Raw genomic sequence first — 54,688 nt, forward strand, 5'->3', positions numbered from 1 at the left:
CCAAGCTCGCCTTCGACGAACAGCAGACCCTCGCCGACACCGCCGCCGGGCTCGACACCGTCCAGCTCGGCGCCGCCGTCGCCGCCCTCGCGACCGCCCGCCGCACGGAGATCTACGGCGTGGCCGCCTCCGGCCTGGTCGCCCAGGACCTGGCGCAGAAGCTCCTGCGCATCGGCCACATCGCGCACGCGCACTCCGACCCGCACCTGGCCGTCACCAACGCGGTGACGCTGCGCGCGAAGGACGTGGCCATCGCGATCACCCACTCCGGTTCGACGGGTGACGTGATCGAGCCGCTGCGGGTGGCCTTCGAGCACGGGGCCACCACGATCGCGATCACCGGCCGTCCCGACGGGGCCGTCTCGCAGTACGCCGATCACGTACTGACCACCTCCACGGCCCGCGAGAGCGAGCTGAGGCCGGCCGCGATGTCGTCCCGTACGAGTCAACTGCTCGTCGTCGACTGCCTGTTCGTGGGCGTGGCCCAGCGGACGTACGAGACGGCCGCCCCGGCGCTCGCCGCCTCCTACGAAGCGCTCGCCCACCGCCACAGCCCGCGCGGCGCCCCCAGCGCCCGCTGACCCGGCCAACCCCCCACCCCCGCATCCGAAAGAGCCGCACCCACCATGACCTCCCCCGAAGCCGGATCCGGAGCCGAAGCCGAATCCGAGGACTACGGAGAGCTGCGCGCCCAGCTCGCCACCCTCACCACCGAGGCGTTCCGCCCCGAGCTGTCCGAGATCGACCGGCTGGACACCCTGGAGATCGCCCGGATCATGAACGGCGAGGACGCGTCCGTCCCCGCCGCCGTGGCCGCGCAGCTGCCCGCGATCGCCGCCGCGATCGACGGCACCGCCGAGCGGATGGCCAGGGGCGGCCGCCTCGTCTACGCGGGCGCGGGCACGGCGGGCCGCCTCGGCGTGCTGGACGCCTCCGAGTGCCCGCCCACCTTCAACACCGACCCGGCCGACGTCGTCGGCCTCATCGCGGGCGGCCCGAGCGCGCTGGTCAAGTCGGTCGAGGGCGCGGAGGACAGCAAGGAGCTCGCGGCGGAGGACCTGGACGGGCTGAAGCTGACGGCGGACGACGTCGTGGTGGGCATCTCCGCGTCGGGCCGCACGCCGTACGCGATCGGCGCGGTGGAGCACGCGAAGGAACGGTACGGCGCGCTCACCATCGGCCTCTCCTGCAACGCGCACAGCGCGCTGGCGGCCGCCGCCGAGCACGGCATCGAGGTCGTCGTGGGCCCCGAACTGCTCACCGGCTCCACCCGCCTCAAGGCGGGCACGGCCCAGAAGCTCGTACTCAACATGCTCTCGACGATCACGATGATCCGCCTCGGCAAGACGTACGGGAACCTCATGGTGGACGTGCGCGCGTCGAACGAGAAGCTGCGGGCCCGCTCCCGCCGCATCGTCGCGCTGGCGACCGGCGCGTCCGACGAGGAGATCGAGGCCGCGCTCGCGGCGACGGACGGCGAGGTGAAGAACGCGATCCTCACCCTCCTCGGCGGCGTCGACGCCCCCACGGCGGCGGACCTCCTCACCACCTCGGACGGCCACCTGCGCGCGGCGCTGGACAGATGCGGCCCCGGACAGCTCTAGTCCGGCGCGCTGAGCGCCCGGAGCAGCAGATAGGCCTGTTGGATGAATGTGCCGCGCAAGGTGGGGCTCGTGTTCGCCAGGGCGACTACGGCCGTCTCCGGTCGGGGGCTGAATCCGGCGAAGGCGGTGAAGCCTCTCGTGCCGCCGGTGTGGAAGTAGAGGTCGCGGTCCGGCAGGGCGCGCATGGTCCAGGCGAGGGGGAGCCGGGGCCCGTCGGGGGACGGCGCGCGTAGTCGCAGTACCTCTGTCATCGCGCTCTGCAGCGGACCCTCGGGCAGGCGGGCGGGCTTGGCCAGGTACCGGAGGCAGGTGAGCAGGTCACGGGCGCTGGAGCGCAGGGCGCCCGCGCCCGGCAGGGCGGGGATCGACCAGGGTGGGCGGGGCCGCCCGCGCAGGTGGCCGGTGGCTTGCGCGAGGCCGTCGCAGCCCGTGTCGGTCAGGTGCAGGGGGCGCAGTACGTGCGTCTGGAGCGCGCTCGCGTAGTCGGCGGCCGCCCGTTCGGCGAGGAGGTGGCCGAGGAGGCCCATGCCGAAGTTGGAGTACGCGACACGGGTGCCCGGCCGGTGGCGGACGCGGCTGCGGGCCAGGGAGTCGAGCAGCCGGTCGGGGGTGTAGTGCGCGTAGGGGTTGCTGAACCAGGACCGTGCCCCGTTGCGGAGCAGGCCCGGTGGCAGCCTGGGCAGTCCGGCGGTGTGGGTGGCCAGGTGCTCCAGCGTGATGCCCGCGCCGTACGGGCCGCGCGGGAGGGCCCACGCGGGCACGCAGCGGCTGAGCGGCTCGCCGAGGTGGACGACACCACGGACTGCCATGTCGGCGAGCAGCAGCGCGGTGAACGTCTTGGTCACCGAGCCGGTTTCGAAGCGTGTCGTCTCACCGATCGGCTGGGTCCTCGTCCTGTCGGTGAAGCCCCGGCACACCGTGAGGGAGCCTCCGCCGGTGTGCACGGCGATGGCGACGCCCGCGTCACGGCCGGCCGCACGGGCGACCAGGCGAAGGCGTTCGGTCAGCGACGCGGGCTCGGACGCGGACTCGGACGCGGACTCAGCGGGGGGACGCATCGCCGCTGCGGGACTGCGCGAGGGTGCCGGCCACGACGGTCACGACCGCGGTGTGCTGCTGGTCCCGGAACGCCTGTTCCGGTTCGTCGCCGACCGGCTTTCCGTCCCGGGGCACGAGCCCGTCGGCGTGCTGGACGGCCGCCAGCCGCTCCCACACGTCGCGGTGGTGGCCGGGGCGGGGCAGGCAGGCGTCGACGATGAGGAGTTCCGCGACGAGGTCCCACTCCTCGATCTCGGTCCAGATGTCGATCCACACCGGCAGCCAGCACTCCAGGTAGGCGACGACGTCCCCGGGAAGGGCGTGGGGCAGTCCGCCCCAGTCGGTGACGTGGAAGACGGTGTGGGTCATGCAGTAGGCGGTCATCCAGTCGATGGCCCACGGCTCGGGGAGCCTGCCCAGCCATGTCGCCGCCAGCAGACCCGCCCAATCAGCGCCGCCTCCCGAGCCTTCGGAGCTTCCGGAGCCCGCGAAGCCCGCGACGCGGGCGGCGTTGGCGACCGCGAGGCGCCGGTTCGGCATCAGCTCGGCACCCTGATGGGCCCTGAGGCCCGCCAGATGTCCGAGCAGCGTGTCGAGCCGTTCGTGCCGGTGGCCGCCCCGGCCGAAGTGCGTGTACACCTCCAGCGGGTCGGTCATCAGCGGATGCCGCAGTTGCCGCTCGTAGAGCAGATCGCCCTGCCGCAGCTGCCCCCAGGCGAAGTCCAGCAGCTCGTGCGCCGCTTGCTCGTGACCGGCCGGGAGAACACTGCGTTCACGCAGTACGAGGCTGGCGGCCAGGGCGGTCTCGCCGAGGGACTTGTAGTAGCCGTTCGGGTCGGCCAGGTCGGCCGATTCCGGGGACGGGAAGGCTCCGTACAGGCGATTGCGGTGCAGCCAGTCCAGGGCCCGTCCGGTGACCCGGCCGACCGTGTCGGTACCCACCGGGAGTTCGTCCGTCATCCTGCCCCCTCCCGCCGCGTCCGCGTCCTCAGCAGACGCGCGATCCTGACGTCGAGCGACAGGCGGGCGTTCACGGAGCCGCACAGTTCCAGGTGCCGCAGCACCGCCTCGATGTTCAACTGGTCCACCGCAGCGCGGTTGTTGTCGGCGAGTGCCGTCCAGCGGACCAGGCGGGCAGCCGTGCGGTAGTCGCGCCGGAGCATCGCGCGGGCGACACCCCGGCCCAGATCCGCGGCGCGTGTCCGGGCCTGCTCGACGAGGGACCCGCACACGCCGGGCAGCGCGCAGGAGGCCACTCCTGCCATCTGCTGGGCCCAGGGGCGCCAGCGCTCCTCGGGCCGGAGGAAGGTGTCGACGTCCACAGCGTCATCGACAGCCACGCCGTCACCGCTGACGGCGCCCTCCGCGCGGTGCAGGAGGCCGGTCGTCACGCGGTCGAGACACATGGTCTCGGCCGTGCCACCGGCATCGAGCGGGTAGTGGGCGAGCGCCGTGGCGAGCACCTCACGATCGGCCGGGTCGATGCGCCTCGTACCGAACAGCGCGGGCGCCAGGACATCCGGGCCCAGTACCCGTACGGCGGCCAGAGCCGTCCGTCTGTCGGTCGCCCCTTCCACGTAGTCGGCGAGCGCCGCACCGCTGCCCGGGGTCTCCAGGCAGCGGTGCAGGCGCCCGGCCAGGTCATCGGCCGCGCGGGCGTAGTCCTCCATGAGCGCGGTGTCCTGGTGTGGCACGATCACCCTCCCCTGTGGCGCGGCCGAACGACTCTGAGCATCGAAGGGCTGTCTACTTCTCGCGCGGTTCCTTCGGCTCTCCCGGACTCAGGAGGGCGAGCAGGATCAGCACCGCGCCCGCCTCCGGTGCGGGGACCGGTGCGCCGCTGAGGGGAGCCTCGGTCTGCGCCATCAGCGCCGTGATGGTGGTGGTCTCGGCCGCTGTCGCCGCCGGAAGGGTCTCGGGAACGAGGAGCTGAGTGGGCATGTGTGTCGCCTCCTGGTGTGGGGGGCCGCTGCCACATCCGCCGACAGGTCTGACACCTCACCTTGCCGACGGCGTGGGACGGCGTTGAGGACCGGCGCCGAATGATGGCCGGTCTCACCAGGGTTTGCCCGCCGCCCCGTGCCTCACCTGTCGGCGAGCGCTTCTTCGCCCGAAAAGGTGACATGTGCCCGGCAAACATGCCAGGCGAGTGCGCCGGTTCACGGCAGGCGCGCTTCTCGCCGGTTCACGGCAGCCCTTCCCCGCCGGTCACGGCAGGCGCCCCTCCCAGTTGACCTGCCGCACCTTCGCCCGCAGCACCTCCCCCGACGGCGCCTCGCCCACCGACCCCGGCGGGCAGTCCCACTCGCGGCCGCCGCCGATCGGCCTGAGCTGTACGAGGCCTCCCTCGCAGCCCATGACCTCCCCCACGCTGCCGTCCCGGTGGTCGACGGCGTACGTACCCGTCTCCGGCACGCTCGGGTCGTCGTTCATCGCGCCCCCTCCAGGACCGCCACGAGCCGCAGCGCGGTGTCGAGGTTGCAGCGCCCCAGCTCCACCAGTGGCAGCGCGCCCTCGTCGGCGGCGCTCAGGGGGTCCATCCGCAGCGACGGCAGCGTGACGCCGACCTCTGCGAGGACCGCCCTCAACTGTCGTACGGCCTCCTCGGCCGCCCGCATCCGTTCCTCCGCCGTAAGTGCCATGTGCTTTGCCTTTCCCACCGAGTGTTGCCGTTACCTCACACAGAGTGGCCGGACGTGCGTAGCCTGGAAAGCATTGGCGTCCCAACAACCCCCCGTGTCCAGTGGAGGAGTTGCCCCATGACCCGACCCAAAGACCTCGACCCCTCCTCGAACCCCCGAGCGCTCCTCGGCTGCGAACTGCGCCATGCGCGCGAGCGGGTGGGCCTCAGCCAGGAGGCGTTGGGGGCGCCGATCTTCGTCAGCGGTTCGTTCATCGGCCAGTTAGAGGCGGGGACGAGGCGGATGCACCTGGAGTACGCGCGGCACTTCGACGAAGTCCTGGGCATGGGGGGCTTCTTCGCTCGCAACTGTAAGGCTGTGGCCAAGTCCAAGTACCCCGATCACTTCGCCGAGGCGGCGGAGGCGGAGGCGGAAGCGACGGCCATCCGCGAGTACGCGACCCAACTGATCCCGGGCCTGTTGCAGACTCCGGAGTACGCACACGCGGTGTTCTGCGATGGCCGACCCACCGCAACGGACAGTGAGATCGAGGAGCTGGTGGCGGCTCGGCTCGAACGAGCCAGCCTGCTCGACGAGCCAACAACCCCGGTGTTGTGGACGATCCTTGACGAGGCGCTGCTACGCCGGAAGGTGGGTGGGCCTGCTGTGATGGCGGAGGCCCTGCGGCATATCGCCACCCTGGGGCGCAAGCGCCGAGTCATCGTGCAGGTGCTCCCGTTCTCGGCAGGGGGGCACATGGCCATGGGCGGCTCGCTCAAGCTCATGTTCTTCGCCGACGCCGCACCCCTCGCCTACCTGGAAGGCTTCAGGACAGGGCGGCTTGAGGACGATCCTGTAAGCGTCGCCGACTACGAACTCGCTTACGATTTGCTCGGGGCCAGCGCACTTTCACCCCGAGAATCCCTGGCCCTGATCGAATCAGTGGCAGAGGATTACGCACATGAAGAGCACCAGCCCTGAATACGACCTGAGCACAGCCACTTGGCACAAGTCCAGTTACAGCGACGCAAGTGGCGGCAACTGCCTGGAGGTCGCTACCTGGCGCAAGTCCACGCACAGCGGAGGCGACGGCGGCAACTGCCTGGAGGTCGCCGACACTTGGCGCAAGTCCACCCACAGTGGCGGGGAAGGCGGCAACTGCCTGGAAGTTTCTGATGGGCACCCCGAGATCGTGCCGGTCCGCGACTCCAAGAACCCCCAAGGCCCCCACCTCATCTTCCAGGCGGCAGCCTGGTCCGCCTTCCTCGATGAGGTGAAGGCCCCCTAACGCGCCCCCGCGAGCTAACGCGCTCCCGCGCCCAAAAGCCGGCCCACCGCCACCGCCGCCCCATCGGCGCGAACCGTCCCGGAGGCGGTGGCCGCCCGCGCCCGGGTCCCGGCCGACAGGGCCACCCCGAGCGCGGCGGACAGGGAGTCGAACGTCGGCGCCGCCCCCTCGTGCGCCGCGCCGATGCCGAGGTCGGCGACGCGGCCGGCCCAGTACGGCTGGTCCGCGCCCTGGGCCAGCACCACCTGCGGCGCGCCCGCCAGCGCCGCCGTCGTCGTCGTGCCCGCGCTGCCGTGGTGCACGACGGCGGCGACGCGGCGGAACAGGGCCAGGTGGTCGACCTCGCCGACGAGGAAACAGTCGTCCTGGTCATCGATCAGGCCGAGCCCGGCCCAGCCCCGGAAGACGACGGCCCGCCGCCCCTGCGCGCGGACCGCCTCGATGGCGACGCGGGAGACTGCCGCCGGATCGCTGAGGGGCGTACTGCCGAAGCCCACGTAGACCGGCGGAGCGCCACTCTCCAGGAAACCCAACAAATCGTCGGGGAGCGGCCGTTCGCCGTCCCCGAGCCAGGCCCCGGTCTGCACGACGTCCAGCGCGGTCGGCCGCCAGGGGGAGAGCACCGGGTCCGTGGCGAGCCAGGGCTGGTCGCTGAAGGCGTAGTCGCGGACGTTGCGCACCGGAGGCAGCCCGGCCGTATCCCGCCGGGAGTTGAGCATCTCGCCGAACATCGTGTCGGCGATCTCGGCGTCCAGGTCCCACAGCGCCTGGTTGTCGGTGACGCCCGGCGGCAGCGGCTGGCCGCGCCGCCCGGGAGGCCGCCGGTGCGGGGTGGGCAGGATGACCGGCTGGTGGCTGGCGTGCACGTAACGGACGCCCAGCTTCTCGGCGACGGACCGCGCGGGGGCGGTGACCGGCAACGGGCCGGTGGCCACCAGCACGTCACACCCCTCGGCGACGGCGGCGACCGTCTCGAACTGGGCATCCATCAACTCGGCCACGCGCTGCGTGAGGCCCACGGCGGACCCGGGCGCGACGGAGCCCACCAACGGCGCCACGGGCCGCCCGACCGGCACGGCCCGGACCCCGGCCTCCGCCAGCCGCCCCACGAACTCCTCATCAGGCGGCGCGCACACCCGCACCTCGGCGCCCGCCTCCCGCAACCGAGCCGCCAGCACGGCTATCGGCTCAACAATTCCACGCGACCCATAAGCGGAAAACGCCACGCGCATTTGTGCCCCCTTCAATCAACAGTTCGATGTCCTGAATCGATCCCTCTCCGGAGATCATGCCAGATCAGTCGTATAGACCGATGAGCGGAGGGGTAGGCAGCCGCCCATGACCTTCAAGAACATCTTCGACAGCGGTGGAAGCGAAGCAAAGTCCGCCGAGGAATCCGCCCGAAAGGCCCGGGAGAACATTCCCGGCGCGTGGCCTGAAAGGGAAGGAGTCGACCCGGAGCTTTACGACGGAATTCCCGAGGTCCGGCGCGACCCGAAGATCGTACGCGAGACCTCGCCCGAAGCGCTCGACATCATGGGCAATTTCATCGCCCCGCTCTTCAAGAACACCCAGACGGCAGCCACCAAGCAGCAGGCGGCCAGCGAAAGTCCCGAGTCGACGACCACCATGGCGTCCTCGGCCAAGGACGAGGCATTCAAGAAGGTGAAGGTGGAGATCAAGGAGGAGGACCAGCCGAAGATCAGCGACGCGGACCGTCCGAAGATCAGCGACAAACAGCTGGAACAGTCGAGGAAAGACAACCGCACCTCGGCCAACGACATCCCGAGGGAAGGCTGAGGAGTATGGGCGGCCCCGCCAAGAACAACGTAAGCACCACCTACCTCGGCGAGCGTTCCATTCGCCACCCGCTGACCGGGCGGAATCTGAAGGAACTGGAGATCGCCGAGAAGGCCCCCGCCATCCTGGAGCGGGACAGGGCCAAGCTGAAGAGGAAGGCCGAGCGGAAGGCGCCGGACGGGACCGACCGGGAGATCTTCCCCACCGGGTTCTCCCTGAACAAGGGGCGGTTCGGCGATTTCCCCGCCACGGAGGCCACCGCACACCAGCGCGGCTGGCAGGCCTATATGACGGTGGGCGTGCCCCTCATCGACGAGCGGGGGGACATCACGCAGCCCCCTCCCGACGTGATCTCCAAGCAGACGTTCGTCAACCGGACCGACCCCGTCGAGACCAACTGGTCGCACACGGTCGAATTCTCGGTCTCGAACACGATCAGCTGGTCTCTTCAGGGACAGGTACAGCTCACCTTCGGGGCGAAGACCACTGCGTCTTTACAGCAGCAGCTCCAGAAGAGCATGGCTCTGAACCAATCCCAGAAGACCACCCTGAAGAACAGCAAGGACAATCAGGGCGTCGACAACGAATCCCAGTCCCAGTCGACGAGCACGACGACGGGCACGAGTACCGCCACCGGGACCGGCGAGCTGTCCGCACAATTGATGCTCGGGATCACCGCCTCCGTCAGTGGTTCGGTGACCACCGGGTTCAAGACCTCGTCCACACTGGGTGGCAAAATCAGCAGCCGGGTCGACGTCTTGGCCACGCAGCGGCGCCAGGTGCGGAGGTTCGACTACGAATTCCCCATCTCCTTCGGCGGCTGGGTCGCCCTCTACTACCCCGAGCCGGTGGAGGTGAAGGAGACCCGGCCGAAAGGCCCGCAGGCCGCCGAACCGAAATACTCCAAGGTGATCGCCTGGAAACTCGGTGAGACCGGCGGGTCGGATTCCTTCGACCTTACCGACGAAGGAAAGCCCTTCTCCCAGAAGGGGGAGGCCGAGGTCGTCTCCACGCTCGCCGGGGTGCACGAGATCTTCGAGCTGGAAAAGCTCGAATTCGACCTGGAGCGCCACCCTCTGCACAAGAAGGGCGAAGTGCGGGAGATCCCGAAGAAGGCTCCCGTCGAGCTGGCCACCGGCATGGGGACGGCCGACGGCCTCGCCCTGGACCTCCCGAACCAGAAGGCGTACGTCACCGAGCGGTACAACGGCGGCAAGCTGCACAAGGTGGATCTCGCGGGCGGCACACCGGAGTTGGTCGCGGGCGGCCTGGGCCAGGTCAACGACGTGGCACTGGACCTGCCGGGCAACAAGGCCTATGTCACCGACTACAGCGGCAAGCGCCTGATCACGGTGAACCTCGCCGACCCCTCCGCCCCGCCCGTCAAGGTCGCCGAGGGCATGTACGCGTACGGCGTCGCGCTCGACCTGCCGAACAACAAGGCCTACGTCACCGACGTCGAGAGCGGCAAGCTGATCGAGTACGGCCTGCACAGCCAGCCGGCGGAGCAGCAGCGCACCTGGGCCGTGCCCAGGGCCGCCGGAGTGGCGCTGCACGCGGGCAAGGCGTACGTCGGCCAGTACGAGCTGGGCGGGCTTTACGAGATCGACCTGGCGGCGAAGGCTGCCACCCCGCGCTCCGTGGCCTCCAGCCTCGGGAGCAGTGTCCGCGTGGCCCCGGACGGCACGGCCAACGCGTACGTCTCCAACCCGGGCGGTGACAAGCTGCGCGAGGTCGTCATCGCCGACGGCGAGGCCAAGGGCCGCCAGCGCGTGGCCGCCGAGGGCATCGGCTCGGTCTGCGGCATCGCCCTCGACCGGGACAACGCCCTGATCTACGCCACCACCCGGGAGGGCAAGCTCTGGCGCCTCCCCGACGTGCTGCCCGACGCCCCGGCGTAGGCCCCGAAGCGCGCATAGCGAGAACCGGGGGGGCTCCACGGAAGGGGAGGCGGGCCTCGCCCCGCCTCCCCTTCCGGCGCCTTCGCGACAGACTTGCCCCGCTTCGGCGCACCGACGACGCCATCCCCGTACGCCGAGTTGGCCGACGCGCCGTCGGACCCCGCCCCCTTGCCGGCCGCCCCCGGGCCGCCGCTCCCTGGCCAGGGCGCCGGGCTCCCTCGCGCCCCACCCGTAAAGGGCCGGGAACGGCCGAACCCGCCCTGTCCGAAAGGGTCCAGGCCGACTGTCGGCCGCCACCCGGCGTACCGAAGATGGCGACGCCGACCGACATCAGCGCCACCGGAGGGGACCCGCATGACCGAGCCCAACCAACCCGAACCGCTCACCGAGGCCGACGCCCGCCGCATCTCCGAGGCCTTCGGGACCGCCGCCCGCGTCACCCTCGCCCCGGGACCGAGGCAAGCCAGGGAGGCGCCCGCCGCCGCGCCCGCCCCGGACGACGAGTGGGCGCTGCCCGCAGGACGCGCCTGGGTCTACCTCGCCGACCGGACGCGCGGCCTGACCCGGCCCGTCATCCTCGGCGACGGCTTCAGCTCGGGCCCGAGCGACCTGAACTTCTCCTGGGAGATCCTGGAACGCGGCCCCTACCCGTTCCTCAGCGCCCTGCGGCAGCGCGGCTACGACGTCGTCCTGATCGGCTACGACGAGCGCAGCGCCTCCATCCTCGACAACTCCAAGGTCGCCCGCGCCGCCATCCGCGAGGCCATCGCGCGACGCGTCGGCGACCACCCGCTGACCGTCGGCGGCTTCAGCATGGGCGGCCTCGTCACCCGGTACGCGCTCGCCGAGATGGAGCACGACGGCGGCCCGGACAACGACCACCAGACCGCCCTGTACTTCTCCTACGACAGTCCGCACCGCGGCGCCTGGATCCCCCTCGCCCTCCAGTCGTTCGCGCACTACATCCGGCGGCTCAACGCGGCGTTCTCCGACCAGATGAACAGCCCCGCCGCCCGCCAGCTGCTGTGGCAGCACATCTCCGAGTGGGACGACAGCCCCGAGACCGACAAGGAGCGCGGCACGTTCCTCGCCGAGCTGGAACGGGTCGGCGGCTGGCCCCAGCGGCCCAAGAAGATCGGCGTGGCCAACGGCGTACGCATCGGGCAGAGCAACGGCGTGCGCCCCGGCGAGCAGGCCTTCCACGGCAAGGGCCTCGCCATCACCGGCACCCACCTGCACACCCAGTCCGCGGGCGAGGACCAACTCGTCGCCCAGCTCAGGGTCGTGACCTTGCGCAAGCCCCGCATCCACACCTCGGGAATCCCCGAGATGGACGGCGCCCCGGGCGGCACGCTGGAGGGCTTCGGCATCCTCGCCGACGAACTGAACAAGATCCCGGCGCTCATCGGGCTCGGCTCCGAGGCCGACCTCCGCGCCCACTGCTTCGTGCCGACGGTCAGCGCGATCGCCCTGCGCGACATCGACACCCAGGAGAAGCTGTACGACCCGATCAGCGCGTCCGAGGACGAACTCAGCGAACTGGACGAGTTCCGCTGCGCCTCGCGGAACGAGGGCCACACCCTGGTCACCGAGGAACTCTGCGCCTGGATCATGGACCGGCTTCCGTAACCGGGAAACGCCCGAGGGCGGCACCCCTGAGAAGGGGTGCCGCCCTCGGTACGTACGGGACGTCGATCAACCAGAGGTCGATCAGAAGTCCATGTCACCGCCCGGCATGCCGCCGCCGGCCGGGGCAGCGCCCGCCTTCTCCGGCTTGTCGGCGATGACGGCCTCGGTGGTGAGGAAGAGCGCGGCGATGGACGCGGCGTTCTGCAGAGCGGAGCGCGTGACCTTCGCCGGGTCGAGGATGCCCTCGGCGATCATGTCGACGTACTCACCCGTCGCGGCGTTCAGGCCGTGACCGATGGGCAGGTTGCGCACCTTCTCGACGATGACGCCACCCTCAAGGCCGGCGTTGACCGCGATCTGCTTCAGCGGGGCCTCCAGGGCCAGCTTCACAGCGGCGGCACCGGTGGCCTCGTCACCCTCGAGCTCAAGCTTCTCGAAGACCGCGGAGGCCTGGATGAGCGCCACGCCACCACCGGCGACGATGCCCTCCTCGACGGCCGCCTTCGCGTTGCGAACGGCGTCCTCGATGCGGTGCTTGCGCTCCTTCAGCTCGACCTCGGTCGCGGCACCGGCCTTGATGACCGCAACACCGCCGGCGAGCTTCGCCAGGCGCTCCTGCAGCTTCTCGCGGTCGTAGTCGCTGTCCGAGTTCTCGATCTCGGCGCGGATCTGGTTGACGCGGCCCTGGACCTGGTCGCTGTCACCGGCACCGTCGACGATCGTCGTCTCGTCCTTGGTGATGACGACCTTGCGGGCGCGGCCGAGCAGGTCGAGACCGGCGTTCTCCAGCTTGAGGCCGACCTCCTCGGAGATGACGGTGCCACCGGTGAGGATGGCGATGTCGCCGAGCATGGCCTTGCGGCGGTCACCGAAGCCCGGGGCCTTGACGGCGACGGACTTGAAGGTGCCACGGATCTTGTTGACGACGAGCGTGGAGAGCGCCTCGCCCTCGACGTCCTCCGCGATGATCAGCAGCGGCTTGCCCGACTGCATGACCTTCTCCAGCAGCGGAAGGAGGTCCTTCACGTTGGAGATCTTGGAGTTGACGATCAGGATGTACGGGTCGTCGAGCGACGCCTCCATACGCTCCATGTCGGTGGCGAAGTACGCCGAGATGTAGCCCTTGTCGAAGCGCATACCCTCGGTGAGCTCCAGCTCCAGACCGAAGGTCTGGGACTCCTCGACGGTGATGACGCCTTCCTTGCCGACCTTGTCCATCGCCTCGGCGATCAGCTCGCCGATCTGGGTGTCGGCGGCGGAGATGGAGGCCGTCGAAGCGATCTGCTCCTTGGTCTCGACATCCTTCGCCTGCTCGAGGAGGGCACCGGAGACGGCCTCGACGGCCTTCTCGATGCCGCGCTTGAGGGCCATCGGGTTGGCACCGGCGGCCACGTTGCGCAGGCCCTCGCGGACGAGCGCCTGGGCGAGAACGGTGGCGGTGGTCGTACCGTCACCGGCGACGTCGTCCGTCTTCTTGGCGACTTCCTTGACCAGCTCGGCGCCGATCTTCTCGTACGGGTCCTCGAGCTCGATCTCCTTGGCGATGGAGACACCATCGTTGGTGATCGTGGGGGCGCCCCACTTCTTCTCGAGGACGACGTTGCGACCCTTGGGGCCCAGGGTCACCTTGACGGCGTCGGCGAGCTGGTTCATGCCGCGCTCGAGGCCGCGCCGTGCCTCCTCGTCGAACGCGATGATCTTGGCCATGTGAAGTGGTCCTCCCGGACGGGGTGGAAAAGCAAGCAAACGGACCGTGCTGGTGCCCGCGACGGACGGTCTGCCTGCCGTGTGGTTCCTTGCCCCACCCGGCTACGGACCTCACCGACCCGATCCAAGTTCTGTCACTCTCACTCGTAGAGTGCTAACGCCAATGATTAGCACTCGACCCCCACGAGTGCAAGGTGCCCCCGTCAGATCCGCCCCGCGCGAGGGAGCCGGGAGGGAGCGCGGGCGCACACGAGGGGCCCGTACCCCCATGGGATACGAGCCCCTCGCGATGCTTGCTTCGGTGGTCGATCGCGCCGAGCTAGACGGCGAGCTTGACCATGTCCGCCTGCGGACCCTTCTGGCCCTGCGAGATCTCGAACTCGACTCGCTGACCTTCTTCAAGGGTGCGGTAGCCGTCCATCTGGATCGCGCTGTAGTGGACGAAAACATCCGCACCACCGTCGACCGCGATGAAGCCGTACCCCTTCTCCGCGTTGAACCACTTGACGGTGCCCTGAGCCATGCCTAACTCCCCTATTACTGGCCCTTGCACAGACCCGCACTTCGCGGACCCGGGTCAGACCTCACCCCCCACTGGTTGGGGGTGTGCGCCGGAACGCGTCGACCGCCGCTGAATGTATCTGCCCAACTGCCCTCTGCAACAGGTCAATCGGACGAGAATTATGGGCACGCGCGATCGGTAATATGCGGAGAATTCGCCGGAATCCAGGGCAAGTCGGGCCCGGCAAATGCCATATGGGGCCCAAAAGGGTGACTCGCTTTGGCTGCTTCTTGTCGACTCCGGGCCGACTTCGTATATGCACTCGGCACAAACGGTGAAGCGCGTTTCCCAACTGTACCGCGCTCAACCAAGTTGAATTGCCCCCTCCGTTTGCATCCCGGAGAGGGCAATTCGAGTTATGCAGGGAAGTTGCGGAATTGGATCAGCGGAGATCAGCCACCGGCGACGGCGGGAATGATCGATACACCGGCACCGTCCGGAGTGGCCGTCTCCAGGCCCTGCTCAAAACGGACGTCGTCGTCGTTCACGTACACGTTCACGAACCGTCGCAGCTTGCCCTGGTCGTCCAGGACGCGGGCGGCGATGCCGGTGTGGTTCTTCTCCAGATCGGCGATGACCTCACCAAGGGTGCTCCCCTCGGCGGCGACCTCGGCCTTGCCGCCGGTGTAGGTACGCAAAATGGTGGGAATCCGGACGTTGACACTCATGGGGTTCACCTCAGAAGTACGGGGATGGATGGCGCCCCGTCAGGGGCGCGGGGAACTGCGCGACCAGCCACGACGGTCCGCAGCGGGGAAGCAAAGCTCAGGCCCTACGGCGATTAACCCGCAAGCCCAGCGGAGCGGAACGCCTCAAGGCTCGGCTTGATCGTCGCGGTCGCCTGAGACGTCTCGGCAACCGCATCCAACGTCTTCAGGCCATCCCCCGTGTTCAACACGACCGTGGTGAGCGCCGGATCGATGAGCCCCGCCTCGACCAGCTTCTTGGTGACACCCACCGTCACCCCGCCGGCGGTCTCCGCGAAGATCCCCTCACTCCGAGCGAGCAGCTTGATCGCCTCGACGACCTGCTCGTCGTTCACGTCCTCCACGGCCCCACCGGTACGCCGGGCGATGTCGAGCACGTACGGCCCGTCCGCGGGGTTGCCGATGGCCAGCGACTTGGCGATGGTGTTCGGCTTCTGCGGGCGCACCACGTCGTGCCCGGCCTTGAACGCGGCCGACACCGGCGAGCACCCCTCGGCCTGAGCGCCGAAGATCTTGTAGGGCTTGTCGGCGACAAGACCGAGCGCGATCAGCTCCTTCAGCCCCTTGTCGATCTTCGTGAGCTGCGATCCGGAGGCGATCGGGATGACGAGCTGGTCCGGCAGCTCCCAGCCGAGCTGCTCGCAGATCTCGTACGCGAGGGTCTTGGAACCCTCGCCGTAGTACGGCCGGAGGTTGACGTTGACGAAGCCCCAGCCCTCGCCCAGCGGGTCGCCGATCAGCTCGGAGCAGAAGCGGTTCACGTCGTCGTAGTTGCCCTCGATGCCGACGAGTTCACCGCCGTAGACCGCGGCCATGACGACCTTGCCCTGCTCCAGGTCGTGCGGGATGAACACGCAGGAGCGGAACCCGGCGCGGGCCGCAGCGGCGCCGACGGCGCCCGCGAGGTTGCCGGTGGAGGAGCAGGAGAGGGTGGTGAAGCCAAAGGCCCGTGCCGCCTCCAGCGCCTGCGCGACGACGCGGTCCTTGAAGGAGTGCGTGGGGTTGCCGGAGTCGTCCTTGACGAACAACTTGCCTTGTTGGATCCCGAGTTCGCGCGCGAGGTTGTCGGCCTTGACGAGCTTGGTCCAGCCGGGGTTGAGGTTCGGCTTGTCGGCCACGTCGGCGGGGACGGGCAGCAGCGGGGCGTAGCGCCAGATGTTGGCGGGGCCGGCCTCGATCCGCTCGCGGAGGGCCTCCGGGTCGCCGAGGGGCAGGTCGTACGCGACTTCGAGGGGGCCGAAACACTCGGCGCAGGCGAAGATCGGGCCGAGGGGGAACTTGGTGCCGCATTCCCGGCAGGAGAGACCCGAGGCGGGACCGAGGTCAACGGTCGAGGCGGGGGTTTCGGTGGCGACAGTCTGCACAGCCATGGAGGCGAGGCCCTTTCTCCTCATCTTCCTCGCGACGCATCTCGCCGCGAGACGGAATTGGCACCTTCCCCACCGTGACCTCGCGGTCGGCGGGAGGGTTGCCGGGGCTTCAACGGGCCGTATCCCTCTGCCCCTCTGGATGAGCGGTATTCGATTGTGGGTTTCAGTTGTGGATCTCACGCGGCGGCGACCCCGACATGCGATGGTCACCGGCGTTGTTCAAGACTGTAACCGAAGCCCTGGACCCTTGAGATAGTCGTCCGAACCGCGAGATGGATCACAAACGGGAGGTCCCCGACCGTGCTGGAAGAGGTCGAGCACTGGCTGAGCAGGCGTTCCTGGTCGGCCGCCGACCGCCCGCTTGACCGGCTCGCCGCCGCCAAGCGGGCGTCCGGCGCGTCGGTGAGCGTCGTGCTGCCCGCGCTGGACGAGCAGGAGACGGTCGGCGCGATCGTCGCCGAGATACGCCGCGAGCTGGTCGAGAGGACCCCGCTCATCGACGAGCTAGTGGTGATCGACTCCGGTTCGTCGGACCGGACGGCCGAGGTGGCGCGGGAGGCGGGCGCCAAGGTCGTGCACCGGGACGAGATCCTGCCGCGGATCGCGCCGCTGCCCGGCAAGGGCGAGGTGCTGTGGCGCTCGCTCCTCGTGACGAGCGGCGACATCGTCGCGTTCGTCGACGCCGACCTGAAGGAGTTCTCGGCGGACTTCGTCTCGGGGATCGTGGGCCCGCTCCTGACCGACCCCGACGTGGCCTTCGTGAAGGCGATGTACGACCGGCCGCTCGGCGAGGCCTCCGGGCAGGGCGGCCGGGTCACCGAGCTGATGGCGCGGCCCCTTCTGAACATGCACTGGCCGCTGCTCGCCGGGTTCGTCCAGCCGCTCGGCGGGGAGTACGCGGCCCGCAGGTCCCTCCTGGAGCGGCTGCCGTTCCCCGTGGGCTACGGGGTGGAGCTGGGCCTGCTCGTCGACGCGCTGCACACGGTCGGCCTGGACGCGCTGGCCCAGGTGGACGTGGGCGTACGCAAGCACCGCCACCAGGACGGGCAGGCGCTCGGGCGGATGGCGGCGGCCATCTACCGGACGGCGCAGGTGCGGCTCGCGCGCGGACACCTCGTACGGCCGGAGCTGACGCAGTTCGAGCGGGGCGAGCGGGACGGGCAGGGGTTCGTGCCGCGGACGTACGCGGTGGACACCGAGGAGCGGCCGCCGATGGCGGGCATCGCGGAGTACGCGCACCGACGCGTGGCGTGACCGGCCCCGGTCGCACGTTTGCCCGGGCCCGGGACGGGCTACGTTTTGCCACATGGTCTCCGAGCCCCGAAACGCAGCAGCACAGGTACTCGTCGCGTCCAACCGCGGCCCCGTCTCGTACTCGGTGGGGGAGGACGGGGAGCTGACCGCCAAGCGCGGCGGCGGCGGTCTCGTCTCCGGGCTGAGCGCCATCGGCGACGAGGCGGACGCCCTGTGGGTGTGCGCGGCGCTCGGCGAGGGCGACCGGGAGGCGGTGCGGCGCGGGGTCGGCGAGCCGGGCGTGCGGATGCTGGACATCGACGCGGGTTCGCGCGAGGGCGTGCACGCGGCGGCGTACAACGGCGTGGCCAACTCGGTCCTGTGGTTCGTGCACCACATGCTCTACCAGACGCCCCTTGAACCGGCTTTCGGCCCGGAGTTCCGGGAGCAGTGGGAGGCGTACGAGACGTACAACCGCGCGTTCGCCGAGGCGCTGGCGGCGGAGGCGGCGCCGGGCGCCGCCGTCCTCGTGCAGGACTACCACCTGACGCTGGTGCCGGGCATGCTGCGCGAGCTGCGCGACGACGTGAGGATCGGCCACTTCTCGCACACCCCGTGGGCGCCTGCCGACTACTTCCGGATGCTGCCGGACGACGTGGCCGAGCAGGTGCTGCGGGGGATGCTCGGCGCCGACCGGCTCGGGTTCCTGACGGGGCGGTGGGCGGACGCGTTCACGGAGTGCTGTGTGCGGATGCTCGGCGGGACGTCCGGGACGCGCATCGGGGTGCACGGCCTCGGCGCCGACGCGGACTTCCTGCGGGAGCGTTCGCGGCGGGACGACGTCGAGGAGCGGATGGCGACGCTGCGGGAGCAGGTGGGCGAGGGCCGCAGGACGATCGTGCGGGTGGACAGGACGGAGCTGTCCAAGAACATCGTGCGGGGCATGCAGGCCTACCGCGAGCTGCTGCGGACCCGCCCCGAGTGGCGCGAGCGGGTCGTGCACGTCGCCTTCGCCTACCCCTCGCGGCAGGACCTCGCGGTGTACCGGGAGTACACCGCGGAGGTCTCGCGGGTCGCGGAGTCGATCAACGCGGAGTTCGGTACGGAGGGGTGGACCCCTGTGCTGCTGCACGTCGACGACGACTTCGCGCGCTCGCTGGCGGCGTACCGGCTGGCGGACGTGGCGCTGGTCAACCCGATCCGGGACGGCATGAACCTCGTCGCCAAGGAGGTGCCGGTCGTCTCCGACGAGGGGTGTGCGCTGGTGCTCTCGCGGGAGGCGGGGGCGTTCGAGGAGCTGGGCGAGGACGCGATTCCGGTCAACCCTTATGACGTGACGGCTACGGCGGAGGCGTTGCACGCGGGGCTTTCCATGCCGGTCGGGGAGCGGGCCGAGCGGACGAAGCGGCTTGCTGCGGCGGCAACGGCGTTGCCGCCGGCTCGGTGGTTCCTGGACCAGTTGCATGCGTTGACCGGGGCTCGTTCCTAGGCCGCCGCTTCGCGGCGGGTGCTCTCCCACCCACCCACCCGTTTGCCCCGTGCTGGTAGGGCACGGGTCCCGTTTGCCCCGTGCTGTCAGGCCAGGTGGCCCGCGAGGGTGTTGAGGAGAGCCACCACTCCCCCGGGGCCGTCCACCACCAGGTCGGCTCGGTCCGACAGTTCCGTGACCTCCGCGCTGCCGCTGCACACCAGGAGGCCCGCCATGCCGTCTCCGCGCAGTTTCTCCACGGCGGCGAAGGCGGGGATGTCGCCCAGGTCGTCGCCCGCGTAGAGCACGGACTCCGCGCCCACCTCGCGCAGGTAGCCGGCGAGGGCCACGCCCTTGTCGATGCCCGGGGGGCGCAGCTCAAGGACCATGCGGCCCGGCTCGACGATGAGGCCGTGCCGGTGCGCCAGCTCGGCGAGCGGTCCGCGCAGCGCGTCGAAGGCGGCCTGCGGGTCCCGGGCGCGGCGCGTGTGGACGGCGACCGCGCGGCCCTTCTCCTCTATCCAGGTGCCGCGCCAGGCGTCGATGGCGTCGAGGAAGCCAGGGAGTTCGGCGCGGACGGCCGCGACGCCGGGGTGCGGGTCGGCCGCCTGGACGGTGCCGGTGACCGCGTCCCAGCGCTCGGCGCCGTAATGCCCGAGGACCACCAGGTGTTCGAGCCCCGGCACACCCGCGAAGCCGCCGTAGCGGACGGCGACGCCCGCCGGGCGTCCCGTGACCACGGCGACGGACCGCAGGCGCGGGGCGAGCGCGGCGAGCGCGGGCACGGCGTCCGGGTGGGCGCGGGCCTGCTCGGGGTCGGGCACGATCGCGGCGAGCGTGCCGTCGAAGTCGAGGGCCACCACGGCCCGTTCGGGCCGCGCGAGAAACGCGGCGAGTCCATCGCGTCCGGCGGCGGTCACGGGCTCGGGCAGCCCGGAGGGCCCAGACTGGTCCGGCTGCACGTACGTAGGGTCACCCATACGCCCGACCTTAGGGCCTGTCCAGCGGATCAAGCCACGGGACGCGGGCCCTGGCACGCCGATCTGCCGCGTTGTCGTCAGTTGCCAACGCTCCGCGTTGCCGCCCTCCTCCGCCTTGCATCTCGACGCACCAGACCCCGCTCACCCACACCGAAAGGTGGCCGCCACCCGAGCGCGGCCTGATCCGCCGGACAGGCCCTAACCGCGTCAGCGCTCCTCGCGTCGTGACTCCCGCACCCGGCGGAGCCGATTGACCGTGATCGGGTCGTGGGCCAGGGCGCGGGGGTCGTCGAGGAGGGCGTTCAGGAGCTGGTAGTAGCGCACCGGCACCATGCCGAGCTCCTCGCGGACGGCCCGCTCCTTGGCGCCGGGGCCGGGCCAGTCCCGGCGCTCAAGGGCGAGGACGGCACGGTCCCGCGCGGAGAGCCCGTGATCGGGGCGTTCCTGGTCGGTCATGCGGTCAACGCTATTCCGCGTTCTCCGCGGTCGCCGCCTTGTTCTGGATCTGGCCGAGGATCGTGGAGGGGTCGGCGTCCTTGTCGACGGTCCTGCCGATGTTCCGCTTGATCGACGCCGAGACCTGCGCCCACGACGTCTTGCCCACCGGGTAGAGCTGCGAGGTCGGCAGCTCCTTGAGGAACTTGCCCAGCTCGGTGTGGCCGCGGTCCTTGGCCATCGCCTCGGACGCGGAGGTCGTCACGGGCAGGATGTCGTATTCGTTCGAGAACTCAAGCACGTTCTTCTTGCTGTAGACGTAGTCCAGGAACTTGCCGGCCTCCTTGCGGTGGCCGTTCTGCTTGAACGCCATCATCCAGTCGGCGACACCCATCGTGGCCTGCGCCTTGCCGTTGATGCCGGGCGCCGGCACCATGCCGAACTTCACGCCCTTCTTGGCGGCCATCTTCATCAGCGTCGGGTGGCCGTTGAGCATGCCGACCTCGCCGCGCGAGAACGCCGCGAACGCCTCGGCGCGGTTCATCTTGCCGGGCGCCTTCGGGCCGGTCAGACCCTTGCCGACCAGTTCGTCCCTGAGCCAGGCGAACGTCTTGGCGTTCTGCTTGGAGTCGATGTCGTACGAGCCGACGTTGTCGGTGTAACCGCCGCCGCCGCTGAGCATCCACATCAGCGTCTCGGCGGGCGCCTCCTCGGGACCGAGGGGCAGCGCGTACGGGATCTTCACGCCGCGCGCCTTGAGGGCCTTGGCGGCGGACTGCAGCTCGCCCCAGCTCCGCGGCGGGGTGAGGTTCGCGTCCTTGAAGAGCTTGGTGTTGTAGAAGAGCAGGCGCGTGGAGGAGGCGAACGGCATGCCGTACTGAATGCGGTTGACCTCGCCGGCCTGGGCGAGCGGGGCCATGAAGTCGGCCTGGGTGGCGATGGAGAGCAGCTCGTCGGCCTCGTAGAGCTTGTCCTGCGCGGCGTAGTCGGCGTACGCGCCGATCTGCGCCAGGTCAGGGGCCTCGTCCTTCTTGACCATCTCCTTGACCTCGCGGTCCACGTCGTTCCAGGAGTGGACGGTCACCTCGACGTTGATGTCGGGGTTCTCCTTCTCGAAGCCCTTGACGACCTCGGCCCAGTACTTCTTGGAGCTGTTCGCCGCGGAGTCGCCGTAGTCGGCGGCCACCAGCTTGATGGTGACGTCGCCGGAGTCGCCCGGACCGCCGCAGCCGGCGAGAACGCCCGCCATGCCCAGTGCGGCCACTGCCGCGGTCAGTCCTGTCGCGCGCCGCTGCACAGCTGCCCCACCCTCATTACTTCCGCTTGCTTGTGTCGATCCAATTGAACCGCGAGTTTCCCCCGACTTCGGACACAAGGTCTACACCACCCCCGTATCACTTGTGCAACGACGGTCCCGCCGATGACCATGGCGGGAGTCCCGCACCAGTCCCGTACTGACGAGGAGCCCCGGCGCATGTCGCGTACCGCAGCAGAAATAGCCACTCAGCCCGCCTGCTGGCGCCGTGCGGCACAGGCGGCCGCAGCGTTCGAGGGGCTGCCGGAGCCGGGCGAGCGGGTCGCCGTCACCGGCTGCGGGACGTCGTGGTTCATGGCCCTCGCGTACGCGGCTCTGCGCGAGGCCGCCGGGCAGGGCGAGACGGACGCGTTCGCGTCGTCGGAGTTCCCGGCCGGGCGGCGGTACGACCGGGTGGTGGCGATCACCCGCTCCGGCACCACGACGGAGGTCCTCGAACTGCTCGGCAGGCTGAAGGGCTCGGTCCCCACGCTCGCCCTGACCGCGGACCCGAAGACCCCCGTCATGGACGCGGCGGACACGATCGCGGTCCTGGACTGGGCGGACGAGGAGTCGGTGGTCCAGACCCGCTTCGCCACGACGGCGCTCGCCTTCCTGCGGGCCGGGCTCGGTGAGATCCCCGGGGTGAAGCCGGTGGCGGAGGCGGCGGTCGACGCGGAGCTGGCGGTGACGGAGCCGCTGCCGGAGGCGGTGGTCGGGGCGGAGCAGTGGACGTTCCTGGGGCGCGGCTGGACGTACGGGCTCGCGCTGGAGGCGGCGCTGAAGATGCGGGAGGCGGCGGGGGCGTGGACGGAGTCGTACCCGGCGATGGAGTACCGCCACGGGCCGATCTCCATCACCGGCCCCGGCCGGGTGACGTGGATGTTCGGCACGCTTCCGGAGGGCCTGGCGGGTGACGTGGCCCGGGTCGGCGGCGAACTCGTCGCGCACCAGTCCGCGGACCCCCTGGCGGACCTGATCCGCGCGCAGCGCCTCGCGGTGGCGCTGGCGGAGTCCCGGGGGTACGACCCGGACCGCCCGCGGAACCTCACGCGGAGCGTGATCCTCAGCTAGCGGGCGCCTGGTCAGGGGCCGGGGTCGGGCGGCTCACCTGGGGGTGATGGCGATGCCCTCCGGGTGGTTGCCGGTGCGCAGGGTCGCCCGCACCTTGGTGAGCCCCGGGTCGATCACCGAGACGGTGTCGGAGTCCTCGTTGGTGACCCAGACCCGGCTGCCGCCCGGGCTGACCGCCACGCCCTGCGGTGTCTTGCCCACGGGCACCTGGGAGAGGACGCCGCCGGTCGTGGTGTCGATGACGAGGAGCACGTCGGCCGCGGAGTCCGCCGCGTACAGCCGCCGCCCGTCGGGGCTGAGCCCCAGGCCGAGCGGTGCCTTGCCGACGGGCCAGGTGGCCGTCACCTTGCGGGTGGCGGTGTCGATGGCGGAGATGCTCCCGGAGCCGGTGTTGGCGACGTAGACCCTGTCCCCCTTCGTGGTGGCGACGACCCCGCTCGGGAAGTCGCCCACGGGGATCTGGGCCAGGGGCTCGTGACCCCTGGAGAGCACGGTGACGTTGTTGCTGCCGCTGTTGGTGACGTAGGCGGTCCCATCGGGCAGGGTGGCGACGCTGTGCGGGAGTTCCCCGACCGTGGGCGTCGCGACGACTCTGCGGCTGGCCGTGTCGATGACGGAGACGTTGGCGCTGCCCCAGTTCGCCGCGAACACCCAGCGGCCGTCGCGGCTCGGGAAGGCCGAGAAGGGGTACGAGCCGACCGGGACGGTCGCCACGGCCCTGCGGCTGCCCGTCTCGATGAAGGAGACCGAGTCGGAGAGGCCGTTCGCCACGTACACGTGGGAGCCGTCGGGGGCCGCGCCCACGCCGGTCGGCCCGCTGCCCACCGCCGGGGCGGCGACGGCTCTCTCCAGCCGGACGTCGAAGGCGGAGGCGCTGCCGGAACCGCTGTTGGCCACGTAGGCGACGATGCGCATCGGGAAGTCCCTGTCCCTGTCCCCGTCGGCCGGCGGGGCGGATGCCGCGGCGGAGGTGCAGGCCATGACGGCGAGCACGCACCCGAGCGTCAGACGGACACGGGAGCGGCGGCTGGCTGCGGAGAACCTGAGCATGGATCCACCTCTGCGGCTGTGGGGAGTCCGGGACGGAAGTGCATGGTCAAACGCCCGGCAGGCCCGTTCCACACGGGCGCGGGAGGGTTTCGTTCTTTCGCATGGCGGATCTGTGGCAAATCGTCCATTCCGCATACTTGCGGGTGTCATATGACAACAGCGTCCCTGCCGTCCCGGGCCTTCCGGTGCCCGACCCGCCTCTCAGGTGGACTAGACCTTTCGCAGGGTGACGGGCGAGACTGTCCCCGTGAGACACGTCATCGCCCTCGATGTGGGCGGCACCGGAATGAAGGCCGCCCTGGTAGGGGCGGACGGCACCCTGCTGCACGAGGCGCGCCGCCCGACCGGGCGCGACCGCGGCCCGGACGCCGTGGTGGAGTCCATCCTCGGCTTCGCCGAGGACCTCCGCGCCCACGGCACCGCCCACCTCGGCGAGCCCGCCGCCGCGGCGGGCGTGGCGGTGCCCGGCATCATCGACGCCGCCCGCGGCACCGCCGTCTACGCGGCGAACCTCGGCTGGAGCGACGTACCCCTCAGGGACCTCCTCAGCGCCCGCCTGGGAGGCGTCCCCGTGGCGCTCGGCCACGACGTCCGCACCGGCGGCCTCGCGGAGGGCCGCATAGGGGCGGGCAAGGGCGCGGACCGGTTCCTGTTCGTGCCCCTGGGCACCGGGATCGCGGGCGCCATCGGCATCGGGGGCGCCATCGAACCGGGCGCCCACGGCTCGGCAGGCGAGATCGGCCACATCGTCGTACGCCCCGGTGGCCCGCCCTGCGGCTGCGGCCAGCGCGGCTGCCTGGAGCGCCTGGCCTCCGCCTCCGCGGTGAGCAGGGCCTGGGCCGAGGCGAGCGGCGACCCGGAGGCGGACGCCGCGGACTGCGCCAAGGCCGTGGAGTCCGGCGACCCGAGGGCCCAGGAGGTCTGGCGGAACGCGATCGACGCCCTCGCCGACGGCCTGCTCACCGCCCTCACTCTGCTGGACCCGCACACGCTGATCATCGGTGGCGGTCTCGCCGAGGCGGGGGAAACGTTGTTCACGCCGCTGCGGGCCGCCGTCGCGGCGCGCGTCGTCCAGTTCCAGACGCTGCCCCGGATCGTGCCCGCGGCCCTCGGCGACACCGCCGGGTGCCTGGGCGCGGGCCTGCTCGCCTGGGACCTGCTCGACCGAGCAGCTCCCACCGACCCCACGGAGGTAACCACCTGATGGCCACTAGCAAGGTTCTCGCCGGTGCCCAGGTGGTACTGCCCACCGGAACCGTCCCCGACGGCCGCGTCATCGTCGACGGCACCCGCATCGCCGGCGTCGCGCCCGCCGGCGCGGAGACGGTCGACCTCACCGGCCACTGGCTGGTCCCCGGCTTCGTCGACCTCCACAACCACGGCGGCGGCGGCGCCTCCTTCACCTCCGGCACCGTGGAGGACGTACTCAAGGGCGTCCACACGCACCGCCTGCACGGCACGACCACCCTCGTCGCCTCCACCGTGACCGGCGAGATGGACTTCCTCGCCCAGCGCGCCGGGCTGCTGAGCGAGCTGGCCGAGCAGGGCGACATCGCGGGCATCCACTTCGAGGGCCCCTTCATCTCGCCCTGCCGCAAGGGCGCCCACAGCGAGGCGCTCCTGCGCGACCCCGACCCGTCGGACGTCCGCAAGCTGATCGACGCGGCCCGCGGCCACGCGAAGATGCTCACCCTCGCCACCGAACTGCCCGGCGGCATCGACTCCGTGCGCCTCCTCGCCGAACACGGCGTCATCGCCGCCATCGGCCACACGGACGCGACGTACGAGCAGACGGTGGAGGCCATCGACGCGGGCGCCACCGTCGCCACGCACCTGTTCAACGCGATGCCCGGCCTCGGCCACCGCGCGCCGGGCCCGATCGCCGCCCTCCTGGAGGACGAGCGGGTCACCGTCGAGCTGATCAACGACGGCACGCATCTGCACCCCGCCGCCCTGGAGCTGGCCTTCCACCGCGCGGGCGCGGACCGCGTCGCCTTCATCACCGACGCGATGGACGCGGCGGGCTTCGGCGACGGCCGGTACATGCTCGGCCCGCTGGAGGTCGAGGTGCGGGAGAGCGTGGCGCGGCTCGTCGAGGGCGGCTCGATCGCGGGCTCCACGCTCACCCTGGACCGCGCCTTCAAGCGCTCGGTGACCATCGACGGGATCTGTGTCGAGGACACCGTCCGCGCCCTGTCCGCCAACCCGGCCAAGCTCCTCGGGATGTACGACACGGTCGGCTCCCTGGAGCCGGGCAAGGACGCGGACCTGGTCGTCCTGGACGCGGACTTCACCGTCAAGGGCGTGATGCGCAAGGGCGCGTGGGTGGTCGAGCCCTGAGCCGGTCGGCCCTCACCCCTGGGCCAACCGCCTTCTCTTTGGCATGATCAGAACCGCCGGGGAGACGGACGGACCGGCGAGACGGGCGAGACGGGCGAAACCGGCAGGACCGGCGAGAGAGCACTTCGGGGGTGGTACGCGTGATCCTCACCGTCACGCTGAACGCCGCCCTCGATCTCACCTACCGCGTCCCCGCCCTCACCCCGCACACCTCGCACCGCGTCACCGAGGTGACCGAACGCCCCGGCGGCAAGGGCGTGAACGTCGCCCGCGTCCTCGCGGCCCTCGGCCACGACGTGACCGTCACCGGCTTCGCGGGCGGTGACACGGGCCGCGCCCTGCGCGAGCGGCTGGCCGCCGAGCCCCGCGTCACGGACGCGTTCGCGCCCGTCGCGGGCGCCACCCGCCGCACCCTCGCCGTGGTCGACGCGGCGAGCGGCGACACCACCCAGCTCAACGAACCGGGCCCCACCGTCACGCCCGCCGAGTGGGCCGCCTTCCTGGACTCCTACGAGGAGTTGGCGCACCGCGCGGGCACGACGGCGGTCGCGCTCTGCGGCAGCCTGCCGCCCGGGGTGCCCGTGGGCGCGTACGCCCTCCTCATACGGACCGCGCGCGCCGCCCGCGTCCCGGTCCTGCTCGACACCAGCGGGGAGCCGCTGCGCCGGGGCGTCGCCGCCCGCCCCGACATCGTCAAGCCCAACGCCGACGAACTCGCCGAGCTGACCGGCTCCCACGAGCCCGCGCGGGCCACCCGCGACGCCCGGCGCAGGGGCGCGCACGCCGTGGTCGCCTCGCTGGGCGCCGACGGCCTCCTCGCCCTCACCCCGGACGGCGGCTGGCGGGCGCGGCCCCCGAAGCGCGTACGCGGCAATCCGACCGGCGCGGGCGACTCGGCGGTCGCGGGGCTGCTCTCCGGGCTTGCCGAGGGCCTGCCGTGGCCGGAGCGCCTGGCCCGCGCGGTGGCCCTGTCGGCGGCGACCGTGGCGGCGCCGGTGGCGGGCGAGTTCGACCCGACGACGTACGAGGACCTGTTGGCGCGGGTCGCGGTGACCGAGGCCGTGCCCGCCAGTACCTAACGCCCGACCGAGCCGGATCCGCACCGCACAACGGGGCGCAGCGCCCTGGGAATTGGGGAGCACGTGCCACTCGTCAGCACCGGGGAACTCGTCACGCGGGCGCGCGCGGCGGGCCATGGCGTCGCCGCGTTCAACGTCATCACGCTGGAGCACGCCGAGGCGATCGCGCTGGGCGCCGAGCGTGCCGGGTCCCCGGCGATCCTCCAGATCTCCGAGAACGCGGTGCGGTTCCACGGCGGCAGGCTGGGCCCGGTGGCGGCGGCGACGGCGGCCGTGGCGCGCGCCTCCTCGGCCCCTCTCTCCCTCCACCTGGACCACGTCACGGACGCCGGACTGCTGCGGGCCGCGCACCCGGAGGGGTTCAGCTCGGTCATGTTCGACGCGTCGAAGCTGAGTTACGGCGAGAACGTGAAGGCGACGGCGGAGGCCGTGCGCTGGGGCCACGAGCGCGGCATATGGGTCGAGGCCGAGCTGGGCGAGGTCGGCGGCAAGGAGGGCGAGCCCCCGCTGGACGCGCACGCGCCGGGCGTACGCACCGACCCGGCGGAGGCCGCCGCGTACGTCAGGGACACCGGCGTGGACGCCCTCGCGGTGGCCGTCGGCTCCTCGCACGCGATGACGGAACGGACGGCCACCCTGGACCACGACTTGATCGCGTCCCTGGCGGCGGCCGTCCCCGCCCCGCTGGTCCTGCACGGCTCAAGCGGCGTCCCCGACAAGGAGATCCGCCGCGCGATCGCCTCCGGCATGGTGAAGATCAACGTGGGCACGGCCCTCAACACGGCGTTCACCGGTGAGGTCCGCGCCCATCTCGCGGCGCACGCGAAGGGCGTCGACCCCCGGAAATACCTCGCCCCGGCTCGCGAGGCGATGGCCGGGACGGTGGCGGGCTTCCTGGGGCTGCTGACGTAGTCCCGGGAGCGCTGGAGGGCTAGCCCTTGACGCCCTCCACGAGCCACATCTGGTCGATGTTCGCCCCGGTCGTCCCGCACAGATTGCTCTGTTCGCAGGAGAGCGTGACGGTGTTGGTGCCCTTGGTGAGCTGGACCACCGCCCAGGTGTTGGTCCAGCCGTGCTCCCAGTCGCCTTCCTTGGCATGGGCGAAGTTGTCCATGGTCAGCGGCCGGGTCTGCTTCTTGCCGTTGACGAGGATGGTGGCGTTGGAGTCCTTGCCGGGCACGCCGTAGTTCACGCGCAGGCTGTACGAACCGGCCTTCGGGATGCCGTCGACGGTCCATGTGACCTGGGCGCCGACCTTGTCGAAGCCCGCCACGTACACCCCGCCCGCGGCCTTGGCGCCCGCCACCTCGGAGGCCGTCGTCGTGCCGCCCTCCAGTTTCAGGGCCTTCGCGTCCGTCTTGGGCAGCTCGGCCTTCTCGTCGGGCTTCTTCGACGGCTTCTCGCTGGGCTTCACCGTCTCCGCCTGCGTCGGCTTGCCGCCCGCTTCCGGCTCGCCGCCCTTGTCGTCGTCGCGGCCGAAGAGCATGGCGGCGCCGATGCCGATGGCGACGACGGCCACCACCGCGATCGCGGCGATCAGCAGGCCCTTGGTGTTGGGGCCCCGGCCGCGGCCACCGCCCGCCGGCGCGTACTGCGGCGAGGTGACGGGGGCGCCGCCGGGCTGTGCCTCGGGCGCGGTGTAGTGCGGGTTCGGACGGCCGTAGGGCTGCTGGGCCTGCTGCTGCGGGACCTGCTGGCCGTACTGCTGCGTGGCCTGGGCCTGCCCGTACGCGGGGCGGCGGTCGCCGACCGCTCTCACCTGGTGGTAGGACCGGGGACCCGGGTAGCCGTAGCCGCCGCCACCGCCCGGCGGGGTCGCTCCGGCCGCCTGCCCGTCCTCGTACAGGTAGCCGAACGGATCGTCGTCGCCCTGCGGCGCGCTCGGCGTGTTCTCGCCGTTATTGCCGGGCGTCATTCCCAGGTCACTCCCTCTGATCGCTGACGCGGGGAGCCTACCCGGTCCGAGTGAGCCCAAGAGGTGGCGTTGACCTCATCGAGACCGTCAGCCCGCCCGCCGCTGCTGCTTGGCACGGGAGCGTTTCTCCACGTACATCCGCTGGTCGGCGGAGTGCAGCACTTCGTCCGCCGACATCCCGCAGTGCGCCCAGCCGATGCCGAAACTGGCTCCCACCCGGACCGCCCTGCCGTCCACCCGGATCGGCGGGATGATCGCGTTCCGCAGCCGGACCGCGAGGTCCTGGGCGTCGGCGCGGCCGAGGCCGTCGGCGAGGACGACGAACTCGTCGCCGCCGAGCCGCGCCACCGTGTCCCCGTCCCGTACGCCGCTGGTCAGACGCCTCGCGACCTCGATGAGGACGGCGTCGCCGGTGTGGTGCCCGAACCTGTCGTTGATCGACTTGAAGCCGTCGAGGTCGCAGAAGAGGACCGCGAGGCCCTTGGTCCCGTCGTCCACCTCCCCCTCCTCGGGGGCGACGGTGTGGACGTGGTGGTCGAAGCCCTCGTCCTGCTGGAGCGAGGCGTTCCCGAAGTCGAAGCCGTGTTCGTAGGCGGCGTCGAGGGAGTCCACCGCGCTGGGTCTGCCCGCGTGCGGTCTGCGGCACAGGCGGGAGCTGAGGCGGGACCGCAGCTCGGCGGAGTTCGGCAGTCCGGTGAGGGAGTCGTGCGAGGCGCGGTGGGCGAGCTGCAGCTCGCGGCGCTTGCGCTCCTCGATGTCCTCGACGTGCGTGAGCAGGAAGCGGGGCCCGTCGGCGGCGTCCGCGACGACGGAGTTGCGCAGGGAGACCCAGACATACGTCCCGTCGCGCCGCGCGAGCCGCAGCTCGGCCCGGCCGCCCTCGGCGGAGGTGCGCAGGAGGGTGCCGATGTCCTCGGGGTGGACGAGGTCGGAGAAGGAGTAGCGCCGCATGGCGGAGGCGGGGCGGCCGAGCAGGCGGCACAGCGCGTCGTTCGTCCGCAGGATCCGCCCGTGCTGGTCGCCGCCCATCTCGGCGATGGCCATGCCGGAGGGCGCGTACTCGAACGCCTGCCGGAAGGACTCCTCGCTGGCCCGCAGCGCCTGCTGCTCGCGCTCCAGGCGGACCAGGGCGCGCTGCATGTTGGCGCGCAGCCGGGCGTTGCTGATCGCGATGGCGGCCTGGAAGGCGTACATCTGGAGGGCCTCGCGGCCCCAGGCGCCGGGCCTGCGGCCGTTGCGGGGCCGGTCCACGGAGATCACGCCGAGCAGTTCGCCGCCGGCGGCCCCGGTCGCGTACATGGGGGCGAAGAGGCGGTCGGCGGGGTGCCACTCGTCCTCGAAGCGGGGGGCGGGCCCTTCGGTGTACCACTGCGGGACGTCGTCGTCGTCGAGGACCCAGCCCTCGGTGTACGAGATGAAGCGCAGGGCGCCCCACGCCTCACCCATGGCCAGGCGGCGCTCCCAGGCGTCGCGGGAGCCGACGCGGCCGGTGATGAGGGCCTCGGCCGAGGAGTTGCCCGCGAAGGCGGCGACGACGAGGTCGCCGTCCGGGCGCACGAGATTGACACACGCCAGCTCATAGCCAAGGCCGTTGACGACGCCGTCGGCGACGGTCTGCAGCGTGTCCGCCAGGCTCCGGGCCGTGTTCAGCTCCGCCACCACCTGGTGCAGCTGCCGCAGGGTCGCAAGACGGACGTACGGCTCCGACTCGGTCTCCATGCTTCGTTCTCCCCGAGACCTCGACAGCAACTCCAGGATGCGCAGCGCCCGCAGTGTTTCAGTGCCTTGTTCTCAGCGCCTTCGGCACCGGTACTTCTGTGCCCTTGTGCCCTCAGTGTCTTATTGCCACCGTCACTGAATCACAGCGAGCTGCTCACTCGGTACACAGGGTCAACAAAATATGGGTCCTGTGACTCAAGTCACAGGTGGGACGCCGTCGTTGGTCCAGTCCCTTGGCCTAGTCCACCGCATTCCGGGGCACCGCGTGCCACCTTGCGGAGTTCTTTGCCAAGGGCTCGGCCGGACTCCTTGCCCCTGGCTCCCTCGGGCGCCGGTCCTAGGACCGGTCTCGGCCCAGGGCCCGATGTGGCGGCGGGGCCGCGGGGGCTAGCGTCGGCACCGTGGCTCACGTATTGAAGACTCTCCCGGCCCCGCCTTCCCCCCGGCCGCCCTCCTCGGATGGGCATGCTGATGGGGTGAGCAACGACGAGTTCCGCGCGGCGATGTCCCGCCTGGCGGCGGGCGTGGTCCTGGTGACGGCGCGCGAGCCGGGCCTGGACCCGGACGACGCGAACGCTCCGGCGGGCGAGGACGTGGGCATGACGGCCACGGCCTTCCTCTCCGTCTCGCTGGATCCGCCCCTGGTCATGGTGAGCCTGCGCGAGGGCTCCCGGATGGACGACCTGCTCGCCGAGCAGCCGATGTGGGCGGTGTCGGTGCTCTCCGAGAGCCAGCGCCACATCGCGGGCCGCTTCGCGATGAAGGGCCGGATCAGCGACCGGCTGCTCTTCGAGGACATCCCGTACACGCGGGGCGCGGAGTCCGGCGCCCCGCTGATCGGCGGGGCGCTGTCCACGCTGGAGTGCCGTACGGAGCGGACGGTTTCGGCGGGCGACCACACGCTGGTGATCGGCCGCGTCCTGACCGCGTCGCTCCCCAGCGCCGAAGGCGGGCCCCTGCTGTACTTCCGGGGCCGCTACCGCCAGCTGGGCTGATGATGAGCGCCCCGAAGGGGCGCGGGGAACTGCGCGCTCAGCCCACGAAAACCCGCGGTCGCGTCTGCCGCGTTGCTGATCAGAGGCGTCTGCGGCCTTGTCGTGGTTGCTCGCGCAGTTCCCCGCGCCCCTGACGGGGCGCTTCAGCCCCAGCCCTGCCCGGAGCGCCCCCGCTTGGTCTCGCTGCGCTGCTTCTTGTTCCGCAGGCGCCGCTCATTGATCCCGCGAGGAACCTTCGTCGCACGACGCGGCTTCGGCGGCGGAGCGGTCGCCTCCGCGAGCAGGGCGGCGAGCCGGGTCGCCGCCATCTCCCGGTTGCGCCACTGCGAACGGTGCTCACTGGCCCGTACGCTGACGACGCCGTCGACGAGCCGGGAGGCGAGCCGCTCCAGGGCCCGCCCCTTCCACACCTCGGGCAGCGCGTCGGTGGCCGCGAGGTCGAACCGCAGCTCGACCTGGGAGTCACTGGTGTTGACGTGCTGCCCGCCCGGCCCGGACGACCTGGAGAAACGCCACATCAGCTCCGCCTCGGGCAGGGAGACGGAACCGCGGATGACATAGGGACCGGACATGCCCCCATGGTCCCGTGCCTGTCGGGCTCACGTCACGCCGTTTTCCCGCGGTAAAGAAAGTAAAGCCATGCGGAACCTTCGGGACCTCGGTCGGCGTTGGTACCAGTGAAGGTAGCTTCGTCCCCAGTACGAAGCCCGTACGCACTGGCTCACACGCGGTGCGTCGTAAACGAGGGAAGGGACTCCCAACAATGGCAGTAAGCCTGTCCAAGGGTGGCAACGTCTCGCTTACCAAGGAGGCTCCGGGCCTGACCGCCGTCACCGTGGGGCTCGGCTGGGACGTCCGCACCACCACCGGCACCGACTTCGACCTGGACGCCTCCGCCATCGCGGTGAACACCCAGGGCAAGGTCTTCTCGGACCAGCACTTCGTCTTCTTCAACAACAAGGCGACGCCGGACCAGACCATCGTCCACACCGGTGACAACGTCACCGGCCAGGGCGAGGGCGACGACGAGCAGATCAACGTCAACCTCGAAGGCCTGCCGGCCGACATCGAGAAGATCGTCTTCCCGGTCTCGATCTACGACGCCGAGAACCGCTCGCAGAACTTCGGCCAGGTGCGGAACGCGTTCATCCGCATCATCAACCAGGCCGGTGGCACGGAGATCGCGCGCTACGACCTCTCCGAGGACGCCGCCACCGAGACCGCCATGGTCTTCGGCGAGCTGTACCGCAACGGCGCGGAGTGGAAGTTCCGCGCGGTCGGCCAGGGCTACGCCTCGGGCCTGGTCGGCATCGCCCAGGACTTCGGCGTGAACGTCTGATCCGACGTCGCCAGCTGACGCTGATTTCCCAGAGGGCCCCGGCAGCTGCCGGGGCCCTCTGGCGTATGCGGACGCCCACCCCCACTACTATGAATCCCGTAATAGTCTGTGGACCTGAAAAGTGGCCCGAACCAGGAGGCGCCCGTGGCCGACGCCCACACCGCGTGGACCCGCGCCACGCTGCCCCTGTGCCTCCTCGGCATCCTCGACGGCGAGGAGAAGAGCTATGGCTACGCCCTGCTCGGCCGCCTCGCCGACGCGGGGCTCGAAGGGGTCAAGGCCGCGACGCTCTACCCCGCCCTCACGCGCCTCGAAGAGGAGAGCGCCGTCGAGATCGAGTGGGGTGCGGGAGAGGGCGGTCCCGGGCGGAAGTACTACCGGATCACCGAGGAGGGGCGGGCGAGGCTGCGGCGTGACCGGGCCGCGTGGGGTGACTTCACCCGGACCGTCGCCTCGCTCCTCGGCAAGGGGGACGACAGTGGGCAACACACCCGGGACACCCATGGCGCGGGCGGCTGACCTCGTCTGGGCCCGCGAGGAGGACGAGGAGTGGGCCGACACCGTCCACGTACGGCTCGTGCTCGACCACGACGCGCCCGCCGGCCTCGCCGACGAGGTGCTCGCCGAGGCCCACCAGATCGTGCGCGAGGCGGGGCTGCCCGCCCCGGAGGTCCTCGGCGAGCCCGAGGCGTACGCGCGTACCGTCGCCGCCGAGCGCATCAGCGAGAAGGACCGGGCCAAGGTCGACTCGCGCGGCCTGACACCCGGTGAGCGCGTCTGCGCCTCCCTCGGGACGCTCGGGTTCATCGGGTTCTGCCTGTGCGTCATGCACTGGTTCGAGGACGGGCTGTGGGTGAGGGGCAGCTGGGCCTCGGTCGCGGGATGCACCACGGTCGTGGCCGTCGCCTCGCTCGGCACCCTCGCCTTCGTCGCCCGCGCCGCCGGACGGATCCGGGGCATGTGGGGCTTCCTCACGGGGGCCGCCTGCGCGTTCGCGGGCGGGATCGCCGTCGCCACCACCGCCCCCGGGGAGCGGTTGTTCGAGGTGCCCGTGCCGGTGCTGATGGCGGGCTGCGCCGCGTGGACCGTCGCGGCCTACGCGTTCCCGGACGCCACCCTCGACCGCTGGTTCGCACCGCGCCCGCACGCCGACGACGAGCAGTGGCTCGCCCGGCTCGAAGGGCTGCTGCGGGGGCGGCACGCCATGCCGGCCGCCGAGGCGCGCGGCCATGTGCGCGAGGCCCGGCAGCATCTCTCCGGAGCGGACCACGAGCGCGCCGAGGACACCTTCGGCGACGTCGAGGTGTACGCCATGCGGCTCGCCGATGGACCCCGCAAGCGGCAGCGGGTCGCCCGCCACAAGCTGTACCGCACGGCGGCGGCCGCCGCGGTGTTCACCGTCCTCGCCGTCGACGAGACCCTCGAAACGGGCCACTTCTCGGGCTGGGTCGCCTGCTACGTGGCCGCGGCCGGCGCCTGGACATGGACCCTGATCGCCGAGTGGCGCGACCTCCGCGAGCCCGGCCGGGCCGACAAGGCCGCTTAGCGCGAGGTTCGGAGGCCCAACGGAGCCGACTGGGCCAGTTAGCCTGCCCCGCATGATCCTCGAACCGCTCGTCGCCGTCGAAGGCGCGTTGCCCGGTCACCTGCTCACCGAGGTGACCGCGCTGTACGCGGCGAACCGTGACTTCTTCGCGCTCAGCGGGGACTTCCCCGACCCCGACGACATCCGCGTCGAGCAGGTCGCCAAGGCCCTCGCGGACGAGCTGGCCCATCCGGACGCGGAGGTCCTGCTCGCCCGCTCCGAGGGGCGGCTCGTCGCGGTCGCCGTCACCCTGGCCCGCCATCCCGACCCCACCGACCCCGACCCGTGGATCGGGCTGCTCATCGTCGCCGCCGAGCTGCACCGCACGGGTGTGGGGCGGCAGGTGACGGCCCTGGTCGAGGAGCGGTTCCGGCAGGCGGGGCGGGACGCGGTGCGCCTCGCGGTCCTGGAGAACAATCCGAGGGCGCTGCGGTTCTGGACCGCGCTCGGCTATCTGGTCATCGGCCACCGCGAGGACCGGGCCCGGCACCGGCCGTGCGCGGTCCTGCGCAAGCCGCTCTGACCGTGTCTCAGGGGCTGTCCGGCTTGCCGTCCCCGTAGAGCCAGTCCCCCCAGATCCGGCGCACCTTCTCGCGCGCCTCGTCGCCGCCCGCGTGCTCCTCGACGTACTCGGTGAAGTCCCTGGTGTCCGCGTTCTTGTGCCGGTACTTCTTCGCCCAGCCCTGCACGATGTCGTAGAAGGTGTCGTCGCCGACGGCCCGGCGGATCTTGTGGACGACCATCGCGCCGCGCTCGTAGACCGGCGCCTCGGAGATGTGCGCGGCGTCGGTGGGCTTGGCGGGCGGGAAGGCCCAGATCGCCTCGTTGTCCTCCTTGTCGGCGTAGAGGTCGCCCTCGTACAGCGCGTCGAACGTCTCCTGCGCGCTGTCGCCGCCGTTGTCCTCCGCGTACAGCCACTCCGCGTACGTGGCGAAGCCCTCGTTGAGCCACATGTCCCGCCAGGACTTGGGCGTGACGGAGTCGCCGAACCACTGGTGGGCCAGTTCGTGGACGAGGAGCGAGGTCTCGGGGGCGCCGGGGAAGACGGGCCGGGTCTGCGTCTCCAGCGCGTACCCCGCGTCCTCGGGGCGGTCGACGATCGCGCCGGCCGAGGAGAAGGGGTAGGGGCCGAAGTTGTACTCCGCCCACTCCAGGACGTCGGGGAGCTTGCCGAGGACCTTCTTGCCCGCCTTCGCCTGGGAGGGGTCGACGGCCGTGATGACCGGCAGCCCCGATTCCGTCGTCGAGGTCTCCATCTCGTACTTCCCGATGGCGACGGTCGCCAGATAGCTCGCCATGGGTTCGGCGCTGTGCCAGGCGAAGGTGGTGCGGCCGTTCTTGGTCGACTCGCGCGTCAACTCGCCGTTGGAGACGGCCTTCAGGCCCTTGGGGACGGTGACCTCTATGTCGTACGAGGCCTTGTCGCTCGGGTGGTGGTTGCCGGGGAACCACGCCATGGAGCCGGTCGGCTGGCCGAGCGCGAGCGCGCCGTCCGCCGTCTTGAGCCAGCCCTCCTCGGAGTCGTCCGCGTCGGTGATGGTCTCCGGGGAGCCGGAGTAGCGGACGCTCGCCACGAAGGTCTCGCCTCGGTCGAGTTCGTCGGCCGGGCGGACCCTCAGCTCGTGGCCCGCGCGCTGGAACCGGGCCGCCTTGCCCTCGACGGTGATCGCCGAGACGTCGAGGCCCTTGAGGTCCAGGTTGAAGGAGCTGAGGTTCTTGTCGGCGCGGGCGGTGATCTCCGCGGTGCCGGTGAGGTGGCCCTCGCCGGGGTCGTAGCCGAGGGTCAGGCCGTAGTGCGTGACGTCGTAGCCGCCGTTGCCCAGCTTGGGGAAGTACGGGTCGCGCACGCCGTCCGCGCCGGGGGTGCCGTCGACTCCGTCGCCGCCGCACCCGCTGAGGGTGAGGGTGAGGGCGGCGGTGGTGAGCAGGGCGAGGGTACGGGGGGCTCGGGTGACGGTGGCGGCCGGGGGCGTGGCGGCTCGGGTGACGGTGGCGGCTCGGGCGGCCGGAGATCGCAGGTCCACGCGGGTGATCTTATGCGGCAATTGTTCGGGCTTGGGGTGCCGGAGGCGTGGCGGGGGCCGTGGTGGAGGCCCCGGCGGGCCTCGCGGCCTCCGTCCCGCACCCCGCGCCCCGGCTCGGCCCCCGGCGCTGCGCCCGGGCTTCCCCACCACCCACCCGTGTGCCCCGCACCGGCGGGTGGCGGTCTCAGCGGCTGAGCGCCGCGACGCCCGCCTTCGCGAACTTCTCGTCCTGGTCGCCGCTCGGGGCGCCCGCGACGCCGATGCCCGCGACGGGCGCGCCCTTGGCGGTCACCGGGGCGCCGCCCGCGAGGAACAGCGTGCCGGGGATGTCCTTCAGGTTCGGGGCCTGCTCCAGGCGCTTGGCCAGCTCGGAGGTGGGGGCATTCCAGGAGACGGCGGTGTAGGCCTTCTTCTCGGCGGACTCGTACGACTGCGGGCCCGCGCCGTCGCCGCGCAGCGTGACGATGGTGTTGCCGTTGCGGTCGACGACGGCGACGGAGACGCGCTGGTTCTCCTTCTTCGCGGCGTCCAGGGTGGCCTGCGCGGCCTTCGTGGCGGCGGCGACCGTGAGGTGCGTGGACCGGGTGAGGTTCTTGTCGCCCGCGTCGGCGGTGACTGCGGCCTTGGCGGCGGCGTCCGGGGTGCCGGCGTTCGCGGAGACGGCGCCGAAGGTTCCGGCGCCGAGGACGGCGGCGGTGGCGGCGACGGTGAGGACGCGGGTGCGGCGGGAGATCTTCTTCATCGGGGGCTCCTTCGAGGGGCGGGGGGCGTTTCGGCGTTTCTGCCTCTGCCATCGATCCTCCGGCCGGTTCCGGCCCGTACCCGTCGGCGTACCGGCTCGGGGCCGCGCGCGACTCGGCCGACACCAGGGTCAACCGATCGGTTGATCCCCGCGTGGTCCCGCCGGGCCACAATGAAGGTGTTTGCCCAGTTCACGAGAGGGACGAGAGGGAGGAGGCCCCGGAGTGGCACAGCACGCGCCCGCCCCGGACCCGAGGGTGCCCGACCGTGACGCCCGCTGGCTCGCGGCCGTCATGCACACGGCGTTCTTCCTGCTCCTCGGCTCCTCGCTGGCCCGCTTCCTGCTGCGGCACCCCGGCGAGCCCCGCACGCCGTGGATCATCGCGCTCTCGATCTGCCTCGCACTGCTGTACGTACTCGGCCCCGCGCTCGGCACCCGTTCCACGCCGCACCGCCTCGCCTGGCTGATCCTCACCGTGACGACCTGGGGCGTCCTCGTCGTCCTCGCCCCGAGCTTCGCGTGGTGCGCGGTGCGCGGTGCCGCTCTTCTACACCGGGCTCCGCACGCTGCCGGCCCGCGCGGCCCTGTTCCTGGTGGCCGTCCTGACCGCCTTCGTGGTCACCGCGCAGTTGCAGCTCGCGGGCCACTTCGACCCCAACCTCCTCTTCGCGCCGCCCGCGTGGGCGGCGGTGGCGAGCGCCGTCTTCCTCTACATGCAGCGCCAGGCGGCCCGCCAGCGCGACCTCATCGACGACCTCATCCGCACCCGCCGCGAACTGGCCGCCACCGAGCGCCGCGAGGGCACCCTCGCCGAACGCCAGCGCCTGTCCATGGAGATCCACGACACCCTCGCCCAGGGCCTGTCCAGCCAGCAGATGCTGCTCCAGGCGGCCGAGCGGCTCTGGGACACGGACCCGGCGCGGGCCCGTGCCCATGTCCGTACCGCCGAGTCCATCACCGAGCGCGGCCTCGCCGAGGCCCGCCGTTTCGTGCACGACCTGGCCCCGGCCGACCTGGCGGACGGCGGCGGCCTCGCGCAGGCCCTGCGGGCGCTCGCGGAACGGGAGTCGGACGCGGAACTGACCGTCCGCTTCCACGCCGAGGGCGGGCCCGCGCCGCTGCCGGACCGGGCCAGTTCGGCGCTCCTGCGCATCGCCCAGGGCGCGCTGGCGAACGTACGCGAGCACGCCCGGGCCACCACGGCGGCGCTGACCCTGACCCACCTGGACGACCAGGTGGTCCTGGACATCGCCGACGACGGACGCGGCTTCACCCCGCCCCGTGACACCGGGCCCCCTACGGGCGTACGGGGCCACGGCCTGCCCGCGATCCGCGCGCGTACGGCGCAGCTGGGCGGCACGCTGACCATCGAGTCGGTGCCGGGCGAGGGCACGGTGCTCTCGGTGTCGCTCCCCCTGGAGACTCCGTCCTCGACCACGCCCACGATGCCGTCCTCGTCATCGACTCCGCCCCCGCCCCCGCCCCCGAACCCGTTGGAGCCCCCGTCATGAGCGCACCGCGCCCCGTCCGCCTGCTGGTCTGCGACGACCACGTCGTCGTACGCGCGGGTCTGCTCGCCCTGCTCGGCAGCGCGCCGGACATCGAGGTGGTCGGTGAGGCGGGCACGGGCGAGGAGGCGGTCGCGCTTGCCGCCAAACTGACGCCGGACGTGGTCCTGATGGACCTCCAACTGGGCGAGGGCATCGACGGCGTGGAGGCCACGCACCGCATCGCGTCACCATCCCCCGAGTCCCCGCCCCACGTCCTGGTCCTGACCACCTACGACACGGACGCGGACATCACGCGGGCGATCGAGGCGGGCGCCACGGGCTACCTCCTCAAGGCGGAGCGCCCCGAGGAGCTGTTCTCCGCGATCCAGGCCGCCGCGCAGGGCCGCACCGCGCTCTCCCCGCCGGTCGCCTCCCGCGTGATGGCCCGCATGCGGGCCCCGCGCCCCACGCTCACGGACCGTGAGCGCGACATCCTCGGCCAGCTCTCCCAGGGTCTCGGCAACCGCGAGATCGCCCGCGCCCTGTTCATCAGCGAGGCCACGGTCAAGACACACCTGGGCCGGATCTACGACAAGCTGGGCGTCGATACGCGGGCGGGCGCGGTGGCGGTGGCGAAGGAGCAGCGGTTGCTGCCGTAAGGGGGAGGGCCGTGCCCGGGGCCGTGACGTGGGGCGCCCGGCTGCCTGGGCCATGACACCATCGACCCCGTGCTCGACATCGGCTACGCGCTCTCCGCCCGCTTCCCGGACCCCCCTCAGCTGGACTACAGCAGGGCGGACGTCCACACGCTCCGTCACGACCTGTTCTGCGGGGACGTGTATCTGGCGGACACCAAGGCGGACCGGGAACTGTCCACAGCCTGGGGATGGGTTCCCGTACTGGACTTCGCGTGGGCGCTGTGCGACATCGTGGAGACCCTGGACAAGGACCCGATGGGCAGCCGGGCCTCCCGCCCCCAGTACGCGGAGCTGGACTTCACGGAGTCGACCGACCGCATGCTGTTCGCCCGGCGCTTCGGCTGGGTGGACATCGAGGCGGACTGGATGGACCCGGAGGAGCCGCCGCTGAGCTTCTCCCACGCGGAGTTGCGGCGCGAGGCGCGGGACTTCCTCCACGACCTCATCGCGGACCTCACGGACCTCCACGACTCCCTCGCGGACAACCCCACGCTCTGGTCCCTCCAGTCCCGCTTTCCCCGCATGCCCCGCTAATGTCGTGAGCATGGTCGAACACGCTGCTCTCGGTGCCCTTGATGCCTCGATGCCACGCGCGAGGCGTACGACGGTGCCGCGGACACGTACGCGCGGCTGTTCCGCGACTCGTTGCGTGACAGCCCCCTGGACCGCGCGATGCTGGACGTCTTCGCCGAGGCCGTGAGGGCGGGTGCGGGTGCGGGTGCAGGTACGGACGCGGATGCGGATGCGGATGGACGTACGGGTCTGGTCGCGGACCTGGGCTGCGGTCCCGGCCATGTCACCGCTCACCTGCATGAGCTGGGGCTGAGGGCGTTCGGCGTCGACGCGTCTCCCGCGATGATCGGGCTGGCCCGACAGGCCTCTCCGGAGCTGCGGTTCGAGGTGGGCTCGATGGCGGCGCTGAACCTCGCTGACGGCGAGCTGGACGGCGTACTCTCCCGCTGGTCCATCATCCACACTCCCCCGCGCGAACTCCCCGCCATCCTGGCGGAGTTCCACCGCGTGCTGGCCCCCGGCGGCCACCTCCTGATCGGCTTCTGGGCGAGCGAGGACGCGTCCCACCCGACGCAGGCCTTCGATCACGCCGTGGCACCGGCGTACCGCTGGTGTCCCGATCACCTCGCGGCGCTACTGCGCGAGTCCGGGCCGACGGGGTCGACGGGGCTGACCGAGGTGGCCCGAGCGACCAGGGAGCCCCAACCGACGGACCGCCGCCAGTTCAAGGAAACCCACCTCCTGGCCCGCAAGCCGTAACCCCAGGAAAAGCCTCCCCACCCACCCACCCGTTTGCCCCGCGCCACAGCGGTGACCGCACCGCCGCACCCGTGGACGGGATGGAGCCCAGGGCCTGGCGGGGCACCTTGGGCGGACTTACACCAGGCCATCAGCGGCTAGGCGTGATGCCCCACGGCACCCCCTAAGCACGGCGAGACGGGCGGGTGGGTGGGAAAGCATCCGCCGCGAAGCGGCGGGCTAGAACTCCCCACAACGCGAAGCGCCACCGCAAGGAAAGCCCAGCGCACCCCACAAGCCCCGCCCACCAGGACCCTGCTAGGCCCCGGGGCCAGCCACCCGTACGCCCAACTCCCCCGCGAACGCCCCCGCCAACTCCATCAGCTGCCCAGGACTGATCACCGCCCCGGCCAGACTCCCCACCCCCCGCATGATCTCCAGCTCCCCCGCCGCCCGCAGATCCACGTCCTTCATCCGCACCCCGCTGAAGTCCGCCCCCCGCACCACGCAGTCCCGGAACTCCACCCGCTCCATGGACGCCTCCCCGAAGTCCGGCTCCACCAGCACGCACCCCTCGAAGATCACGTCCCGCAGCCGCGCCTTCCGCAGGTTCAGATAGTCGATCTTGCCGCCCCGCACCACGACCCGCTCCAGCACGCCCCCGTGCAACTGCACGCCACCCAGGCGCGCGTCGATCACCTCCACGTCCCGCAGCGACGCCTCCGCGAGGTCCGTGCCCACGCCCCGCAGCTCCGTCAGGACGGAGTCGACGAACCGCGCCCGGGCCAGCCTGGTCCCCCCGACCCCGCACCCGGTCAGCGCGCAGTCCATGAAGAGCGCCCCGCCGCCGTCCTGCTCACCGAGGTCGAGGCCGCCGAACTCCAGCCCGTCATAGTCCCCGTCGGGCTCAAGCTCCCCCGCGTCGAACGGCCGCAGCGGCGGCAACCGCACCTCGGCCCGCCGAGCCTCCTTGACCGCGCCCGCCGCCTTCGCGCCCCGCGCGCCCTTCGCCGTCCTCGTCGCCTTCGCCCTCTGCACCATGCCCCCATGGTGCCGACCCCCACTGACAACGCCCCGCCGACAGCACCGCCCACCCCGCCCCGCACCCGATGTCACACCCGGCCCGCCCCCACACGTCGAGGTAACGAAGACCGAGCCGAAACCCACCCCAAAGGAGCCCCCGCAATGCCAAACGCCCCCGCCACCCCCACCCCCGTCACCGTCATCGGCGGCGGCTTCGCCGGTCTCACCGCAGCCATCACCGCCGCCGAAGCCGGCGCCCGCGTGACCCTGTACGAGTCCCACCACACCCTCGGCGGCCGCGCCCGCACCGCCGGCGGCCCGTACAAGACGAACGAGGGCCCGCACGCCCTCTACAACGGCGGCCCGCACTGGACCTGGCTCAAGCAGCGCGACCTCATCGGACCGCTGGCCCCCCTGCCGCCCCTCGAAGCCGCCCGCCTCCGCCTCCACCACCGCGGCGCCCTGCACCGCGTACCGCCCCTCGCCATGCTCAGGCTGCTGCGCCACAAGGCCGAACAGGCCCCGGTGGAACAGGACTTCACCACCTGGGCCACCGCCCAGGTCGGCGAGGAGGGCGCGCGCGCCGCCGCGCACTACATGGCGGTCGCGACCTTCCACCACGACCCCGGCTCCCTCTCCGCCCGCTTCCTTCAGGAGCGCCTGCGCCGTGCGACGAAGCTGCCCCCGGAGGCCCACTACCCGCGCGGCGGCTGGGCCTCGGTCATCGACCGCATGGCGGGGCTCGCCTGGAACCTCGGCGTACGCGTGGAGACCCTGGCCCGTGTCGACAGCCTCACCGACGTACCCCAGAACGGCCCGATCATCGTCGCGACCTCCCTCGACGCGGCCCGCCGCCTCCTCGGCGACGAGTCCCTGCGCTGGGAGAGCGGCCGCACCGCCCTCATCGACCTGGCGTTCCGCTCCCGCAAGGGCGACGCCTTCGCCGTCTCCGACCTGGACCGGACGGGCTGGGTGGAGCGCTTCACCGCCCAGGACCGCACGCTGGCCCCCGAGGGCGAACAGCTCGTCCAGGCGCAGATCCCCCTCTCCCCCGACGAGACGAAACACGACGGCGTGGCCCGCGCCGAGCACCTGCTCGACCTCGGTTTCCGCGGCTGGCGCGAGCGCCTGACCTGGCGCCGCGCCTCCGTGGCGAACGGCCGTACCGGCGCGGTCGACCTCCCCGGGACCACCTGGCGCGACCGCCCCGCGATCGACCGCGGGAACGGCGTCTACCTGGCGGGCGACCAGGTCGCGGCGCCCGGCCTGCTCTCCGAGGTGTCGTTCAACAGCGCGGTGGAGGCGGTCACTTTGGCGCTGACGAGGTCGAGGCTTGACCTCAAGTCCGCTTGAGGTCGGAGGGTGGGGTCCCAGAAGCACCGCCCGACCCTCCCGGGCAGCACCGGGCAACCGCGCGGCCCCGGGCGGCCCCGGACCACCCCTCAAGGAGCCCCACCATGCACGCCATCCGCCTCCACGCCTTCGGCCCCGCGGAGAACCTCGTCCACGAGGAGACCGCGGCCCCCGCCCCGGCCGCGGGCCAGGTCCGCGTCACCGTCGCCGCGGCCGGCGTCCACCTCCTGGACACCGCGATCCGCGAGGGTATGCGGGGTCCGCTGCCCGAACTCCCCGCCCTGCCCACCATCCCCGGCCGCGAGATCGCCGGGACGGTCGACGAGCTGGGCGAGGGCGTCGACCCGGAGCTGCTCGGCAAGCGCGTCGTCGCCCACATCGGCTTCGCCCCCGGCGGCTACGCCGAGCAGACCGTCACCGAGGCGTCCCGGCTGCACGTACTCCCCGACGACATGGACTTCGCCGAGGCCGTCGCCCTCATCGGGACGGGGCGTACGACGATGGGGATACTCCAGTTCGCCGAGCTGACGCCCGATTCGGTGGCCGTCATCCCCGCCGCGGCGGGCGGCATCGGCACGCTCCTCACGCAGTACGCCAAGCACAGGGGCGCCACCGTCATCGGTCTCGCGGGCGGCCCGGAGAAGACGGCCCGCGTCCGCGCGAACGGCGCCGACCTCGCCGTGGACTACAAGAACCCCGCCTGGCCCGACGAGGTCCGCGCGTACCTGAAGGAGCGGCTCGACGGCCGCGCCGCCACCGTCGTCTTCGACGGCGTGGGCGGCGACGCGGGCCTGGCCGCGGTCGACCTGCTCGGCCCCGGCGGCGTCCACGTCGTCTTCGGCTGGTCCGGCCAGGGCCTGCACGACGGCGAGGCACTGACCTTCGGCGAGGAGGAGCTGGCCGCGCGCGGCATCACGCAGGTGAACGTCCTCGGCCCGGCGATGATGGCGAAGGCCGGCGGCGACAACCCCGTACGCACCCTGGAGACCGCCGCCCTCGCCGAGGCCGCCACGGGCCACTTCACCCCGGCCGTGCAGCGCTACCCCCTGGCGGAGGCGGCGGCGGCCCACCGCGCCCTGGAGACCCGCGGCACGATGGGCAAGGTCGTCCTGATCCCCTGAGGCGCCCCTGAGAGCCCAGAGCCCCCTGAGGGCCTCCTGCCGACCCCGTCCCCCGGGCCGAAATTCACCTGCCCTCACGGCATCCGGGAACTACCGTCCGTTATATGGATATGGAACCCGTCCAACCCCCCACCCCTTCCGCCTCCTCCGCCTCCTCCATCCAGTTCCGTGATGTCCCCGAGGCGGGGATCGACCGCGCCCTCTCCCTCGCCTACCTCGCCTTCCACGAGAGCCCGGAGGAGGAGAAGCGCAAGCACCACCACGACCTGCTGCTCGGCTGCACCCGCATCGGCGCGTACGACGGGGACGAGCTCGTCGGATTCCTCGCGGCGTTCCCCTTCACGATCTCCGTCCCCGGCGGCGAACTGCCCTGCCCCAGCGTCACGTTCGTCTCCGTCGCGCCGACGCACCGGCGGCGCGGCGTGCTCTCCGGGATGATCGCGGAGCTGTTCGCGAAGGCGACCGCCGAGGCCGCGCCGATCGCCGCCCTGTGGGCGTCGGAGGACGCCATCTACGGCAGGTTCGGCTTCGGCCCGGCCACCCACGGCAACACCGTGGAGATCGACTCCCGCCGCCCGCTGGCCCTGCGCATCGCCCCGGACGAGCGTCCGCTGCGTCTGCTCGACCCCTCCGACGCCCCGGACGTCCTCGGTCCGTACTACGACCGCACGCGCGCCGAACGCCCCGGCCGCCTCGTCCGCACGGAGGCGTGGTGGCGCGAGGAGTGGATGGTGACGGAGGACGAGGAGGACGACGAACTCTCCCCGCCCCGCATCGTCACGCTCGGCTCCCCGGACGCCCCAGGCGCCCCCGCCGAGGCAGGCCACATCGCGGGCTACGCCATCTACCGCACCAAGACCCGCGACGACGCCCCCGGCCTCGTCCGCCTCGACGACCTGGAGGCGGACACCCCCGCCGCGGCCGCCGCCCTCTGGCGCTACCTCGCCTCGATCGACCTGACGGGCCAGATCCGCGCCTGGGGCCGCCCCCTGGACGACCCGCTGCTGCTCTTCGCCGCCGACCGCGACCAGGTGCGCGTCACGGGCCAGTCCCCCGCCCTGTGGGTCCGCCTCATCGACGTACGCGCCGCGCTGACCGCCCGCTCCTGGGCGGCCCCGGTCGACGCGGTCATCGACGTACGCGACGACCGCCTCCCCGCCAACGCGGGCCGCCACCGCCTGACGGCGTCCCCCGAGGGATGTACGTACGAACGGACGGACCGCCCCGCGGACCTCACCCTCGACATACGCGACCTGGCGGCGGCCTACCTCGGCGGCACCGCGATCGACGCCCTGGTCCGCGCGGGCCTCGCCCAGGAACACACGCCGGGCACGGCCACGGCCCTGGACGCGGCGCTGCACACCGACCGACTGCCGCATACCGTGGACGAGTTCTAGAGACCCCGGAGACCAAGGACCCCGAAAAGAAACAGAGGCTAGGCCCCGGCGGGCCGCGGCGAGCCCAGCGCGGTGAGCGCGTCGTCGGCCAGCCGGTACACGGTCCACTCGTCCTGGGGCCGTGCGCCGAGCGACTTGTAGAAGTTGATGGACGGCTCGTTCCAGTTGAGGACGGCCCACTCCAGCCGCTCGTAACCGCGCTCCACGCAGATGCGGGCCAGCTCGGCGAGGAGCGCCTTGCCGTGCCCGGCGCCGCGCGCCTCAGGACGTACGTACAGGTCCTCCAGGTAGATCCCGTGCGCGCCCCGCCACGTCGAGAAGTTGAGGAACCACAGACAGAAGCCCACCACCTCACCGCTCGCGTCGTCCTGCGCGAGGTGCGCGAACGCGGCGGGCCGCTCCCCGAACAGCGCCTCGCGCAGCTGCTCCTCGGTGGCCTTCACCTCATGGGCGGCCTTCTCGTACGCGGCGAGGTCATGGACCAGGGCGTGGATGACGGGGACGTCGGCAGGCGTGGCGGTACGAATCATGGGGGCAGGCTAGCCAGCGGCGGACCGCGGAGGTCAACGCCGTCTCACCATCCAGTCAGCCGCCGCGCGACCTCCAGGTGGTCCGGCACCAGCGGCCGTCCGTCCTCGATCTCCCACAGCGAGTTCTGCAGCACCCGCCCGAGCGTCCAGGCGCGCGCCCGCTCCCTGTCGAGCCCCATGACCTCGGTCATCGCGTCGAACCGCCACCGCACCTCGTCCGGCTCGAAGCGGTTGTCGAGGGCGGGCCACAGATCGAACCCGGGGTCCCCGGCAAGGGGTTTGGGGTCGATGGCGAGCCACGGCTCGCGCTCCGACGCCAGTACGTTCTCGAAGTGCAGGTCCCAGTGGAGCATCCGGTCACCGGCCTCGCCCATGACCTCGCGCACCGCGCCCCCGCACCGCTCCACGAGCGCCCGCTCGACCGGATCCGGGATCGCCTTCAGCGCCCCGGGCAGCTCCGCGACCATCTCGGCCGCGAGGTCGCCGAGTCGGCGCATGCCCTCCGGCGCGGGCCCCGCGGTCAGCCGGGCGAGGAGCCCCGCGATGACGAGGACGGCCTCCCGGGTACCGGCCGCGTCGGCCATCGTGGACAGCATCCGCCCCGAGTCGAGGCGTTCGAGCAGCATCGTGCCGGTCGCCGCGTCGTGGTCCAGGAGCCGGACGGCCCCGTCACCGCCCCACACCCGCAGCGCGACCGGCTCGCCCTCGGTCTCCTCGTCCAGGACCTGGAACTTGACCGCGGCGGGCGTGCCGTCCGCGCGCACCACGGGCAGCACGAGCGCGGCCTGCCCGTGCATCGGCTCCCCGTCGGGCGTCAGCTCCCACCGCTCGGCGAACTCCCTTACCCGCGCGGGCAGTACGTCGATGAAGGCGCGCCCCGCCTCACCCGCGTACAGGTGCTGCGCCTCGACCAGCCCGTCCGGAACACGAATGTCGATCACGCCCGCGACCCTACCGACGCGCGCGCGGCCCCGCCCACGGGTTTTCGGGGCCGCGCACACGGGTTTCCGGGGCCGCGCACCACGGCCGGAGACGTCAGGAAATCCCGGCCTTCTTCAGCTCCTTGGTGAACGCGCCCTGGTCGTAAAGGGCCTCGCCCTCGGCCTTCTCGCCGTCGATGAGGACGGTCGGCGTGGCCTGGACCCCGTCGTCGCTGAAGGCCGACATCGCCTCACCGACCCACTTCTTGTACGTCCCCTTGGTCACCGCCTTGTCGAAGGCGCCGCCCCGCAGCCCGTCGACCCTGTCGGCGATCTTCAGCAGGAAGGCCGGGGTGTAGGCGTCCTGCGACTCCTCCTCGGGCTGGTTGGCGAAGACGGCGGCGTGGTACTGCGGGAACTTGCCCGCCTCCACCGACGCCCGCAGCGCGTTCGCCGCGTTCACCGATCCGCTGCCGCCGAGGTTCTTGTCGAGGAAGGAGGCGATGACGTACTCGACCTTGACCTTGCCGTCGGCGACCGGTCCGACCAGCGCCTGGGCCCCGCCCTCCTCGAACTTCTTGCAGAACGGGCAGCGCGAGTCCTCGTAGACCTTGACCGTATGCTTGGCCTTCGGGTCACCGACGGTGATCACGCCGCCCTTCACCGAAGCTGCCGCCTTGGCGAGTCGGGCGCTGGACGCCGGCGGGGCCTTCGCCTCGGGGCCGTCGGAGGCGGGCCCCTTGGACTTGGGCGCGGACGACGAGGACTTCTCGGCGCCACCACCGTCGCCACTGTCGTCGGGACCGCAGGCGGACGCGGCCACCCCGATCAGCGCCGCGGCGGCCACCGCGGTGACGACGCGCGCGGCCTTGCGCCCGGCCTTGTGTACGGCCATGAGTTGAGCCCTCCCAGTATTCGACACGTTCCGCTCAAAGTATCGGAATCCATCCCGCTGCCCGTGCGCCGAACGCCCCGCCCCGGGGACCCTGAGTCCCGAAGACCAGCTCCCACCCCTGCCCACCGCCCCCACCTGCGCAGTAACGTCCGCGCATGAGCAGCAGCACGACCAACGCGCCCCGCCCCGACTCCTCGTCCGCCTCTTCGTCTGCCACCGTCAACGGCGGCATATCGTTCTGGTACGCGGACGACGGCCTGCCCGCGGCACGCGAACCCCTCACCTCCGACGCCACGGCGGACGTCTGCGTCGTCGGCGGCGGCTACACCGGCCTGTGGACCGCGTACTACCTCAAGAAGGCCGCACCCTTCCTGCGCATCACCGTCCTGGAGCAGAAGTTCTGCGGCTACGGCGCCTCCGGCCGCAACGGCGGCTGGCTCTACAACGGCATCGCGGGCCGCGACCGCTACGCCAAGCTGCACGGGCACGAGGCCGCGGTCCGCCTCCAGCAGGCCATGAACGCGACGGTCGGGGAAGTGATCCGCACCGCGTCCGAGGAGTCCATCGAGGCGGACATCCACCAGGGCGGCGTACTCGAAGTGGCGTACACACCCGCCCAGTTGGCGCGCCTGAAGTCCTTCCACGAGACCGAACTCTCCTACGGCGAGAAGGACCGCACCCTGCTCGGCGCCCGCGAGACCGCCGAGCGGATCCGCGTCGCGGGCGCCGTCGGCTCCACCTGGACGCCGCACGGAGCGCGCCTGCACCCGGTGAAGCTGGTCAAGGGCCTGGCGCGGGCCGTCGAGGCGCTCGGCGTCACGATCCACGAGTCGACGCCGGTCACGGAGATCAAGCCGAAACACGCGGTCACCCCGTACGGCACGGTCCGCGCCCCCTACGTCCTGCGCTGCACGGAGGGCTTCACGGCCTCCCTCAAGGGCCAGCGCCGCACCTGGCTCCCCATGAACTCCTCGATGATCGCGACGGAACCCCTGACACCGGCCCAGTGGGAGTCGATCGGCTGGGAGGGCCGTGAAACCCTCGGCGACATGGCCCACGCGTACATGTACGCCCTGCGCACCGCCGACGACCGCATCGCACTCGGCGGCCGCGGCGTCCCCTACCGCTACGGCTCGAAAACGGACAACGACGGCCGCACCCAGGCCGCCACGATCGAGGCGCTCCACACCATCCTGACCCGCTTCTTCCCCCAGCTGGCCGGGGTCCGCGTGGCCCACGCCTGGTCCGGCGTGCTCGGCGTCCCCCGCGACTGGTGCGCGACGGTCACCCTGGACCGCGCGACGGGCCTGGGCTGGGCGGGCGGCTACGTCGGCTCGGGCGTGGCCACCGCCAACCTCGCCGCGCGCACCCTGCGGGACCTGGTCCAACAGGACTCGGGCCAGGCGGGCCCCACGGACCTCACGACCCTGCCCTGGGTCAACCACAAGGTCCGCAAGTGGGAACCGGAACCCTTCCGCTGGCTGGGCGTCCACGGCATGTACGCCACCTACAACGCCGCCGACCACCGCGAACGCACCACCCCCACCACGGCCTCCTCCCGCCTGGCCCGCCTGGCGGACCGAGTGGCGGGCCGCCACTGACGCCCCCTTGAAGCCGCCCCCTGACGGACCCGCCCCCGGCGTCAAGGCCCCCCGGTCAGCAGCTCGGTGACCCCCCGCTCGGACCAGTGCCCCAAGGCGCCGGGGCAGGCGGCGACGTAGGCGGCGACCTCTTCCACGTCCCACCCGCCCGCGGACAGGAGCCCCGAGGCCAGGAAGCGTACGTAGGCGGGCGCCGGGGGGACCCAGCGCACGTCGTCCATGCCCCAGGGCGCCGTGAAGGTCAGCACGGGCATGCCGTCGACCCGGCCCGCGCACACGAGCGTCTCGTACCGGCCGTCTCCGAGCACATCCCGCCCCCGCGTGAGCGCCTGCGTCAGATCGAGGTCGGCGCCCGGCTCCCGGTACATCTCCTGAGCCGCGATGTCGGAGAACTGCCCGGCGGTCACCAGGTGGGCCCGGGCCAGGACACGCCCGCTCGCATGCGGGTCGTAGAAGGCCCTGCCGCCGCCCCACATCAGCGACTCGGTCGCGAAGTACATCGCACCGGGCAACTCCACGGGCACGGACCGGGCGGGCATGGCGGGGTCACGGCACCCCGGACACTCCTTCGCCCCACCCGACGGCCGGCCACCCCGGATATAGGCGGCGAGCCGGTCCAGGTGCGTGTTCGAGCCGTACGACGCGTACCAGACCCGGGCGGCTGGGCCGGGGTTCATATGGAGCCCCCTGTCGGATTCGAACCGACGACCTACGCATTACAAGTGCGTTGCTCTGGCCATCTGAGCTAAGGAGGCATGCACGGGCCCGCACATGCATGTGGTCGTGCCCGAGCAGTGTAACCAACGACGTCCGTCCGCCCGGCGGAAATTTCCGCGGACCCAGCCGCGCCCCGACTACTGACAGACCACGGACCTCCGGGGTACGGTCACGAGCAGTTCACTCAGGTGGACTACACCACTCCCTCTACTCGGATCGTCCGGCACGTTCCTGCCGGTGAAGGGGGCCCTCACCATGGCCACTGTTACGTTCGACAAGGCGACCCGCACCTACCCGGGTTCCGACAAGCCCGCCGTCGACGGCCTCGACATCGAGATCGAGGACGGCGAGTTCCTCGTACTCGTCGGCCCGTCCGGCTGCGGCAAGTCCACCTCGCTCCGGATGCTCGCGGGGCTCGAGGACGTGAACGCCGGCGCGATCCGCATCGGGGAGCGCGACGTCACGCACCTGCCGCCCAAGGACCGGGACATCGCCATGGTGTTCCAGAACTACGCGCTCTACCCGCACATGACCGTCGCCGACAACATGGGCTTCGCCCTGAAGATCGCCGGTGTCAACAAGGCCGAGATCCGCCAGAAGGTCGAGGACGCGGCGAAGATCCTGGACCTCACCGAGTACCTGGGCCGCAAGCCCAAGGCGCTCTCCGGCGGTCAGCGCCAGCGCGTGGCCATGGGCCGCGCCATCGTGCGCGAGCCCCAGGTCTTCCTCATGGACGAGCCGCTCTCCAACCTCGACGCCAAGCTGCGTGTGTCGACGCGTACGCAGATCGCCTCGCTCCAGCGCCGCCTCGGCATCACCACCGTGTACGTCACCCACGACCAGGTCGAGGCCATGACCATGGGCGACCGCGTGGCCGTGCTCAAGGACGGGCTCCTCCAGCAGATCGACTCGCCCCGCAACATGTACGACCGCCCGGCGAACCTCTTCGTCGCGGGCTTCATCGGCTCCCCCGCCATGAACCTCGTCGAGGTCCCGATCACCGACGGCGGCGTGAAGTTCGGCAACTCCGTGGTGCCGGTCAACCGCGAGGCCCTGTCCGCCGCCGCCGACCGCGGCGACCGCACGGTCACCGTCGGCGTCCGCCCGGAGCACTTCGACATCGTCGAGCAGGACGGCGCCGCCGCGAAGTCCCTCTCCAAGGCGACCGAGGACGCCCCGGCCGGTCTCGCCGTCTCCGTCAACGTCGTCGAGGAGCTGGGCGCCGACGGATACGTCTACGGCTCCGCCGAGGTCGACGGCGAGCACAAGGACCTCGTCGTCCGCGTGAACGGCCGCCGCGTCCCGGAGAAGGGCAGCCAGCTGCACGTCGTACCGCGGCCGGGCGAGACCCACGTCTTCTCCACGTCGACGGGCGAGCGCCTCTCCGACTGACGGACACCGCCACGAGCACACCCGAGGGGCCCCGCACCGAGCGCGCGCGGGGCCCCTCGGCGCGTCCGCGGGGCCCGCCCACGACGACGGCGTTGTCGACAAATACCCCGGCACACCGGTCATTTCGCCCGGGCCTCGTCAACACCGCACCAGGGAAACCCTCTTCGCCGTCGCTCGACCGAGTGACAAAATGTCGCCAAATCATCACCGAGCGCTACGCTGCCACGCGTGACGCACTCCGCCAACTACACCCAGAAGCCGCGCCGAGCCCACCGGGGCCCCGCCCGCCGCATCGGCCGCACGCTCGCTCTCGTCCTGCCCGTGATGCTGGTGCTTTCCGGGACCCTCGCGGTCACCAGCGTCAACTGGTCGGGGAACTCGTCGGATTCGATGCTCACCGCATCCGCCGACAACCTCTCCGTACCGGCCAAGTCCCGCGCCCCGCAGGACATCCTGCGCGACCGGCTCCTCCTGGAACTCCAGGAGAAGAACCCCGGCATCGCGCTCACCCACCTCCAGCAGGAGGTGAACCGCCACCCGTCGCTCGCCCGCCACTGCGTCGCCATCGCCCGCGCCCTCGGCCGGGCCGCCGTGCAGAAGTACGGCCCGACCCGCGCCCAGTCGTACGCGCGGCCCGTGTGCGACACGTCGTACGCGTCGGGCGTGGCGGCCCATCTGAACGGCTGAGCCGACCGGCCCGACGCGCCGCGTAGGGTTTCCGGCATGACCACGCTGAACCCCACGCAGGCCGTAGTCCTGGCCGGAGGCCAAGGCTCCCGCCTCCGGCCGTACACCGACGACCGGCCCAAGCCGATGGTCGAGATCCCCGGCACGGGGACCCCGATCATCGGCCATCAGCTCGCCTGGCTGGCCGCGGAGGGTGTGACGGACGCCGTCGTCTCCTGCGGCCACCTCGCCGAGGTCCTCCAGGAGTGGCTCGACTCCGCCGACCTCCCGCTGAACGTCACCACGGTCGTCGAGAAGGAGCCCCTCGGCCGCGGCGGCGGCCTCAAGTACGCCGCCCGCCACCTCCCCCACGCCGACCAGCCCTGGTACGCGACGAACGGCGACATCTGGACCCGCTTCTCGCTGCGCGACATGGCGGCCTTCCACGCCGAGCGCGACGCCACCGCGACCCTCGCCCTGGCCCGCCCCCGCATCCCGTGGGGCGCCGTCGAGACGGACGCGTTCGGCCACATCACGGACTTCATCGAGGCCCCGCCGTCCCCGTACCTCATCAACGCGGGCGTCTACGTCTTCTCCTCGTCCTTCACCGCGCTCCTGCCCGACCTCGGCGACCACGAGCGCACCACGTTCCCCCGCCTGGCCCGCGCCAAGCGCCTGGCGGGCTTCCCGCTGCCCCAGGGCGCCTACTGGCGGGCGATCGACACCGCGAAGGACCTCACCGAGGCCGCCAAGGAACTGGCCGCCCAGGCCCGTTGAGCCCCCCCCCCCCCCCCCCCGCACCCACTTCATACGTACGCCGGAGGGGCCCCGCACACCGTGTGTGCGGGGCCCCTCCGGCGTACCACCACTGGATCAGCGGCCGAGGACACCGCCGAGGAGGCCACCGGGCTCCTCGCCCCCGGCGCCGCCGGAGCCGCCCGAACCACCGGTACCGCCCGTGCCCCCACCGGTGCTGCCACCGCTGGTCGCCGGTCCCGCGGTCGAGGCCGGCGGCGCCTGCTGCTGTTGCTGCTGCCGCTGGGGCGCCGACTGCTGCGGCGGGGCCTGGCCCGCCGTGCTGCTGCCCTGCGTCTGGCTCGGCTGCGTTGAGCCCGCCGTGCCCGTCTCGCGGACCGCGCCCGGGGCCGTGGCCCCCTGCGAGGGCCGCGCGGAGCTGCCCTGCGTCGGGGAGCCCGGCGAGGCCGAGGGGCTCTGCGCCTTGCGGTCCTGCCGCTTCTTCGCGGGGTCCCCGGGGAGCGGGGAGCCCGGCAGGTTGTTGCGCGGGGCCTCGCCGGGGCCGGGCACGGTGACCCGGTCCGCGTCCCGCACCGCGCCGCCGAGCAGCGAGCCGAGCAGCAGCGTGAGGCCGATCGCGACCGCGCCGACCAGAGCGCCGCGCCGCAGCACGCGCCGCCGCAGCTCCCAGATGTCGGCGCGCGGCCCGAGCGTGCGCCAGGCCTCTCCCGCGAGGCGGCCGTCCACGGAGTAGACGGGGGCGCCCGCGATGATCAGCGGCGACCAGGCGGCGAGGTAGATGATGTCCGGCGCGTCGTAGGCGGGGACGGTCTTCCAGCTGACGGTGACGATGAGCGCCGCGGAGAGCAGCACGCCGATGGAGGCGGCGACCCGCTGCCAGAGCCCGAGCACCGTCAGGAGGCCGACGATGACCTGGAGGAAGGCGATGCTGAGCCCGGCGCCCACCGGGTGCTGGAGGGCGAAGTCGCGCAGCGGCTCGGCCAGCGCCCACGGGTGCAGCGAGTTGAGCCACTTGACCATGGAGCCGCGCTCGCCGCCGTCGAAGTAGACGGGGTCGCAGAGCTTGCCCATGCCGGCGTAGATGGAGATGAAGCCGAGGAAGACGCGCAGCGGGAGGAGGACCACGCCGAGGTTCATCCGGCGGCCGGGGTAGTAGGCGTGGCGCACCGGGTCGGCACCGTGCCGCCGCTTGCGCTCCTCGGCCTCGGTCTCGGTCTCGCCGTCGGCGTACTCGTCGTAGCCGTCGTAGCCGTCGTACGTGTCGTCGCCGTACCGCTCGCGCTCTTGTGCGAGCCGCTCGTCGTAGTCGCTGCTGGGCATCCGCATCTGCGGCAGCAGCTGGGTCCGGGGGTCAGGGCCGCCCGCGCCGACGACGGGCG

General features: G+C 71.7%; 55 protein-coding genes, 1 tRNA gene, 1 pseudogene and 1 riboswitch (2 of these 58 cut by a window edge). Of the genes and pseudogenes, 30 read left to right on the forward strand and 27 right to left on the reverse strand.

Annotation, left to right across the window (positions count from 1 at the left end):
- Together DMA15_RS16390 and murQ are read left to right on the forward strand one after the other, a co-directional pair.
- A protein-coding gene (locus tag DMA15_RS16390) for a MurR/RpiR family transcriptional regulator (protein WP_125513525.1) crosses the window boundary here: on the forward strand, positions 1-581 show its 3' portion. Its footprint begins 349 nt before the window's first position; only the last 581 of its 930 coding nucleotides appear in the window; its start codon lies beyond the left edge, outside the window; it ends in the stop codon at positions 579-581.
- Positions 582-626: 45 nt separating this feature from the next.
- Positions 627-1,604, forward strand: coding sequence for an N-acetylmuramic acid 6-phosphate etherase (gene murQ, locus DMA15_RS16395; protein WP_125513526.1), 978 nt, complete (start codon positions 627-629; stop codon positions 1,602-1,604).
- Here the strand turns inward: murQ and DMA15_RS16400 are convergent.
- The 6 genes from DMA15_RS16400 to DMA15_RS16425 all read right to left on the reverse strand — a co-directional run bounded on the left by DMA15_RS16400 (position 1,601) and on the right by DMA15_RS16425 (position 5,284).
- Entirely contained in the window at positions 1,601-2,662 is a 1,062-nt protein-coding gene (locus tag DMA15_RS16400; RefSeq protein WP_125513528.1) for a serine hydrolase domain-containing protein, read from the reverse strand. The genes murQ and DMA15_RS16400 overlap by 4 nt on opposite strands.
- Positions 2,646-3,602 (reverse strand): hypothetical protein, encoded by a 957-nt coding sequence (locus DMA15_RS16405; RefSeq protein WP_125513529.1) that lies wholly within the window; start codon positions 3,600-3,602, stop codon positions 2,646-2,648. Before DMA15_RS16405 ends, DMA15_RS16400 begins: the two co-directional genes overlap by 17 nt.
- Positions 3,599-4,336 (reverse strand): hypothetical protein, encoded by a 738-nt coding sequence (locus DMA15_RS16410; protein ID WP_125513531.1) that lies wholly within the window; start codon positions 4,334-4,336, stop codon positions 3,599-3,601. The genes DMA15_RS16405 and DMA15_RS16410 overlap by 4 nt, the downstream gene beginning before the upstream one ends.
- A 52-nt stretch (positions 4,337-4,388) precedes the next feature.
- On the reverse strand, positions 4,389-4,583 hold the full coding sequence (locus DMA15_RS16415) for a hypothetical protein (RefSeq protein ID WP_125513533.1): 195 nt from the start codon (positions 4,581-4,583) through the stop codon (positions 4,389-4,391).
- 267 nt (positions 4,584-4,850) lie between these two features.
- Positions 4,851-5,075 carry a hypothetical protein gene (locus DMA15_RS16420; protein WP_055536275.1) on the reverse strand — a complete coding sequence of 75 codons (225 nt, stop codon included), beginning with the start codon at positions 5,073-5,075 and terminating at the stop codon, positions 4,851-4,853.
- The gene (locus tag DMA15_RS16425) at positions 5,072-5,284 is read right to left on the reverse strand and encodes a hypothetical protein (protein WP_125513535.1); all 213 of its coding nucleotides are present in this window, start codon (positions 5,282-5,284) and stop codon (positions 5,072-5,074) included. The genes DMA15_RS16420 and DMA15_RS16425 overlap by 4 nt, the downstream gene beginning before the upstream one ends.
- A 117-nt stretch (positions 5,285-5,401) precedes the next feature.
- Between DMA15_RS16425 and DMA15_RS16430 the strand changes: the two genes are divergently transcribed.
- Positions 5,402-6,244 carry a helix-turn-helix transcriptional regulator gene (locus tag DMA15_RS16430; protein ID WP_125513536.1) on the forward strand — a complete coding sequence of 281 codons (843 nt, stop codon included), beginning with the start codon at positions 5,402-5,404 and terminating at the stop codon, positions 6,242-6,244.
- Positions 6,225-6,551: a DUF397 domain-containing protein gene (locus DMA15_RS16435; protein WP_125513538.1), complete on the forward strand. Its 327-nt coding sequence runs from the start codon at positions 6,225-6,227 to the stop codon at positions 6,549-6,551. The genes DMA15_RS16430 and DMA15_RS16435 overlap by 20 nt, the downstream gene beginning before the upstream one ends.
- A gap of 14 nt (positions 6,552-6,565) precedes the next feature.
- Here DMA15_RS16435 and DMA15_RS16440 read toward each other — a convergent pair whose 3' ends face one another.
- Positions 6,566-7,783, reverse strand: coding sequence for a glycosyltransferase (locus DMA15_RS16440; protein WP_125513540.1), 1,218 nt, complete (start codon positions 7,781-7,783; stop codon positions 6,566-6,568).
- Positions 7,784-7,889: 106 nt separating this feature from the next.
- Here DMA15_RS16440 and DMA15_RS16445 point away from each other — a divergent pair, with 106 nt between their 5' ends.
- The 3 genes from DMA15_RS16445 (at position 7,890) to DMA15_RS16455 (ending at position 11,881) form a co-directional block, all read left to right on the forward strand.
- Positions 7,890-8,351, forward strand: coding sequence for a hypothetical protein (locus DMA15_RS16445; protein WP_125513542.1), 462 nt, complete (start codon positions 7,890-7,892; stop codon positions 8,349-8,351).
- Between the two features lie 5 nt (positions 8,352-8,356).
- Positions 8,357-10,252 (forward strand): YncE family protein, encoded by a 1,896-nt coding sequence (locus DMA15_RS16450; protein WP_125513544.1) that lies wholly within the window; start codon positions 8,357-8,359, stop codon positions 10,250-10,252.
- Positions 10,253-10,606: 354 nt separating this feature from the next.
- The gene (locus tag DMA15_RS16455; RefSeq protein ID WP_206302744.1) at positions 10,607-11,881 is read left to right on the forward strand and encodes a hypothetical protein; all 1,275 of its coding nucleotides are present in this window, start codon (positions 10,607-10,609) and stop codon (positions 11,879-11,881) included.
- Between the two features lie 81 nt (positions 11,882-11,962).
- On the opposite strand, the gene groL is transcribed toward DMA15_RS16455, so the two are convergent.
- The 4 genes from groL to thrC all read right to left on the reverse strand — a co-directional run bounded on the left by groL (position 11,963) and on the right by thrC (position 16,227).
- On the reverse strand, positions 11,963-13,588 hold the full coding sequence (gene groL, locus DMA15_RS16460; protein WP_125513545.1) for a chaperonin GroEL: 1,626 nt from the start codon (positions 13,586-13,588) through the stop codon (positions 11,963-11,965).
- A gap of 319 nt (positions 13,589-13,907) precedes the next feature.
- On the reverse strand, positions 13,908-14,111 hold the full coding sequence (locus DMA15_RS16465; protein ID WP_005315736.1) for a cold-shock protein: 204 nt from the start codon (positions 14,109-14,111) through the stop codon (positions 13,908-13,910).
- 431 nt (positions 14,112-14,542) lie between these two features.
- Complete coding sequence (locus DMA15_RS16470) at positions 14,543-14,818, reverse strand: ubiquitin-like small modifier protein 1 (RefSeq protein ID WP_030791622.1); 276 nt, start codon at positions 14,816-14,818, stop codon at positions 14,543-14,545.
- A 113-nt stretch (positions 14,819-14,931) separates the two neighbouring features.
- A complete protein-coding gene (gene thrC, locus DMA15_RS16475) occupies positions 14,932-16,227 on the reverse strand; it encodes a threonine synthase (protein WP_125513547.1) in 1,296 nt (431 codons plus the stop codon).
- A gap of 17 nt (positions 16,228-16,244) precedes the next feature.
- Positions 16,245-16,373, reverse strand: a riboswitch (SAM riboswitch).
- Between the two features lie 154 nt (positions 16,374-16,527).
- Between thrC and DMA15_RS16480 the strand changes: the two genes are divergently transcribed.
- Positions 16,528-17,481 carry a glucosyl-3-phosphoglycerate synthase gene (locus DMA15_RS16480; protein WP_125513549.1) on the forward strand — a complete coding sequence of 318 codons (954 nt, stop codon included), beginning with the start codon at positions 16,528-16,530 and terminating at the stop codon, positions 17,479-17,481.
- 52 nt (positions 17,482-17,533) lie between these two features.
- A complete protein-coding gene (locus DMA15_RS16485; protein WP_125513551.1) occupies positions 17,534-18,949 on the forward strand; it encodes a trehalose-6-phosphate synthase in 1,416 nt (471 codons plus the stop codon).
- Positions 18,950-19,035: 86 nt separating this feature from the next.
- Here the strand turns inward: DMA15_RS16485 and otsB are convergent, their stop codons facing one another.
- From otsB to DMA15_RS16500, 3 genes are all read right to left on the reverse strand, one after another.
- Positions 19,036-19,908, reverse strand: a complete 873-nt coding sequence (gene otsB, locus DMA15_RS16490; protein WP_125513552.1) for a trehalose-phosphatase — start codon at positions 19,906-19,908, stop codon at positions 19,036-19,038.
- Between the two features lie 207 nt (positions 19,909-20,115).
- Entirely contained in the window at positions 20,116-20,364 is a 249-nt protein-coding gene (locus DMA15_RS16495) for a DUF3263 domain-containing protein (RefSeq protein WP_125513554.1), read from the reverse strand.
- 10 nt (positions 20,365-20,374) lie between these two features.
- Positions 20,375-21,592: an extracellular solute-binding protein gene (locus DMA15_RS16500; RefSeq protein WP_125517828.1), complete on the reverse strand. Its 1,218-nt coding sequence runs from the start codon at positions 21,590-21,592 to the stop codon at positions 20,375-20,377.
- 225 nt (positions 21,593-21,817) lie between these two features.
- Between DMA15_RS16500 and DMA15_RS16505 the strand changes: the two genes are divergently transcribed.
- Entirely contained in the window at positions 21,818-22,711 is an 894-nt protein-coding gene (locus DMA15_RS16505; RefSeq protein ID WP_125513556.1) for a sugar isomerase, read from the forward strand.
- 33 nt (positions 22,712-22,744) lie between these two features.
- On the opposite strand, the gene DMA15_RS16510 is transcribed toward DMA15_RS16505, so the two are convergent.
- Positions 22,745-23,761: a beta-propeller fold lactonase family protein gene (locus DMA15_RS16510; protein ID WP_125513558.1), complete on the reverse strand. Its 1,017-nt coding sequence runs from the start codon at positions 23,759-23,761 to the stop codon at positions 22,745-22,747.
- 247 nt (positions 23,762-24,008) lie between these two features.
- Here DMA15_RS16510 and DMA15_RS16515 point away from each other — a divergent pair, with 247 nt between their 5' ends.
- From DMA15_RS16515 to DMA15_RS16530, 4 genes are all read left to right on the forward strand, one after another.
- On the forward strand, positions 24,009-24,965 hold the full coding sequence (locus DMA15_RS16515) for an ROK family protein (protein ID WP_125513560.1): 957 nt from the start codon (positions 24,009-24,011) through the stop codon (positions 24,963-24,965).
- A complete protein-coding gene (gene nagA, locus DMA15_RS16520; RefSeq protein ID WP_125513561.1) occupies positions 24,965-26,101 on the forward strand; it encodes an N-acetylglucosamine-6-phosphate deacetylase in 1,137 nt (378 codons plus the stop codon). Before DMA15_RS16515 ends, nagA begins: the two co-directional genes overlap by 1 nt.
- Positions 26,102-26,241: 140 nt before the next feature.
- Positions 26,242-27,180: a 1-phosphofructokinase family hexose kinase gene (locus tag DMA15_RS16525; RefSeq protein WP_125513564.1), complete on the forward strand. Its 939-nt coding sequence runs from the start codon at positions 26,242-26,244 to the stop codon at positions 27,178-27,180.
- 63 nt (positions 27,181-27,243) lie between these two features.
- Positions 27,244-28,092, forward strand: coding sequence for a class II fructose-bisphosphate aldolase (locus DMA15_RS16530; RefSeq protein WP_125513566.1), 849 nt, complete (start codon positions 27,244-27,246; stop codon positions 28,090-28,092).
- A 19-nt stretch (positions 28,093-28,111) separates the two neighbouring features.
- On the opposite strand, the gene DMA15_RS16535 is transcribed toward DMA15_RS16530, so the two are convergent.
- Positions 28,112-29,095, reverse strand: coding sequence for a carbohydrate-binding protein (locus tag DMA15_RS16535; protein WP_125513567.1), 984 nt, complete (start codon positions 29,093-29,095; stop codon positions 28,112-28,114).
- Positions 29,096-29,182: 87 nt separating this feature from the next.
- On the reverse strand, positions 29,183-30,814 hold the full coding sequence (cdgB, locus tag DMA15_RS16540) for a diguanylate cyclase CdgB (RefSeq protein WP_125513569.1): 1,632 nt from the start codon (positions 30,812-30,814) through the stop codon (positions 29,183-29,185).
- Positions 30,815-31,227: 413 nt separating this feature from the next.
- Here cdgB and DMA15_RS16545 point away from each other — a divergent pair, with 413 nt between their 5' ends.
- Positions 31,228-31,809 carry a flavin reductase family protein gene (locus tag DMA15_RS16545; RefSeq protein ID WP_240660218.1) on the forward strand — a complete coding sequence of 194 codons (582 nt, stop codon included), beginning with the start codon at positions 31,228-31,230 and terminating at the stop codon, positions 31,807-31,809.
- Positions 31,810-31,952: 143 nt separating this feature from the next.
- On the opposite strand, the gene arfB is transcribed toward DMA15_RS16545, so the two are convergent.
- Positions 31,953-32,381, reverse strand: coding sequence for an alternative ribosome rescue aminoacyl-tRNA hydrolase ArfB (gene arfB, locus DMA15_RS16550; protein ID WP_125513570.1), 429 nt, complete (start codon positions 32,379-32,381; stop codon positions 31,953-31,955).
- A gap of 191 nt (positions 32,382-32,572) precedes the next feature.
- Here arfB and DMA15_RS16555 point away from each other — a divergent pair, with 191 nt between their 5' ends.
- The 4 genes from DMA15_RS16555 to DMA15_RS16570 all read left to right on the forward strand — a co-directional run bounded on the left by DMA15_RS16555 (position 32,573) and on the right by DMA15_RS16570 (position 35,256).
- Positions 32,573-33,148 (forward strand): TerD family protein, encoded by a 576-nt coding sequence (locus tag DMA15_RS16555; protein WP_125513572.1) that lies wholly within the window; start codon positions 32,573-32,575, stop codon positions 33,146-33,148.
- Positions 33,149-33,292: 144 nt separating this feature from the next.
- Positions 33,293-33,667 carry a PadR family transcriptional regulator gene (locus DMA15_RS16560; RefSeq protein ID WP_125513574.1) on the forward strand — a complete coding sequence of 125 codons (375 nt, stop codon included), beginning with the start codon at positions 33,293-33,295 and terminating at the stop codon, positions 33,665-33,667.
- Complete coding sequence (locus DMA15_RS36670; protein WP_164551770.1) at positions 33,627-34,694, forward strand: hypothetical protein; 1,068 nt, start codon at positions 33,627-33,629, stop codon at positions 34,692-34,694. The genes DMA15_RS16560 and DMA15_RS36670 overlap by 41 nt, the downstream gene beginning before the upstream one ends.
- 52 nt (positions 34,695-34,746) lie before the next feature.
- Positions 34,747-35,256 carry a GNAT family N-acetyltransferase gene (locus tag DMA15_RS16570; protein WP_125513577.1) on the forward strand — a complete coding sequence of 170 codons (510 nt, stop codon included), beginning with the start codon at positions 34,747-34,749 and terminating at the stop codon, positions 35,254-35,256.
- Between the two features lie 7 nt (positions 35,257-35,263).
- On the opposite strand, the gene DMA15_RS16575 is transcribed toward DMA15_RS16570, so the two are convergent.
- Together DMA15_RS16575 and DMA15_RS16580 are read right to left on the reverse strand one after the other, a co-directional pair.
- Positions 35,264-36,661, reverse strand: coding sequence for a M1 family metallopeptidase (locus tag DMA15_RS16575; protein ID WP_240660219.1), 1,398 nt, complete (start codon positions 36,659-36,661; stop codon positions 35,264-35,266).
- A 280-nt stretch (positions 36,662-36,941) separates the two neighbouring features.
- The gene (locus tag DMA15_RS16580) at positions 36,942-37,499 is read right to left on the reverse strand and encodes a heme-binding protein (RefSeq protein WP_125513581.1); all 558 of its coding nucleotides are present in this window, start codon (positions 37,497-37,499) and stop codon (positions 36,942-36,944) included.
- 292 nt (positions 37,500-37,791) lie between these two features.
- On the opposite strand from DMA15_RS16580, the pseudogene DMA15_RS16585 reads away from it, so the two are divergent.
- The 4 genes and pseudogenes from DMA15_RS16585 (at position 37,792) to DMA15_RS16600 (ending at position 40,959) form a co-directional block, all read left to right on the forward strand.
- Positions 37,792-39,010 (forward strand): annotated as a pseudogene (locus tag DMA15_RS16585) (sensor histidine kinase).
- Positions 39,007-39,648 (forward strand): response regulator transcription factor, encoded by a 642-nt coding sequence (locus tag DMA15_RS16590; RefSeq protein ID WP_125513582.1) that lies wholly within the window; start codon positions 39,007-39,009, stop codon positions 39,646-39,648. Before DMA15_RS16585 ends, DMA15_RS16590 begins: the two are co-directional and overlap by 4 nt.
- Before the next feature lie 69 nt (positions 39,649-39,717).
- Positions 39,718-40,221 (forward strand): hypothetical protein, encoded by a 504-nt coding sequence (locus DMA15_RS16595; RefSeq protein ID WP_125513584.1) that lies wholly within the window; start codon positions 39,718-39,720, stop codon positions 40,219-40,221.
- A 111-nt stretch (positions 40,222-40,332) separates the two neighbouring features.
- Entirely contained in the window at positions 40,333-40,959 is a 627-nt protein-coding gene (locus tag DMA15_RS16600; protein ID WP_240659827.1) for a class I SAM-dependent methyltransferase, read from the forward strand.
- A 297-nt stretch (positions 40,960-41,256) separates the two neighbouring features.
- Here DMA15_RS16600 and DMA15_RS16605 read toward each other — a convergent pair whose 3' ends face one another.
- Complete coding sequence (locus DMA15_RS16605; protein WP_125513588.1) at positions 41,257-41,979, reverse strand: pentapeptide repeat-containing protein; 723 nt, start codon at positions 41,977-41,979, stop codon at positions 41,257-41,259.
- A 144-nt stretch (positions 41,980-42,123) separates the two neighbouring features.
- Between DMA15_RS16605 and DMA15_RS16610 the strand changes: the two genes are divergently transcribed.
- From DMA15_RS16610 to DMA15_RS16620, 3 genes are all read left to right on the forward strand, one after another.
- Positions 42,124-43,314 (forward strand): FAD-dependent oxidoreductase, encoded by a 1,191-nt coding sequence (locus DMA15_RS16610; protein ID WP_125513590.1) that lies wholly within the window; start codon positions 42,124-42,126, stop codon positions 43,312-43,314.
- A 104-nt stretch (positions 43,315-43,418) separates the two neighbouring features.
- Positions 43,419-44,435, forward strand: a complete 1,017-nt coding sequence (locus DMA15_RS16615) for a zinc-binding dehydrogenase (RefSeq protein ID WP_125513591.1) — start codon at positions 43,419-43,421, stop codon at positions 44,433-44,435.
- A gap of 110 nt (positions 44,436-44,545) precedes the next feature.
- Entirely contained in the window at positions 44,546-45,832 is a 1,287-nt protein-coding gene (locus DMA15_RS16620) for a GNAT family N-acetyltransferase (protein ID WP_125517830.1), read from the forward strand.
- Positions 45,833-45,870: 38 nt separating this feature from the next.
- Here DMA15_RS16620 and DMA15_RS16625 read toward each other — a convergent pair whose 3' ends face one another.
- From DMA15_RS16625 to DMA15_RS16635, 3 genes are all read right to left on the reverse strand, one after another.
- Positions 45,871-46,362, reverse strand: a complete 492-nt coding sequence (locus DMA15_RS16625; RefSeq protein ID WP_125513593.1) for a GNAT family N-acetyltransferase — start codon at positions 46,360-46,362, stop codon at positions 45,871-45,873.
- A gap of 44 nt (positions 46,363-46,406) precedes the next feature.
- Positions 46,407-47,303 (reverse strand): aminoglycoside phosphotransferase family protein, encoded by an 897-nt coding sequence (locus tag DMA15_RS16630; RefSeq protein WP_125513594.1) that lies wholly within the window; start codon positions 47,301-47,303, stop codon positions 46,407-46,409.
- A 94-nt stretch (positions 47,304-47,397) separates the two neighbouring features.
- Entirely contained in the window at positions 47,398-48,177 is a 780-nt protein-coding gene (locus DMA15_RS16635; protein ID WP_125513596.1) for a thioredoxin domain-containing protein, read from the reverse strand.
- A gap of 155 nt (positions 48,178-48,332) precedes the next feature.
- On the opposite strand from DMA15_RS16635, the gene DMA15_RS16640 reads away from it, so the two are divergent.
- On the forward strand, positions 48,333-49,778 hold the full coding sequence (locus DMA15_RS16640; RefSeq protein ID WP_125513598.1) for an FAD-dependent oxidoreductase: 1,446 nt from the start codon (positions 48,333-48,335) through the stop codon (positions 49,776-49,778).
- Positions 49,779-49,819: 41 nt separating this feature from the next.
- Here the strand turns inward: DMA15_RS16640 and DMA15_RS16645 are convergent, their stop codons facing one another.
- Positions 49,820-50,455 (reverse strand): histone deacetylase, encoded by a 636-nt coding sequence (locus DMA15_RS16645; protein ID WP_125513599.1) that lies wholly within the window; start codon positions 50,453-50,455, stop codon positions 49,820-49,822.
- Between the two features lies 1 nt (position 50,456).
- Positions 50,457-50,533, reverse strand: a tRNA-Thr gene (locus DMA15_RS16650).
- Positions 50,534-50,750: 217 nt separating this feature from the next.
- On the opposite strand from DMA15_RS16650, the gene ugpC reads away from it, so the two are divergent.
- The 3 genes from ugpC to DMA15_RS16665 all read left to right on the forward strand — a co-directional run bounded on the left by ugpC (position 50,751) and on the right by DMA15_RS16665 (position 53,330).
- Positions 50,751-51,887: a sn-glycerol-3-phosphate ABC transporter ATP-binding protein UgpC gene (gene ugpC, locus DMA15_RS16655; RefSeq protein ID WP_125513601.1), complete on the forward strand. Its 1,137-nt coding sequence runs from the start codon at positions 50,751-50,753 to the stop codon at positions 51,885-51,887.
- A gap of 228 nt (positions 51,888-52,115) precedes the next feature.
- Positions 52,116-52,574, forward strand: coding sequence for a hypothetical protein (locus tag DMA15_RS16660; RefSeq protein WP_125513602.1), 459 nt, complete (start codon positions 52,116-52,118; stop codon positions 52,572-52,574).
- A gap of 36 nt (positions 52,575-52,610) precedes the next feature.
- The gene (locus DMA15_RS16665) at positions 52,611-53,330 is read left to right on the forward strand and encodes a nucleotidyltransferase family protein (protein ID WP_125513604.1); all 720 of its coding nucleotides are present in this window, start codon (positions 52,611-52,613) and stop codon (positions 53,328-53,330) included.
- Between the two features lie 96 nt (positions 53,331-53,426).
- Here the strand turns inward: DMA15_RS16665 and DMA15_RS16670 are convergent, their stop codons facing one another.
- Positions 53,427-54,688: the 3' portion of a DoxX family protein gene (locus DMA15_RS16670; RefSeq protein ID WP_240659828.1), read on the reverse strand. Its footprint extends 427 nt past the window's final position; 1,262 of the gene's 1,689 nt are visible here — the last part of the coding sequence; the start codon falls outside the window, past its right edge — the gene reads right to left on this strand; its stop codon occupies positions 53,427-53,429.

This window comes from Streptomyces sp. WAC 01529 (assembly GCF_003945545.1).
Taxonomy (GTDB): Bacteria; Actinomycetota; Actinomycetes; order Streptomycetales; family Streptomycetaceae; genus Streptomyces; species Streptomyces anatolicus.

Coding starts and splice junctions, on each gene's coding strand:
- murQ (WP_125513526.1), top strand. CDS start 627: ATGACCTCCCCCGAAGCCGGATCCGGAGCCGAAGCCGAATCCGAGGAC.
- DMA15_RS16400 (WP_125513528.1), bottom strand. CDS start 2,662: ATGCGTCCCCCCGCTGAGTCCGCGTCCGAGTCCGCGTCCGAGCCCGCG.
- DMA15_RS16405 (WP_125513529.1), bottom strand. CDS start 3,602: ATGACGGACGAACTCCCGGTGGGTACCGACACGGTCGGCCGGGTCACC.
- DMA15_RS16415 (WP_125513533.1), bottom strand. CDS start 4,583: ATGCCCACTCAGCTCCTCGTTCCCGAGACCCTTCCGGCGGCGACAGCG.
- DMA15_RS16420 (WP_055536275.1), bottom strand. CDS start 5,075: ATGAACGACGACCCGAGCGTGCCGGAGACGGGTACGTACGCCGTCGAC.
- DMA15_RS16425 (WP_125513535.1), bottom strand. CDS start 5,284: ATGGCACTTACGGCGGAGGAACGGATGCGGGCGGCCGAGGAGGCCGTA.
- DMA15_RS16430 (WP_125513536.1), top strand. CDS start 5,402: ATGACCCGACCCAAAGACCTCGACCCCTCCTCGAACCCCCGAGCGCTC.
- DMA15_RS16435 (WP_125513538.1), top strand. CDS start 6,225: ATGAAGAGCACCAGCCCTGAATACGACCTGAGCACAGCCACTTGGCAC.
- DMA15_RS16440 (WP_125513540.1), bottom strand. CDS start 7,783: ATGCGCGTGGCGTTTTCCGCTTATGGGTCGCGTGGAATTGTTGAGCCG.
- DMA15_RS16445 (WP_125513542.1), top strand. CDS start 7,890: ATGACCTTCAAGAACATCTTCGACAGCGGTGGAAGCGAAGCAAAGTCC.
- DMA15_RS16450 (WP_125513544.1), top strand. CDS start 8,357: ATGGGCGGCCCCGCCAAGAACAACGTAAGCACCACCTACCTCGGCGAG.
- DMA15_RS16455 (WP_206302744.1), top strand. CDS start 10,607: ATGACCGAGCCCAACCAACCCGAACCGCTCACCGAGGCCGACGCCCGC.
- groL (WP_125513545.1), bottom strand. CDS start 13,588: ATGGCCAAGATCATCGCGTTCGACGAGGAGGCACGGCGCGGCCTCGAG.
- DMA15_RS16465 (WP_005315736.1), bottom strand. CDS start 14,111: ATGGCTCAGGGCACCGTCAAGTGGTTCAACGCGGAGAAGGGGTACGGC.
- DMA15_RS16470 (WP_030791622.1), bottom strand. CDS start 14,818: ATGAGTGTCAACGTCCGGATTCCCACCATTTTGCGTACCTACACCGGC.
- thrC (WP_125513547.1), bottom strand. CDS start 16,227: ATGGCTGTGCAGACTGTCGCCACCGAAACCCCCGCCTCGACCGTTGAC.
- DMA15_RS16485 (WP_125513551.1), top strand. CDS start 17,534: ATGGTCTCCGAGCCCCGAAACGCAGCAGCACAGGTACTCGTCGCGTCC.
- otsB (WP_125513552.1), bottom strand. CDS start 19,908: ATGGGTGACCCTACGTACGTGCAGCCGGACCAGTCTGGGCCCTCCGGG.
- DMA15_RS16495 (WP_125513554.1), bottom strand. CDS start 20,364: ATGACCGACCAGGAACGCCCCGATCACGGGCTCTCCGCGCGGGACCGT.
- DMA15_RS16500 (WP_125517828.1), bottom strand. CDS start 21,592: ATGGCGGGCGTTCTCGCCGGCTGCGGCGGTCCGGGCGACTCCGGCGAC.
- DMA15_RS16505 (WP_125513556.1), top strand. CDS start 21,818: ATGTCGCGTACCGCAGCAGAAATAGCCACTCAGCCCGCCTGCTGGCGC.
- DMA15_RS16510 (WP_125513558.1), bottom strand. CDS start 23,761: ATGCTCAGGTTCTCCGCAGCCAGCCGCCGCTCCCGTGTCCGTCTGACG.
- nagA (WP_125513561.1), top strand. CDS start 24,965: ATGGCCACTAGCAAGGTTCTCGCCGGTGCCCAGGTGGTACTGCCCACC.
- DMA15_RS16535 (WP_125513567.1), bottom strand. CDS start 29,095: ATGACGCCCGGCAATAACGGCGAGAACACGCCGAGCGCGCCGCAGGGC.
- cdgB (WP_125513569.1), bottom strand. CDS start 30,814: ATGGAGACCGAGTCGGAGCCGTACGTCCGTCTTGCGACCCTGCGGCAG.
- arfB (WP_125513570.1), bottom strand. CDS start 32,381: ATGTCCGGTCCCTATGTCATCCGCGGTTCCGTCTCCCTGCCCGAGGCG.
- DMA15_RS16555 (WP_125513572.1), top strand. CDS start 32,573: ATGGCAGTAAGCCTGTCCAAGGGTGGCAACGTCTCGCTTACCAAGGAG.
- DMA15_RS16570 (WP_125513577.1), top strand. CDS start 34,747: ATGATCCTCGAACCGCTCGTCGCCGTCGAAGGCGCGTTGCCCGGTCAC.
- DMA15_RS16580 (WP_125513581.1), bottom strand. CDS start 37,499: ATGAAGAAGATCTCCCGCCGCACCCGCGTCCTCACCGTCGCCGCCACC.
- DMA15_RS16590 (WP_125513582.1), top strand. CDS start 39,007: ATGAGCGCACCGCGCCCCGTCCGCCTGCTGGTCTGCGACGACCACGTC.
- DMA15_RS16605 (WP_125513588.1), bottom strand. CDS start 41,979: ATGGTGCAGAGGGCGAAGGCGACGAGGACGGCGAAGGGCGCGCGGGGC.
- DMA15_RS16610 (WP_125513590.1), top strand. CDS start 42,124: ATGCCAAACGCCCCCGCCACCCCCACCCCCGTCACCGTCATCGGCGGC.
- DMA15_RS16615 (WP_125513591.1), top strand. CDS start 43,419: ATGCACGCCATCCGCCTCCACGCCTTCGGCCCCGCGGAGAACCTCGTC.
- DMA15_RS16620 (WP_125517830.1), top strand. CDS start 44,546: ATGGAACCCGTCCAACCCCCCACCCCTTCCGCCTCCTCCGCCTCCTCC.
- DMA15_RS16625 (WP_125513593.1), bottom strand. CDS start 46,362: ATGATTCGTACCGCCACGCCTGCCGACGTCCCCGTCATCCACGCCCTG.
- DMA15_RS16635 (WP_125513596.1), bottom strand. CDS start 48,177: ATGGCCGTACACAAGGCCGGGCGCAAGGCCGCGCGCGTCGTCACCGCG.
- DMA15_RS16640 (WP_125513598.1), top strand. CDS start 48,333: ATGAGCAGCAGCACGACCAACGCGCCCCGCCCCGACTCCTCGTCCGCC.
- DMA15_RS16645 (WP_125513599.1), bottom strand. CDS start 50,455: ATGAACCCCGGCCCAGCCGCCCGGGTCTGGTACGCGTCGTACGGCTCG.
- ugpC (WP_125513601.1), top strand. CDS start 50,751: ATGGCCACTGTTACGTTCGACAAGGCGACCCGCACCTACCCGGGTTCC.
- DMA15_RS16665 (WP_125513604.1), top strand. CDS start 52,611: ATGACCACGCTGAACCCCACGCAGGCCGTAGTCCTGGCCGGAGGCCAA.